62 protein-coding genes, 1 tRNA gene and 1 rRNA gene (1 of these 64 running past the window's edge) are annotated in these 57164 nt (G+C 40.3%); 50 read left to right on the top strand and 14 right to left on the bottom strand.

What is annotated here, in order from left to right:
- Positions 1–696: the 3' portion of a dihydroorotate dehydrogenase gene (locus BUA02_RS12060; RefSeq protein WP_072704488.1), read on the top strand. It extends 210 nt beyond the left edge of the window; only the last 696 of its 906 coding nucleotides appear in the window; its start codon lies off the left edge, out of view; it ends in the stop codon at positions 694–696.
- Between the two features lie 76 nt (positions 697–772).
- On the opposite strand, the gene BUA02_RS12055 is transcribed toward BUA02_RS12060, so the two are convergent.
- Positions 773–1396 carry a hypothetical protein gene (locus BUA02_RS12055; RefSeq protein WP_072704485.1) on the bottom strand — a complete coding sequence of 208 codons (624 nt, stop codon included), beginning with the start codon at positions 1394–1396 and terminating at the stop codon, positions 773–775.
- A gap of 173 nt (positions 1397–1569) precedes the next feature.
- On the opposite strand from BUA02_RS12055, the gene ispE reads away from it, so the two are divergent.
- Positions 1570–2439, top strand: a complete 870-nt coding sequence (gene ispE / locus BUA02_RS12050) for a 4-(cytidine 5'-diphospho)-2-C-methyl-D-erythritol kinase (RefSeq protein WP_072704482.1) — start codon at positions 1570–1572, stop codon at positions 2437–2439.
- A gap of 12 nt (positions 2440–2451) precedes the next feature.
- Complete coding sequence (locus BUA02_RS12045) at positions 2452–2904, top strand: YwiB family protein (protein ID WP_072704479.1); 453 nt, start codon at positions 2452–2454, stop codon at positions 2902–2904.
- 27 nt (positions 2905–2931) lie between these two features.
- On the opposite strand, the gene BUA02_RS12040 is transcribed toward BUA02_RS12045, so the two are convergent.
- Positions 2932–3405: a hypothetical protein gene (locus tag BUA02_RS12040; RefSeq protein ID WP_071177220.1), complete on the bottom strand. Its 474-nt coding sequence runs from the start codon at positions 3403–3405 to the stop codon at positions 2932–2934.
- Between the two features lie 173 nt (positions 3406–3578).
- Here BUA02_RS12040 and tig point away from each other — a divergent pair, with 173 nt between their 5' ends.
- The 14 genes from tig (at position 3579) to BUA02_RS11975 (ending at position 17945) form a co-directional block, all read left to right on the top strand.
- Complete coding sequence (gene tig / locus BUA02_RS12035) at positions 3579–4805, top strand: trigger factor (protein WP_072704475.1); 1227 nt, start codon at positions 3579–3581, stop codon at positions 4803–4805.
- A gap of 25 nt (positions 4806–4830) precedes the next feature.
- A complete protein-coding gene (gene asnS / locus BUA02_RS12030; RefSeq protein WP_072704472.1) occupies positions 4831–6222 on the top strand; it encodes an asparagine--tRNA ligase in 1392 nt (463 codons plus the stop codon).
- Between the two features lie 51 nt (positions 6223–6273).
- Positions 6274–7584, top strand: coding sequence for a C40 family peptidase (locus tag BUA02_RS12025; RefSeq protein ID WP_071177217.1), 1311 nt, complete (start codon positions 6274–6276; stop codon positions 7582–7584).
- Between the two features lie 149 nt (positions 7585–7733).
- A complete protein-coding gene (guaA, locus tag BUA02_RS12020; protein WP_072704470.1) occupies positions 7734–9284 on the top strand; it encodes a glutamine-hydrolyzing GMP synthase in 1551 nt (516 codons plus the stop codon).
- Positions 9285–9813: 529 nt separating this feature from the next.
- Positions 9814–10614, top strand: a complete 801-nt coding sequence (locus tag BUA02_RS12015; protein ID WP_072704467.1) for a hypothetical protein — start codon at positions 9814–9816, stop codon at positions 10612–10614.
- Positions 10615–10841: 227 nt separating this feature from the next.
- Positions 10842–11597: a class I SAM-dependent methyltransferase gene (locus BUA02_RS12010; RefSeq protein WP_072704464.1), complete on the top strand. Its 756-nt coding sequence runs from the start codon at positions 10842–10844 to the stop codon at positions 11595–11597.
- 4 nt (positions 11598–11601) lie between these two features.
- Positions 11602–12582, top strand: coding sequence for a GNAT family N-acetyltransferase (locus BUA02_RS12005; protein ID WP_072704461.1), 981 nt, complete (start codon positions 11602–11604; stop codon positions 12580–12582).
- 34 nt (positions 12583–12616) lie between these two features.
- A complete protein-coding gene (locus tag BUA02_RS12000; RefSeq protein WP_072704458.1) occupies positions 12617–13489 on the top strand; it encodes an aminoglycoside 6-adenylyltransferase in 873 nt (290 codons plus the stop codon).
- A gap of 15 nt (positions 13490–13504) precedes the next feature.
- Entirely contained in the window at positions 13505–13657 is a 153-nt protein-coding gene (locus tag BUA02_RS15720; protein ID WP_178297670.1) for a hypothetical protein, read from the top strand.
- 10 nt (positions 13658–13667) lie between these two features.
- Complete coding sequence (locus BUA02_RS11995; RefSeq protein ID WP_072704455.1) at positions 13668–14327, top strand: HD domain-containing protein; 660 nt, start codon at positions 13668–13670, stop codon at positions 14325–14327.
- A gap of 39 nt (positions 14328–14366) precedes the next feature.
- Positions 14367–14849: an NUDIX hydrolase gene (locus BUA02_RS11990; protein WP_072704453.1), complete on the top strand. Its 483-nt coding sequence runs from the start codon at positions 14367–14369 to the stop codon at positions 14847–14849.
- Between the two features lie 413 nt (positions 14850–15262).
- Entirely contained in the window at positions 15263–15907 is a 645-nt protein-coding gene (locus BUA02_RS11985; RefSeq protein ID WP_072704450.1) for an AAA family ATPase, read from the top strand.
- 186 nt (positions 15908–16093) lie between these two features.
- Positions 16094–17041 carry an amidohydrolase family protein gene (locus BUA02_RS11980; protein ID WP_072704446.1) on the top strand — a complete coding sequence of 316 codons (948 nt, stop codon included), beginning with the start codon at positions 16094–16096 and terminating at the stop codon, positions 17039–17041.
- A gap of 64 nt (positions 17042–17105) precedes the next feature.
- Entirely contained in the window at positions 17106–17945 is an 840-nt protein-coding gene (locus BUA02_RS11975; protein ID WP_072704443.1) for an AraC family transcriptional regulator, read from the top strand.
- On the opposite strand, the gene BUA02_RS11970 is transcribed toward BUA02_RS11975, so the two are convergent.
- A complete protein-coding gene (locus BUA02_RS11970; protein ID WP_072704440.1) occupies positions 17942–18901 on the bottom strand; it encodes an AEC family transporter in 960 nt (319 codons plus the stop codon). The genes BUA02_RS11975 and BUA02_RS11970 overlap by 4 nt on opposite strands.
- A gap of 131 nt (positions 18902–19032) precedes the next feature.
- Between BUA02_RS11970 and BUA02_RS11965 the strand changes: the two genes are divergently transcribed.
- On the top strand, positions 19033–19911 hold the full coding sequence (locus BUA02_RS11965; protein ID WP_072704437.1) for an SPL family radical SAM protein: 879 nt from the start codon (positions 19033–19035) through the stop codon (positions 19909–19911).
- A gap of 27 nt (positions 19912–19938) precedes the next feature.
- Entirely contained in the window at positions 19939–20418 is a 480-nt protein-coding gene (gene ybaK / locus BUA02_RS11960) for a Cys-tRNA(Pro) deacylase (protein WP_072704434.1), read from the top strand.
- Positions 20419–20452: 34 nt separating this feature from the next.
- On the opposite strand, the gene BUA02_RS11955 is transcribed toward ybaK, so the two are convergent.
- Positions 20453–21013: a chromate transporter gene (locus BUA02_RS11955; RefSeq protein ID WP_072704432.1), complete on the bottom strand. Its 561-nt coding sequence runs from the start codon at positions 21011–21013 to the stop codon at positions 20453–20455.
- Entirely contained in the window at positions 21013–21558 is a 546-nt protein-coding gene (locus BUA02_RS11950) for a chromate transporter (RefSeq protein ID WP_072704430.1), read from the bottom strand. The genes BUA02_RS11955 and BUA02_RS11950 overlap by 1 nt, the downstream gene beginning before the upstream one ends.
- Positions 21559–21655: 97 nt before the next feature.
- Here BUA02_RS11950 and BUA02_RS11945 point away from each other — a divergent pair, with 97 nt between their 5' ends.
- The 5 genes from BUA02_RS11945 (at position 21656) to BUA02_RS11925 (ending at position 25186) form a co-directional block, all read left to right on the top strand.
- Positions 21656–21973 carry a hypothetical protein gene (locus BUA02_RS11945; RefSeq protein WP_072704428.1) on the top strand — a complete coding sequence of 106 codons (318 nt, stop codon included), beginning with the start codon at positions 21656–21658 and terminating at the stop codon, positions 21971–21973.
- Between the two features lie 69 nt (positions 21974–22042).
- The gene (locus BUA02_RS11940) at positions 22043–23038 is read left to right on the top strand and encodes a metal ABC transporter substrate-binding protein (protein ID WP_072704426.1); all 996 of its coding nucleotides are present in this window, start codon (positions 22043–22045) and stop codon (positions 23036–23038) included.
- Positions 23039–23055: 17 nt separating this feature from the next.
- Positions 23056–23766 (top strand): metal ABC transporter ATP-binding protein, encoded by a 711-nt coding sequence (locus tag BUA02_RS11935; protein WP_072704423.1) that lies wholly within the window; start codon positions 23056–23058, stop codon positions 23764–23766.
- Positions 23763–24605 carry a metal ABC transporter permease gene (locus BUA02_RS11930; protein WP_072704420.1) on the top strand — a complete coding sequence of 281 codons (843 nt, stop codon included), beginning with the start codon at positions 23763–23765 and terminating at the stop codon, positions 24603–24605. The genes BUA02_RS11935 and BUA02_RS11930 overlap by 4 nt, the downstream gene beginning before the upstream one ends.
- Positions 24602–25186 (top strand): hypothetical protein, encoded by a 585-nt coding sequence (locus tag BUA02_RS11925; protein WP_072704417.1) that lies wholly within the window; start codon positions 24602–24604, stop codon positions 25184–25186. The genes BUA02_RS11930 and BUA02_RS11925 overlap by 4 nt, the downstream gene beginning before the upstream one ends.
- A 1-nt stretch (position 25187) precedes the next feature.
- Here BUA02_RS11925 and BUA02_RS11920 read toward each other — a convergent pair whose 3' ends face one another.
- The 5 genes from BUA02_RS11920 to BUA02_RS11900 form a co-directional block, all read right to left on the bottom strand.
- On the bottom strand, positions 25188–26879 hold the full coding sequence (locus BUA02_RS11920; RefSeq protein ID WP_072704414.1) for a GGDEF domain-containing protein: 1692 nt from the start codon (positions 26877–26879) through the stop codon (positions 25188–25190).
- Complete coding sequence (locus tag BUA02_RS11915; protein ID WP_072704412.1) at positions 26872–28644, bottom strand: diguanylate cyclase; 1773 nt, start codon at positions 28642–28644, stop codon at positions 26872–26874. The genes BUA02_RS11920 and BUA02_RS11915 overlap by 8 nt, the downstream gene beginning before the upstream one ends.
- Before the next feature lie 66 nt (positions 28645–28710).
- Positions 28711–29601, bottom strand: coding sequence for a TPM domain-containing protein (locus BUA02_RS11910; protein WP_083572755.1), 891 nt, complete (start codon positions 29599–29601; stop codon positions 28711–28713).
- A 21-nt stretch (positions 29602–29622) separates the two neighbouring features.
- Entirely contained in the window at positions 29623–30669 is a 1047-nt protein-coding gene (locus BUA02_RS11905; protein ID WP_072704409.1) for a TFIIB-type zinc ribbon-containing protein, read from the bottom strand.
- Between the two features lie 22 nt (positions 30670–30691).
- Positions 30692–31852, bottom strand: coding sequence for an SPFH domain-containing protein (locus BUA02_RS11900; RefSeq protein WP_072704406.1), 1161 nt, complete (start codon positions 31850–31852; stop codon positions 30692–30694).
- A gap of 134 nt (positions 31853–31986) precedes the next feature.
- On the opposite strand from BUA02_RS11900, the gene BUA02_RS11895 reads away from it, so the two are divergent.
- The 8 genes from BUA02_RS11895 to BUA02_RS11865 all read left to right on the top strand — a co-directional run bounded on the left by BUA02_RS11895 (position 31987) and on the right by BUA02_RS11865 (position 39389).
- Positions 31987–33525: an ASKHA domain-containing protein gene (locus tag BUA02_RS11895; RefSeq protein ID WP_143147427.1), complete on the top strand. Its 1539-nt coding sequence runs from the start codon at positions 31987–31989 to the stop codon at positions 33523–33525.
- 12 nt (positions 33526–33537) lie between these two features.
- Entirely contained in the window at positions 33538–33870 is a 333-nt protein-coding gene (locus BUA02_RS11890; RefSeq protein WP_071177194.1) for a cupin domain-containing protein, read from the top strand.
- Positions 33867–34037, top strand: a complete 171-nt coding sequence (locus BUA02_RS15965) for a DUF6472 family protein (RefSeq protein WP_178297669.1) — start codon at positions 33867–33869, stop codon at positions 34035–34037. Before BUA02_RS11890 ends, BUA02_RS15965 begins: the two co-directional genes overlap by 4 nt.
- Before the next feature lie 27 nt (positions 34038–34064).
- The gene (locus BUA02_RS11885) at positions 34065–35159 is read left to right on the top strand and encodes an ABC transporter ATP-binding protein (protein ID WP_072704400.1); all 1095 of its coding nucleotides are present in this window, start codon (positions 34065–34067) and stop codon (positions 35157–35159) included.
- The gene (locus BUA02_RS11880) at positions 35156–36046 is read left to right on the top strand and encodes a carbohydrate ABC transporter permease (RefSeq protein ID WP_071177192.1); all 891 of its coding nucleotides are present in this window, start codon (positions 35156–35158) and stop codon (positions 36044–36046) included. Before BUA02_RS11885 ends, BUA02_RS11880 begins: the two co-directional genes overlap by 4 nt.
- Entirely contained in the window at positions 36043–36873 is an 831-nt protein-coding gene (locus BUA02_RS11875) for a carbohydrate ABC transporter permease (RefSeq protein ID WP_071177191.1), read from the top strand. Before BUA02_RS11880 ends, BUA02_RS11875 begins: the two co-directional genes overlap by 4 nt.
- Positions 36874–36937: 64 nt before the next feature.
- Positions 36938–38530: an ABC transporter substrate-binding protein gene (locus BUA02_RS11870; protein WP_072704397.1), complete on the top strand. Its 1593-nt coding sequence runs from the start codon at positions 36938–36940 to the stop codon at positions 38528–38530.
- 76 nt (positions 38531–38606) lie between these two features.
- On the top strand, positions 38607–39389 hold the full coding sequence (locus BUA02_RS11865) for a hypothetical protein (protein ID WP_071177189.1): 783 nt from the start codon (positions 38607–38609) through the stop codon (positions 39387–39389).
- 226 nt (positions 39390–39615) lie between these two features.
- Here the strand turns inward: BUA02_RS11865 and BUA02_RS11860 are convergent, their stop codons facing one another.
- The gene (locus tag BUA02_RS11860) at positions 39616–40419 is read right to left on the bottom strand and encodes an FRG domain-containing protein (protein WP_072704394.1); all 804 of its coding nucleotides are present in this window, start codon (positions 40417–40419) and stop codon (positions 39616–39618) included.
- Between the two features lie 109 nt (positions 40420–40528).
- Here BUA02_RS11860 and BUA02_RS11855 point away from each other — a divergent pair, with 109 nt between their 5' ends.
- The 10 genes from BUA02_RS11855 (at position 40529) to BUA02_RS11810 (ending at position 47616) form a co-directional block, all read left to right on the top strand.
- Positions 40529–41185, top strand: a complete 657-nt coding sequence (locus tag BUA02_RS11855; RefSeq protein ID WP_071177187.1) for an NUDIX hydrolase — start codon at positions 40529–40531, stop codon at positions 41183–41185.
- A 62-nt stretch (positions 41186–41247) separates the two neighbouring features.
- Positions 41248–42171 (top strand): hypothetical protein, encoded by a 924-nt coding sequence (locus BUA02_RS11850; protein ID WP_072704391.1) that lies wholly within the window; start codon positions 41248–41250, stop codon positions 42169–42171.
- 54 nt (positions 42172–42225) lie between these two features.
- The gene (locus tag BUA02_RS11845) at positions 42226–42969 is read left to right on the top strand and encodes a DUF6033 family protein (RefSeq protein ID WP_072704388.1); all 744 of its coding nucleotides are present in this window, start codon (positions 42226–42228) and stop codon (positions 42967–42969) included.
- Between the two features lie 20 nt (positions 42970–42989).
- Entirely contained in the window at positions 42990–43691 is a 702-nt protein-coding gene (locus BUA02_RS11840) for a LytR/AlgR family response regulator transcription factor (RefSeq protein WP_072704385.1), read from the top strand.
- 175 nt (positions 43692–43866) lie between these two features.
- Positions 43867–44391 (top strand): RNA polymerase sigma factor, encoded by a 525-nt coding sequence (locus BUA02_RS11835; protein WP_242872313.1) that lies wholly within the window; start codon positions 43867–43869, stop codon positions 44389–44391.
- A complete protein-coding gene (locus tag BUA02_RS11830; protein ID WP_072704382.1) occupies positions 44388–44795 on the top strand; it encodes a hypothetical protein in 408 nt (135 codons plus the stop codon). The genes BUA02_RS11835 and BUA02_RS11830 overlap by 4 nt, the downstream gene beginning before the upstream one ends.
- Positions 44796–44809: 14 nt before the next feature.
- The gene (locus BUA02_RS11825; RefSeq protein ID WP_072704379.1) at positions 44810–45367 is read left to right on the top strand and encodes a hypothetical protein; all 558 of its coding nucleotides are present in this window, start codon (positions 44810–44812) and stop codon (positions 45365–45367) included.
- The gene (locus tag BUA02_RS11820; RefSeq protein ID WP_083572752.1) at positions 45345–45647 is read left to right on the top strand and encodes a LiaF transmembrane domain-containing protein; all 303 of its coding nucleotides are present in this window, start codon (positions 45345–45347) and stop codon (positions 45645–45647) included. Before BUA02_RS11825 ends, BUA02_RS11820 begins: the two co-directional genes overlap by 23 nt.
- 75 nt (positions 45648–45722) lie before the next feature.
- Positions 45723–46793, top strand: a complete 1071-nt coding sequence (locus tag BUA02_RS11815) for a hypothetical protein (RefSeq protein WP_072704376.1) — start codon at positions 45723–45725, stop codon at positions 46791–46793.
- Positions 46794–46866: 73 nt separating this feature from the next.
- Positions 46867–47616, top strand: coding sequence for an SIMPL domain-containing protein (locus BUA02_RS11810; RefSeq protein WP_072704373.1), 750 nt, complete (start codon positions 46867–46869; stop codon positions 47614–47616).
- A 62-nt stretch (positions 47617–47678) separates the two neighbouring features.
- Here BUA02_RS11810 and BUA02_RS11805 read toward each other — a convergent pair whose 3' ends face one another.
- The 3 genes from BUA02_RS11805 to BUA02_RS11795 form a co-directional block, all read right to left on the bottom strand.
- A complete protein-coding gene (locus tag BUA02_RS11805; protein ID WP_072704371.1) occupies positions 47679–48560 on the bottom strand; it encodes an aldose 1-epimerase family protein in 882 nt (293 codons plus the stop codon).
- Between the two features lie 21 nt (positions 48561–48581).
- Entirely contained in the window at positions 48582–49853 is a 1272-nt protein-coding gene (locus tag BUA02_RS11800) for a serpin family protein (RefSeq protein ID WP_072704369.1), read from the bottom strand.
- Between the two features lie 133 nt (positions 49854–49986).
- Positions 49987–50072: transfer RNA gene (locus BUA02_RS11795), tRNA-Ser, on the bottom strand.
- A gap of 153 nt (positions 50073–50225) precedes the next feature.
- Here BUA02_RS11795 and BUA02_RS11790 point away from each other — a divergent pair.
- The 8 genes from BUA02_RS11790 to BUA02_RS11755 all read left to right on the top strand — a co-directional run.
- Complete coding sequence (locus BUA02_RS11790) at positions 50226–51299, top strand: 6-phosphofructokinase (RefSeq protein WP_072704366.1); 1074 nt, start codon at positions 50226–50228, stop codon at positions 51297–51299.
- Positions 51300–51339: 40 nt separating this feature from the next.
- On the top strand, positions 51340–52938 hold the full coding sequence (gene dnaX / locus BUA02_RS11785) for a DNA polymerase III subunit gamma/tau (protein ID WP_072704363.1): 1599 nt from the start codon (positions 51340–51342) through the stop codon (positions 52936–52938).
- Positions 52939–52941: 3 nt separating this feature from the next.
- Complete coding sequence (locus tag BUA02_RS11780) at positions 52942–53289, top strand: YbaB/EbfC family nucleoid-associated protein (RefSeq protein ID WP_071177174.1); 348 nt, start codon at positions 52942–52944, stop codon at positions 53287–53289.
- Positions 53289–53888, top strand: coding sequence for a recombination mediator RecR (recR, locus tag BUA02_RS11775; RefSeq protein ID WP_072704362.1), 600 nt, complete (start codon positions 53289–53291; stop codon positions 53886–53888). Before BUA02_RS11780 ends, recR begins: the two co-directional genes overlap by 1 nt.
- Positions 53889–53913: 25 nt before the next feature.
- A complete protein-coding gene (locus BUA02_RS11770; RefSeq protein WP_071177172.1) occupies positions 53914–54963 on the top strand; it encodes an aldose epimerase family protein in 1050 nt (349 codons plus the stop codon).
- 18 nt (positions 54964–54981) lie between these two features.
- Positions 54982–56235: a DUF5711 family protein gene (locus BUA02_RS11765; protein WP_072704359.1), complete on the top strand. Its 1254-nt coding sequence runs from the start codon at positions 54982–54984 to the stop codon at positions 56233–56235.
- A gap of 9 nt (positions 56236–56244) precedes the next feature.
- Positions 56245–56706 carry a CvpA family protein gene (locus BUA02_RS11760; RefSeq protein WP_071177170.1) on the top strand — a complete coding sequence of 154 codons (462 nt, stop codon included), beginning with the start codon at positions 56245–56247 and terminating at the stop codon, positions 56704–56706.
- A gap of 317 nt (positions 56707–57023) precedes the next feature.
- Positions 57024–57164, top strand: a 16S ribosomal RNA gene (locus tag BUA02_RS11755); the annotation flags it as partial.

Here is a 57164-nt window from a genome sequence, read left to right as displayed (position 1 = left end):
GGACTTCAGAACCCGGGAATTGATGTCTTTGTAGAAAGGGATCTTAAGTTCCTTGAGAAGTATGACACAGAGGTTATTGTAAATGTCTGCGGCAAGTCAGTTGAAGATTACCTTGAAGTAGTTGAGAGACTTTCTGATGAAAAGAAGGTATCAATGCTTGAGATAAATGTATCATGTCCTAATGTAAAAGAGGGTGCTATTGCTTTTGGTCAGAACAAGGATGCACTTTTTGATATCACAAAGAGAATAAAAGAGAAGAGCAAAAAGCCTATCATTATGAAGCTCAGCCCAAATGTAACAAGCATTTCTGAGATGGCTAAGGCGGCAGAGGCAGCAGGCGCTGATGCAATCTCTCTTATCAACACTATTACAGGTATGAAGATTGATATTTACAAGAGAAAGTTTGCTCTTGCCAATAGAACTGGCGGACTTTCTGGTCCAGCCATCAAGCCGGTAGCAGTTAGAATGGTATATGAGGCAGCACATGCTGTTAATATTCCTATTATTGGAATGGGTGGAATAGCAAATGCTGAAGATGCCATCGAATTCATCATGGCAGGAGCTACAGCTATTGCCGTTGGAGCCATGAACTTCCATGATCCATATACTACAGAAAAGGTTGTAACTGGAATCGAAGAGTATATGAAGAAATATGGCGTTGAAGATATAAACGACATAAGAGGTATTGTAGAATAATACCTTTATACACCGGAAAGGACCGTCGCTTTTTATTCAAAAAGCGGCGGTCCTTCTGTTACTAGCAACCATTATGTTACTGTTCTGTGCTAACTCCTGTAAGCTCGTCAAAGCCTTTCATAACTGCTGCATAGGTCTGCTTAGAGATTTCTGGAAGCTCTCCGCCCCATGTTTTCTCAGCCTGTGCATAGCCTTTTTCAAAGGCTGCTCGCATCTTCTCGAGCTTAGCTGGGTCATCACCTGCAAGGGTCTTGGCAAAATCAAGGATTCTTTCGGAGGTCTTTTTGACGCCCCAATAGCCATCCTCAGCAATGTCAGCCTCTGCCTGAGCCTTTGTCGCTGCATCAACAGTGAAATCACCTTTTGCAAGGAATTTCCAGATAGAATCCTCGTCATTGTTACTGTTTGCAATGCCGTATGTCTTGGCCTGCTTGCCCATCATCTTTCGAACAATGTCCAAAAGTTGCTGCTGGCGAGTAGCCACATCAGCCTGCATCTGCTTGATGATCTGGGTTCTGTCGTTCTGCGAAGTCTTGGCAGTTTCCTGCTTTTCATCAGACTTTTCATAAACTGCAGCGGCTTCAGCTTTTACCTTTACTTCTTCGTCTTTCTTTTTCTCTTCTACAGAATTAGGATTAACGTTTGAAGCATAGGCAGTTGCGATGTTGTTAGTAACCTCGGTAACTCCGTTTACGCCCATATAGAACTCCTTTTCTGCGATGGTACTAAAATCGCGCTGAAACGAAACTATAGTTTACCTAATCCTCTTATCGGCTAAATTAAAAAAAACTTTAGCTTTTTTTTGCATTTTTTTTCTTGAGTTTGTATAGTAAGAATGAGAAGATTGAGAAAAGTAGAAGTGGAGCGGTTTTCATGAAACAAAGTAGAAAAGCATACGGAAAAATAAACCTTGGACTGGATGTAACTGGTAAAAGAGCTGATGGTTACCACATTGTGCGAATGATAATGCAGAATGTTGATATATATGACACATTAACTTTTGAAGAAAATGAAACGGGCGAAATTGTTTTAACAGCATCATCAGAGTCTATTCCAACAGATGATTCTAATCTCATCTGTAAGGTGGCAAAGCAGTTAAAAGAGAAATTTAATGTGGATAAAGGTATCAATATTCACCTTGAAAAGAGGATTCCAGTAGCAGCTGGAATGGCAGGCGGTAGTACAGATGGCGCTGCAGCTTATCTTGCACTTAATGATATCTGGGGGCTTGGACAGTCCAAAGAAGAGCTGTGTAAGCTCGCAGTAAGCCTTGGAGCAGATATCCCTTATTGCATCATGGGTGGCACAATGGTTGCAGAGGGTATTGGCGAAGAACTTACAGCTATAGCTGATATGCCAGAGTGCTTGATCGTAGTAGCCAAGCCTGCAATAGGCGTTTCAACAGGATGGGTATACACAGAACTTGATAGTAAGCCTATTGAGAAGCACCCAGACATCGATGGCATTAGAAGTGCTATAGAAAATGGAGACCTTAAGGGAATGTGCGCCCTTATTGATAACGTTTTGGAGCATGTAACAGCTTCTAAGTATGAAGAGATCAGCAAGATTGAGAAGGTACTTGAAGATAACGGCGCTATCAGGGCGTTTATGACAGGTAGTGGCCCAACAGTATTTGGTATCTTTGATGATGAGAATAAGGCGAGAGAAGCTTATAAAGCTGTAGAAGAAAGCGGATTGGCGCCAGAATTATTTTTGACAAAGCCTATTAACCCCAATAGGTGAGGTGGTGATATTATGAAGAAAAATGTAGATGTAAGTGTTACTGGTATCCATGTAAGGGCTGGGGAGCCCGCAGAAAAGATAATTACTAATTCCAAGGGATGCTACGAATTTTTGGATGATGGTACAAGGATCCTTGAATATGACGAGGAACAGCAGGCTGGATCTGAGAGTGTTCATATCCACAATACAGTCACTATAGCTCAGGATGAGAACAGTATGGAAATCGTAAGGGGCGGAGATATGAACTCCAAGCTTGCCTTCGGAAAAGAGCTAAAGTATGACACGGAATATGTGACTCCTTACGGAACAATGCAGATGAAGGTCAATACTACAAAGTTTGACTTTACTAAGATAAGACAGGAAGATGAGATGAAACTCATGGCTGAATATGAACTTGAGATGGATGGACAGGTCCTGTCAGCATCAATGATAATAATCGAAATAAAAAATTCGGAGCCGGCTTGAAGCTGACTCCGAATTATTTTTACTATGTTATTTAACCATCTTAGCTCCGGCTTTTTCCTGAGCCTTAGCAACGAGATTCTTGAAGAATCCTTTCTTCTGTTCAGGTGCCTGAACTTTTCCGTGAAGACCTTTAACTTCTGTTACGTAGATACCACTAACTGAAGCCTTAACTTCTTTTTTAACAGGTACCTGATCATAAATCTTTTCATCACAGATGAGACTCATAACTCTGTTACCAACTCTAACCTTAAGGATTGGAAGTTTGGATCTTCTGAGAAGCTTAGGTGTCTGTTCGATAACTGACTGAGGAAGACCTGATTCATTAAGCTTCATTCTCTTTTTATCAATGATAAGCATTGTAAGAGTCTGCTTCATTGCATCAAGCTGAACCTGCTGCTCTTCCTGCTTTTTCTGTGCTTTTTTACCAACTATGATAAGTGCAACGATAGCTGCTACTAAAATAACTGCAATAACGATTGCAACGATTGCTCCTGTACTCAAAACCTGTTCCTCCGAATTTCTTTTCTATTTGATTATGAACAGAGTTTATTTTAGCATTCTTTGGTCTACAAGGCAAATAAATACTTTAATCTAATGGTAGAGTGTGGTAGTATAAAAAATATTGTTTTTACTAATAATATGTAAATAAAAATAGATTATTGAGGAGAACTATTATGAGAAATAAAATAGCTTTTTTATTGGCAGGAGTACTCATGGCAACTGCTCTTACAGCATGTAATGGTCAGAGCACAGAAGCTACATCAGATGCATCTACAGGTACATCAGCAGATGATGCAGCTGCTACAAGTTCATCAGATGGCGCGCAGACACAGACTATTTCTGCACTTCAGAATCTTGAGAACCTTGAGACAATGGCTCTTGCAGAGATCAATCCAGAAGAGTTCGTTACTCTTGGCGAGTATAAGGGTGTCACAGTTGAACTTGCTGCTCCAAATGTAACAGACGAGCAGGTTGAGGAGCAGATCAATTCTATCTTTACAAATAATCCACCAATGACTGAGGTAACAGACAGAGCAGTTCAGGATGGAGATACAGTTAATATTGATTATGTTGGTAAGTATGCTGATTCAGGAGAGGCATTTGATGGCGGTACAGCTCAGGGTGCTGATCTTGTTATTGGTTCTAACACATACATCGAAGGCTTTGAGTCAGGTCTTGTAGGTGTTAACGTTGGTGATACAGTAGACCTTAACCTTACATTCCCTGAGAATTACGGGGCTGAGAACCTTGCAGGCAAAGATGTAGTTTTCACAGTTACAGTTAACAGCATCAAGGTGGCTTCAGATGAGATGACAGATGAGTGGGCAGCAGGCCTTGGAGCAGAGGGTGTTACAACACTTGAAGAGCTTAAAACATATGTCAAGAATGGTATGATAACTGACGCACAAAACAAGTATGATTCAGATCTTGAAGAGGCTGTTCTTGAAAAGGTAACAGAAGCTTGCGAGTTTAAAGAGGTTCCACAGAATCTTTATAACAGATATCTCATTCAGCAGAATGAGTCACTTGAGTACTATGCAAGCATGTATTCAATGTACATGGGACAGCAGCTTACAGCTAGTGACATTGTTACAATGATGATCCAGCAGGAAGGTTCAACAGATACTCCTGATGATTATCTTAAGGCAATGGTTACAGAAGCTACTCAGCAGTTCATTATGTTTGCAGCAATTGCCAAGAATGAAGGAATTGAAGTTACAGAAGAAGATATTGATGCATACCTTAAGGATGCATATGATAATGCTTCAACTACAGCATATAGCACATATGAGGAGTTCAAGGCTACAGTAGATCCTGAAGTTTATAGAGAAGGTCTTCTTGCCGAGAAGGTTATGGCTTACCTCGTTGAAAATGCAAACGTTGTAGAGCCAGCAGAATAAATAAAATTTGATCAGGGAGGTCGCCATGGATTTAGTAGATATCAGAGCACTATTCGAAGAACAGGAAAAATACGCAGGCCAGAAGGTAACTGTAGGCGGATGGATCAGAAGCATTCGTGATTCAAAAGCAATCGGATTCATCGTTTTAAATGATGGTACATATTTCAAGCCTTTACAGATTGTATATTCTGATGCCCTTTCAAATTTTGCAGAGATCAGTAAGTTAAATGTTGGTGCAGCTGTTATCGCAACAGGAACTATCGTTGCAACACCAGGAGCCAAGCAGCCATTTGAGATGCAGGCAGAGACTGTTGAGATTGAAGGCCAGTCAACAGCTGATTATCCTCTTCAGAAAAAGAGACATACACTTGAGTTCCTTAGAACAATCCCTCATCTTCGTGCTAGAACAAACACATTTGAGGCTGTATTCAGGGTTAGAAGTGTAGCAGCATATGCTATTCATTCTTTCTTCCAGGAGAGAAATTTCGTATATGTTCACACACCACTTATTACAGGTAGTGACTGTGAAGGTGCCGGCGAGATGTTCCAGGTTACAACAATGGACCTCAACAACGTTCCTAAGACTGAGGACGGAGCAGTTGATTACTCCAAGGATTTCTTTGGAAAGCCAGTTAACCTTACAGTAAGTGGACAGCTTAACGTAGAGACTTATGCATTCGCATTCAAGAATGTTTACACATTTGGACCTACATTCCGTGCTGAGAACTCAAACACAACAAGACATGCAGCTGAGTTCTGGATGATCGAGCCTGAGATGTGCTTTGCAGATCTTAAGGATGATTGTGACACAGCAGAAGCAATGCTCAAATATGTTATCAGCTATGTATTAGAGCACTGCCCAGAAGAGATGGCATTCTTTAACGAGTTCATCGATAAGGGACTTATCGACAGACTTAACAACGTTGTTAACAACGAGTTTGGTCGTATCTCATATACAGAGGCTATTGAGCTTTTAGAGAAGCACAATGACAAGTTTGATTACAAGGTATCATGGGGATGTGATCTTCAGACAGAGCATGAGAGATTCCTTACAGAGGAGATCTTCAAGAAGCCGGTATTTGTAACTGATTATCCAAAGGAGATCAAGGCATTCTACATGAAGCTTAATCCAGATGGAAAGACAGTTGCAGCAGCTGATTGCCTTGTGCCTGGTATCGGAGAGATCATCGGTGGTAGCCAGAGAGAAGATGACCTTGCAATCCTCGAGAAGCGTATGGATGAGCTTGGAATGAAGAAGGACGAGTATCAGTTCTATCTTGATCTTCGTAAATATGGAAGCGTACGTCACGCAGGATTTGGTCTTGGATTTGAGCGTTGCGTAATGTACCTTACAGGCATGGCTAACATCAGAGACGTTGAGTCATTCCCTAGAACAGTCGGAAATTGTGAGCTTTAATGCACGCATGTGATATACTTAGACTATAGAGATTAGACAAGGGGGATGCGTATGAAAAAAAGAAGTCTTTTTAATATGATAGCTATTTCCCTTGTTATGAGTTTACTGGTGGCAGACCCTGTATGGGCTACCACCAGTACTGATTTACAGGAAAAACAAGAGAAGCTTGAAAACGAGCAAAAAGAGCTGGAGAATAAAAAGAAAGCTCTTGAAAACCAGAAGAAAGACAGTCAGAACAAGCTTAACAATGCAAACAGCCAGATAAATGATTATTCAGAAGCTCAGGGTGAGACTAAGGAAGCAATTGATGAAACCAATGCTGAGATCGTAGGTCTCATGACTGATATTGAACTTATCAAAGAAGACATAGCAGCCAAGCAGGAGCAGATAGAGATAACTCAGGCAGAATATGATGAAGCCAAGAAACAGGAAGAGACATTGTACGAAGCAATGACTCAGAGAATCAAGTTCATGTATGAAAAGGGAAACCTATCGTATGTGCAGATTCTTTTAACTGCTACAAGTTATGCAGATGCCCTCAATAAAGTTCAGTATGTAGAAGAGCTTTATGAATATGACAGACAGAAGCTCTCTGAATATGTAGCTGCCAAGGAAGCGGCTGAAGCCTATGGCAAGCAGCTTGAAGAAGAAAAGGCAGAGCTTGAAACTTCGGAGATGGAGCTAGAAGAAGAACAGGCATACATGGAAGAAGTGCTTGCAGAGTACAAGGCAACTTACGCTGATTATGAAGTTAAGATTGCCAAGGCAAAGCAGGACGCAGCTGTGTATACAGCCCAAGTTAAGAGCCAGCAGTCCAGTATCGCAAGTCTTCAAAAGCAGATAGAGCAAAAGCAAAAAGAAGTTGCCGAGACCAAGAAAGCCAAGGAAGATGCATATCAGGCTGAACAGGCGGCAAATAATGATTCGGATTCAGATTCTGGATCAAGTTATTCCCAGTCGTCATCTGGTTCAGGTGGTGCATCTGGAGGTTCCGGATATGTTGCTCCTACGGGAAGCGCAACGGGATCTAATATAGCAAATTACGCATGCAAGTTTGTAGGTAATCCTTATGTTCCGGGTGGAACAAGCCTTACAGATGGAGCTGACTGCTCCGGCTTTGTAATGGCAGTCTACAAGGCTTACGGAATATCAGTTCCAAGAACTTCGTGGGCACAGGGCTCTTACGGCAGAGAGGTATCCTACGCGGATGCTCAGCCGGGAGATGTTATCTACTACGGCGGACATGTTGGAATATATATAGGCGGCGGACAGATAGTTCATGCTAGTACCCAGAAAACAGGTATCAAGTATAGTCCCGCTACATACAGATCCATCATTTCCGTAAGAAGGTATATTAACTAAAGCAAGAAATTCACTTTTTTATGGAATATTCATGTTGTTAATATCCAGCATGCTAGTGTATAATCATACCCGATTGATGGATTTTAACATCACTCGGGTATTTTCTTTGTTTGACGATACCCAACAATATAGATTTGGTAGGAGGAAGCATGGCTGCAGAAGAGAAAGTTATAGTCATTGACTTTGGCGGACAGTACAACCAGCTGGTTGCAAGGCGCGTCAGAGAGTGTAACGTTTACTGCGAGATCTATTCATATCGTACTCCGATTGAGCAGATCAAGGAAATGTCCCCTAAGGGAATCATTTTGACTGGTGGACCTAACTCATGTTACGAGGAAGGTGCTCCAACATATACCAAAGAGCTTTTTGAACTTGGAATTCCAGTTTTAGGTCTTTGCTACGGAGCGCAGCTTATGATGCACGTTCTGGGTGGTAAGGTCAAGAAGGCTCCAGTCAGAGAGTATGGTAAGACAGAGACATTTATTGATGGCTCTAAGGATGCTCTTTTTGCAGGCGTTGAAGATAAGACCATCGTTTGGATGAGTCATTTCGATTACATCAGCAAGGTGGCTCCTGGATTTGAGATCATTGCTCACACAGCAGATTGCCCAGTTGCTGCAGCGGCTTGTGAAGACAAGAAGCTCTATGCTATCCAGTTCCATCCAGAGGTTCTTCACACAGTTAAGGGTAAAGATATCCTTCATAACTTCGTTAGAAATATCTGCGCTACTTCTGGTTCATGGCGCATGGATTCCTTCGTTGAAAATACGATCAAGGAGATTCGCGAGAAAGTTGGAGATGGCAAGGTTTTGCTTGCTCTTTCTGGCGGTGTTGATTCATCAGTTCTTGCGGCACTTCTTGCTAAGGCAATTGGTAAGCAGCTTACCTGCGTATTCGTGGATCATGGTCTTCTTCGTAAGAACGAGGGCGATGAGGTCGAGAGCGTATTTGGACCAAATGGTAATTTCGATATCAATTTTGTTCGCGTTAATGCGGCCGAAAGATATTATGCTAAGCTTAAGGGAGTAGAAGAGCCTGAGAGAAAGCGTAAGATCATCGGCGAAGAGTTCATCCGTGTATTTGAGGAAGAGGCCAAGAAGATTGGTACAGTAGACTTCCTTGCACAGGGAACTATCTATCCTGACGTTGTTGAGTCAGGACTTGGCGGAGAGTCAGTTGTTATCAAGTCTCACCACAATGTTGGCGGACTTCCTGACTATGTTGATTTCAAAGAAATCATCGAGCCTCTTCGTTCACTTTTCAAGGATGAAGTTAGAAAGGCTGGACTTGAGCTTGGACTTCCTGAGTACCTGGTATTCCGTCAGCCATTCCCAGGACCTGGTCTTGGCATCCGTATCATCGGTGAAGTAAATGCAGAGAAGGTTCGCATTGTTCAGGATGCAGACTTTATCTATAGAGAAGAGCTTGCGGCAGCAGGACTTAAGAAATTACCTGATCAGTATTTTGCAGCTCTTTCAAACATGAGATCAGTTGGTGTTATGGGCGATGAGCGTACATACGACTATGCGATCGTACTCCGCGCTGTTGAAACTATAGACTTCATGACAGCTGAGGCTTCTGAGATTCCTTTCGAAGTCCTTCAGAAAGTTATGAGCCGTATCATCAACGAGGTAAAGGGCGTTAACCGCGTAATGTACGACCTCACAAGTAAGCCACCAGGAACTGTAGAGTTGGAATAAAATAATATACGTTAATGAATTAAGCTCCAGAAGCGCCTATGCGCTTCTGGGACTTTGTTGTTATACTGGCTGAATTCGTCAGAGTCTTATCCTTAAGGCATAACCGTATGGGAATCAATACGGTTAGAAATTTATTTACTTTTTTTCTGAGTTGTTATATATTGTCATTTGTATTTCAAGATAGTTTTTTCAAAGTTCGTTTTGAAATGGCTGTTCTTTCTGGGACAGCTTGGTAAATCCCAAAATAATAGATAAAGAAGGGGCAAAAGAAGACGGCTTACGTGAGTAGTGGCTTTTTTGAGCTACTATTCGCGTAGTGACATGCATGATATTTATGGCATCTACGTGAGGTGTTGTTCTTGATTCTTGTGGTCCACGTAGAAATAAGTAGATATCTGGAAAAATTACGTGAGAAAGGGCTGGTTAATAAGGGGTATCACGTAGAATGCCTGATGTATCATTGTGGCACTACGTGATAACAGTCAAAAGATAAAGCGGGGGCACGTAGAATTGAAAAAGGAGTTTGGTGATGCAGGATTACAAGGAAAAATTGGAAAAACAAATACAGGAGATAGATGCTCTAATAACCCAAATTGATAAGAATGCGTTAAGGGTAAAAAGCTTGAGCAATTGTGGTATTGCAATAAGTAAGAGTAACGGGAAAGACCAGTATTACTGGGTAGACAAGCTCGCACAAAAGCGGAAGTATGCGAGAATCGAAGAAATGGACAAACTGAAGAAGGTGGCACAGCGAGATTATGAAATGCTACTTAAAAAGAAACTTGTAAAAATCAGAAATGATATTTTGGGGTTTTTAAAGCTCTATGATATAAAGTCACTTGAAAATGTGTATATGGGCATGGCAGATGCAAGGAAAAAGCTTGTTACACCGATCATTGAACCTTTGGATATATATGTTGAGAATTGGAAAAAAGAAATCTACGAGCCTATGGGAATTAATGAAAGTGTTACAGAGTTTTTTTCAAACAATGGAATAAGGGTAAGATCAAAATCTGAGCTGATAATAGCCAATATGCTGGAACAAAGTGGCATTCCATACAGGTATGAATACCCACTTGCACTTAAGGGCATGGGAGCAGTAAGACCAGATTTTACATGCCTTAATATCAGAACTAGAAAGGAATATATCTGGGAACATTTTGGAATGATGGATAACATAGCTTATGCAAACAAGAATGTAGTTAAGATAGAGGCATATGAGCAAAGTGGATATTTTCTGGGGAAAAATATGATCATGACATTTGAGACTTCTCAACATGCCATCAGTTCTAATATAATAAAGGCTATGATTAAAGAATATCTAGTGTAGCTGTTTTATATTAACTCGACTATATGCTTGCTATAATTTGAATCTACTGCGTTGTCATCAGTTGTCGATGGAACCCCATCGACGCCTTCTTCCGCCTTTTAGATTACAAATCATATCTAATCAATATAGTCGAGAAATATAAAAACAGCTACACTAGTTTAGCAGGTTATGGCGCAATTCAACTTGAGAGATAAATATCCATATAAAAAGACGGGAGGATAATATTTTTGGAAGAATACAGTAAACAACATAAGAAAGCTTGGGAGTTTGATGCTTACGAGTTCTGGGTTAGGACTGCAGGAACGCCGGAGGAAAGAGCCGCGAAGGACAAAGAAAATCCCAGGAAGATGCTGAAGCAGTTCGCAAGCTACTTTGATTCTTTTGATGGTATCAAAGTTGCCAATATCTGCGGATCATGCGGCAAGAAAGCAATTCCACTGGCTCTCTTGGGCGCGGAGGTGACTGTATTTGATATTTCGGAAGCCAATAAGAAATATGCCATGGAAACCGCTGAAGTTGCAGGCGTGAAGATCGAATATGAAGTCTGCGACATCATGGAAATTGATATGGATCGGTACGCCGGTTTCTTTGATGTCGTATTCATGGAAGGTGGGATCCTTCATTATTTCCACGATATAAATGCTTTTATGAATGTTATGAACGGATTGCTTAAACCTGGTGGAAAGATGATCTGCAGCGACTTCCATCCTTTTACCAAGATTTCGGATATCCTGGGGCTGCAGCAGCCAACCATGAGTTATTTCTCAACAGATATCTTTGAAGGTGAGATGGCGCACGCAAGATTTTACGATGAGGAGATCCGTAAGCAGATCCCGAAATGCCATTACAGGAAGTACACCATCAGCGAGATCATCAATTCTATCATCGGGAGCGGATTTACTTTGGAGCGTTTTGATGAACATCCTTCATGGGAGAATGAAAAACTCCCGGGTGAGTTCACTGCGATTGCAAGAAAGGACTGAAAACATGGAACTGAGGAAAATAAACAAGAATGATGCTAAAGCTCAGTGGGAATACACTACAGCACTTCCAACAGATGAAAATGGTTTAACAAATCCGTATAACGGAGTTTCTTACGATGATTATATCGAGAAGGTTTTACCGACGTTGATTTCTTATGAACACCCGGTTAATATGCCTGACTGGTTTGTGCCGGAAACATACTATTATCTATGGGATGAAGGTCGTTTGGTTGGAGAATTCCGTATCAGGCATCATCTCACAGAAGCACTTAAGAGCGGCGCAGGCCATATAGGTTATAGCATCAGAAGAGATGAACGGGGAAAAGGTTATGCCACAGCGGGCCTTAAACTAACTCTTCAGGAGGCAAGGAAAATAATACCGGAGGACGAGATATATCTCCGGGTAAATAAAGATAATATCGCCTCACAGAAGGTCATGCAAAAGAATGGTGGAAAAGTTGTCGGGGAGGATGATGGGCACTTTTTTGTGAGAATTCCGAAGTATTTTGATTGTGGCATGGAAAAGGACAATTATTGGTTTAGGTATAGGACCGGAGCTATTATTGTTCGCGATAATAAGATGCTGTTTGTGAAGTCAAAATTTGGCGGATACTATTATATGATCGGTGGTGGCGTTCATATGGGAGAGGATTCCAAGTCTTGCGTTGAAAGAGAAACATACGAGGAAACAGGTGTGAAATGTACAGCAAGACGTATTGCTATAATATGCGAGAACTTCTTTCGTGGCGTGGGAGGAGCAATTGATGGCAAAGATTGTCATGAGTTAGAGTATTACTATTTAATGGATATGCCCAAGGAGGCTATATTTGAAACTTCAACTGATGATGACGAGAAACTGGAATGGGTTGCTCTCGATGAGCTTTCAAACAACGACATTCGTCCGGCATTTTTGAAGACCGAGCTAAAGGGAGTAATTGAGGGCGAATCACTGATTCATGTTATTAATGATGAAAGAAATGCCTAAGACTTATCAATCAATAATGCGGGGTATAATATAAATGCGTACAGAGAAAGAAATGATGGAACTGATCCTGCGTACAGCGAAGGAAGATGCCAGGATCCGTGCCGTTTATATGAACGGATCAAGAACCAATCCCAATGCTCCAAAGGATATTTTTCAGGATTATGACATTGTTTATGTCGTAGAAGAAACCGGATCCTTTATTCGGGACAAGGAGTGGATCAGGCGATTCGGGGATATACTGTTTATGCAGTACCCGGACGAACATCCGGATTATCCAAGTGACAAAGAAAACTCCTATGGCTGGCTGATGATATTTACGGACGGAAACAGGCTGGATCTTACAGTTAAATCGATTTCACATGCAAAGGAAAACGTTAAGGAAGACAGCTTATGCAAGATCCTGCTGGATAAAGACGGAATTCTTCCTGAGATTCCCGAGGCATCGGAAGAAACTTATTTAGTCCATCGGCCGTCAAAGGAACAGTATGCGGCCGTCTGCAACGAATTCTGGTGGTGCCTTAACAATATCGCAAAGGGCCTTTGGAGAAAAGAAGTGACATATGCACAGGATATGCTGAACTTCGTGGTTAGAAAGGAGCTTGAAAAGATGCTTTCCTGGAAAATAGGAGAGCTGACAGGTTATTCCGTCAGCATCGGAAAATCGGGGAAGTATATGTATAAATGGCTCTCCGCGGAAGAATGGAAGAAGTATTTGGACACATATTGCGACGCTGATATAAACAATATGTGGAAATCTGTGGAAACGATGAGTAGGCTGTTTTATGATACATCCAGGTGGGTGGCGGAACAAAACGGTTTTCTTTTTGACCGGCAGGAAGCGGATAATAGTTTCAAATATTTCAGTATTGTGAAAGAAATGGATGAAAACGCGGTAAGCATTTTCTGAAAACATGGGTGACGAATGAGCGAGACAGATGCTGATAAAACCAGTGTGGTATTGCAGGAAGGTGAAACATCGGCATATAAATGGGTTACGGCAGAAGAACTACGCTCAATGCCTCGCAATAAACAGGCAACACAGAGGATGCTTAATTTTATTGAAGAACTGATATGAGGGACGGTATATGTTAAAACATAAGCTAATAGAGCAAACTGAAGTTTTTTTGAAAAAGACTTTTGAGGATTCTTTATATCTGAACGCTGAGGAGCATTTAGCGGGCAAAAATTATCGGTTAGATCATACCTACAGGGTGGCCAATATAGGTCTTGAGATTGCGAGAAAAGAAGGATTTGATGAAACGGAGATGTTAATAGCCTGCTTGCTTCACGACATTTCGTATTGTGAGGATTTCGGAGAGAACGGCTGGATCGAACATGGAAGACGGGCAGCGCAACTGGCTCGCCCATTTCTCACGGGGCTGGGCCTGTCAGAAGATCGAATAAATGATATCTGCTATGGAATAGCTATTCATGTAGATGACAAAGCAGATTTTGAAGGAGAAAGAACGCCTTTTGCGCTTTCTGTGGGTGATGCTGACAATATCGATCGCTTTGATGTTTACCGCATTCACGAGATTCTCAGTCATGACGGCTTTCTTGGAATGGAATACGAACAAAAACGAGATTACGCCCAAAAGCGTCTTGAAAAGCTTCATGAGATCATAGATATGCCTTTGGGAACGAAAGCAGCAGAGGAACTTTGGAGATCCCGCCTGTCTTTCTACATACAGTTCTTCGAAAAACTTGTCAGCCAGATAGAAAACAGTAAAAGAATTATATTTTGAAAATCATTATATAGATAAAGGACAAGCGATAGGCACATTATGGATAGAGATATGACAGTTCCTTGCGAAGAGGGTTTGATCAATCTTCGCGTTGGAGCAATTATTATGAAGAACGGAAAAATATTGATGGTAGGTAACAATCGGACTGAGTATCTGTATTCCGTCGGTGGACGCATCAAGTTTGGAGAAACTTCCGAAGAAGCGGTAGTACGAGAAGTTTTTGAGGAAACCGGTGTTAAGCTGGAGGTTGCTCGGTTAGGCTTTATTCATGAGAATTATTTTTATGGTGATGCCGAATCAAATCTTGGTAAACTAGTTTATGAGGTTTCATATTTTTACTATATGAAGGTGCCAGATGATTTTGAGCCTGTTTGCATGAGCATGACTGAAGATGATCATGAGGAATTTTTGCGATGGATAGATGTGAATGATCCGATTAAGTATTATCCGGAGTTCTTCAGAGAAGAACTGTTACACACAGTAGACGGAATAAAGCATTTTGTAAAGGATGAGAGAAAATAATTGGTTTTCTTGAAACACTGAAGTATGAAATGCTTGACGGAATGGGACTGATAGAGGATATTACTTACGCCGACAGCATGGGCACTGAACCATGCTCATGAAAGATATCATAGTCTGATACAAGATGCCTTGATAGAATATGCAGAGGATAGAAATATATCTTATGATACGAATCTTGCAGGGGATTATGCCAAATATATGGTGAATCAGATTGCGAGCTTAAGAGAAACGTGATATCTATATTTAGATAGTGATTATCTACAATAGACATATTATTTAATGATAATGAAGGGAGAATACTACTATGGTGGCATTTTTGAGATTAAGAAATATCTGATAGCATGAGACTTTATTATTAGTTTCATGCTTATAAAGTACATAAAAAGCATACTAATAAATAAAGGAGAAGCATTATGATATTTCAAGATAATGTAATTAAAGAGTATTTAAAAAACGTATATTTTATCACCGGAACACCATGCGGAGGAAAAACTACCGTATCAAGAGCATTAGGAAAAAAATATGGTATTCAAGTTTATGACATTGATGAGATGTTCCCAAGTCATCAGTTGCTGTCAAATGCTGAGCATCAGCCTGCTATGAATATGGCTTTTACAGATGCTGACGAATTTTTTGGAAGGTCTGTTGAAGAGTATCGGAATTGGCTGGTCTCTAATACTCGCGAACAACTTGATTTTGTGGTGTTAGATTTGATCAGACTTTCTAAAAATACAAAGGTCATTTGCGATTGCCATTTGACAGTAGAACAGGCTGATTTATTGTCAGATCCATCAAGAGTAGTTTTTATGATCAAAGAACCTACCGATTTGGTTGACGATTACTGCAATAGACCGGATCATCAGGGGTTCAGTGATTATATACACAGTGCGACTGATTTTGAAAGTGCGAAAAGAACTTGTAATGAAACTCTATATTCGCTTAATGCAGAAAAATATGCGCAAATAAAGGCAGGAAACTATTTCTGGATTGAGCGAGACACCAAAAGAAGCGTAGAAGAAACAGTTTCTTTGGTTGAGAAGCATCTAGGATTAGTTTAGATTGGTGTTGATAACATTAGCTGATACAGTCCACGTGATATGGACAGCTGAAACCAAATGAAGTCAAATCGTAACAGAAAACCCTAACAAAAATGTTTAAGACACAGGTTTAGTTAGCAAGCTGGAGTAAAATATAACGGTAGTGAATAATTTAATTCACTACCGTTTTTTAGAATAGGAGACAGAATGGATTTTGTAGAGGCATTAAAACAAGGAAATCTCGAGGCTATCAGGGAATGCCCTAAAGCCGATCTTCACAATCACTTTGTACTAGGTGGAAGTAGAAGGTTCTTGTTAGAAAAGACTGGAAGAGATATACAGCCAATAACTAATCCACTTAATTCAATGGATGAGATGCATGCCTGGAATGCGGAGAATATAGGGGATTATTTTAATTCAACTGAAGGACGTAAGATGCTCATAAGAGCAACGTTTGAGCAGGCAAAAGAGGATGGAGTAAGCATCCTTGAAATTGGCGAAGATGTATGGGGACTTGGAGAGTTTTTCCATGGAGACATAGATGAGCTTGTGGAAGCGTTTGAAACTGCGCGTAAAGAAATTGCTCCAGATATTGAACTGAGACTTCAGATAGGAATTTCTAGGCACTGTGATATAGCATATTTAGAGGATTGCTTATCTCATTTCTGGGGATGTAAAGCTTTTTATTCAATTGATCTATATGGAGATGAATTGGCGCAGCCAATAGAAAACTTCAAATCAATTTATCGCAGAGCCAAGGCGGAAGGTTTAAGACTTAAAGCACATGTTGGTGAGTGGGGAACAGCAGAAGATGTTAGACGAGCTGTGGAGGAACTTGAGCTTGAAGAGGTGCAGCATGGAATTGCAGCTGTGAGTGATCCTTCAGTTATACGTTTTCTTGTAGATAATCATATCAGGCTGAATATCACGCCATCTAGTAATTACCTTTTGGGAAGAGTGGCTGATTTAAAGACACATCCTATTGTTGAGCTATATCATGAAGGCGTAGATGTGACTATCAATTCAGACGATGTGTTGATCTTTGATTCAGATGTATCCAAGGAATATTTAAGACTATATCAGAGTGGCTGTATGAAGGCAGAGGAACTAGATAATATCAGAAAGAATGGTTTGAAAACTATCCGACAGAATTAAGCAATAAAAGACAGGATTGTATTTAGATATAACCTTAGAATCAATAGTGAAAGGAGGGATACCGATGGATTGGGTAAGGACGATCAATGATGCAATAGAATATATGGAGCAGAACCTGACTAATGAAGTTACACTTGCGGATATAGCAAAGAGTGTTAATCTGTCTGCATTTCATTTCCAGAGAGCGTTCACTATACTGACAGGAATGACTCCAGCGGAGTATCTGAGAAAAAGAAGATTATCTCAGGCGGGATCTGAACTGGCAAAAGGAAGTGAGAAGGTTATTGATATTGCACTTAAATATGGTTACGATTCACCAGAAAGCTTTACTAAGGCTTTCACAAGGTTTCATGGTGTTTCACCTGCGCAGGCCAAAAAGGGAGAGCCTATTCAGTTCATGAGCAGGTATACCGTCCGGATAACAATTGAAGGAGGTAGTATCATGGAATACAAAATTGAAAAATGGGAGTCAATGGATCTGCTTGTGCACGCAAAGGATTTTAATGCTGAGACAAGTGAGAAGGAGATTCCAGCTTTTTGGAATGAGTACTTTGCAAACAAAGAATATAGCAAGGTGCCAAGTTATCTTGGAGTTTGCACTCAGAACAAGACTAATGGAAATGTTTTTAAATATGGAATTGGCTGTAAGGCATCAGATGTAAAGGGTGTGCCAGAAGGATTTGAAATAATCCACGTTCCTGAGTATGACTGGGCAATCTTTAAATGCGTTGGACCATCTCCAGATGCAATTCAGACAATGTGGGAGAGAATCTATAAAGAGTGGCTTCCTGTTGCAGAGTATGAGCTTATTCCTGACGTGGATCTGGAAAATTATCTTCCAGGTGATCCAACATCACAGGATTATGTCAGTGAGATCTGCATTCCCGTAAAAAAGAAGAATTAAATTATCCCAAATGTTTTTAACATAAAGAGCCAAAAGGCCAGAGAGAAGGAACACCCAAAGGTTGTCATCATGATGATGCTACTACTAAGTGTTCCTTCATGGCCCATGCTCTTAGCCATTATAAAACAGCTTACAGTTGTGGCAGAGCCAAGCATTACAAGAAGTGCTACAATCTGTTCACCTCTAAATCCGAAGCTTACAGCAACCGGAATAAAGATAGCAACTAGTAAGAACAACTTGATAAATGTAGCAGCAAGAGCTGGTTTTACATCCTTTGCTGCCTTTTTAAAATCAAAAGTTGCTCCCATAGACATAAGTCCTAGAGGAGTAGCGAGCTTTGCTAGATTATTTATAATTGATTCACCTATCTTAGGCATAGGAATTTGAATAAGTGACCACAAAAGACCTACAACAATACCTAGAATTATAGGATTTGTGAGAATTCCTTTAGCAGTTTTCTTAAATATTTTCTTTGAGTCTTTTTCATTTCCGTTATCTTCAGCAGTAAACATAAGAATTGTTATAGCAAAAATATTATAAAGAGGAACACTACCAAGTATCATGAGTGGAGCCATGCCGGAGCTAGCTTCGCCATAAATGTTGTGTATAAAGGCAATTCCAAGAAGGGCGGCGCTACTTCTATATGCTCCCTGCACGAATTCACCTCTTTTACCAGTATCCTTGATGAGTACGCGAGATAAAAGATATATTCCTGCAATGCTAATTATAGTAACAACAAAGCAGAAAAGGACAAATTTACCGTCCCAAGTTCCTGCAAAATCTTGAGTAGCAAGATCTTCAAATAACAAGACAGGAAGAGCTACTTTAAAAACAAATTTGTTCATCCAAGATGCTGCTTTGTCATCTATAAGTCCAATTTTATTAAATATATATCCCAAGATCATAAGGGAAAATATAGGCAGTGTGGCGTTTAAGCTAAAGACTAAGTTTTCCATATTGGTATCACCTTCATTTGTTCATCACATTTGTATATTACAATACCACTTAAAAAGAGCCTAGAACAGATGAAGAAATTATTGTTATAATTATGGGCAAGAAAGACGGATTATACTTATGAGGGTGCAGAATGCATTTTGTTGACGCAAAAGGTATTTTAACTGGAAACAATGGGCAAGTAGGCATGAACATCTACAGAGGATGTACTCATGGCTGTATTTATTGTGACAGCAGAAGTAAATGCTACCAGTTTACTCATGAGTTCGAAGATATTGAGGTTAAGCAGAATGCACCAGAGCTCCTTGAAAGGGCTCTTAAGTCCAAGAGAAAAAAGTGTATGATAGGAACTGGCGCTATGTCTGATCCGTATATGCACTGTGAGGAGCAGCTAGGGCTTACTAGAAGATGTCTTGAGATAATTTATCAATACGGCTTTGGCCTTGCGATTCAGACCAAGTCAGACAGAATTCTTCGTGATATAGATCTTTTGGATGATATCAATAAAGCCACTAAATGCGTAGTGCAGATGACTCTTACGACCTATGATGATGAGCTTTGTAAGATAATAGAACCCAATGTCTGCAATACCAAGAGGCGTATAGAAGTTCTTGCCAAGATGCAGGAGAGAGGCATTCCAACTATTGTGTGGCTGTGTCCAATCTTGCCATTCATAAATGACACAGAAGAGAGTATTAGGTCTATACTTGAAGAGTGCGCCAGAGTTGGAGTTAAGGGAATCATAGATTTTGGCATGGGATTAACCCTTAGGGAAGGTGACAGAGAGTATTACTATGAAGCTCTTGATAAGCATTTCCCAGGCCTTAAGCACAAATATATAAATGAGTATGGCAATTCCTATGAGCTTCCAAGTCCTAGAGCAAAAGAACTGATGGCACTATTTCATGGTTTCTGTAATGAACACGGCATGATGTCAAAGCCCGATGATTGCTTTAAGTATATGAGCGAATTTCCAGAAAAGTACCAGCAGATGAGTCTGTTTGATATATAATTTTTTAGAAGTAGAAAGGCAGTAACAATGGCAAAAGATGATAAGACAAATGTAATGAGAGTTCTTGACGGCAAGAAGATAAACTACAAGAGCCACATGTATGAACCAGATGCTACAATGTCTGGTGAAGAGATAGCGGCAGTTCTTGGAGAGGATGCAGACAAGGTCTTTAAGACCTTAGTGACACAAGGCAAGTCCAATCAGTATTATGTGTTTGTGATCCCTGTTAAGAGAGAGCTTGATCTTAAAAAAGCAGCAAAAGCTGTATCTGAGAAGTCAATTTCGATGATCCCACAAAAAGAACTTTTGCCGCTTACAGGATATGTGCATGGAGGATGTTCTCCAATTGGAATGAAGAAGTCATTCCCAACTACTATTCATGAAACTGCAAAGAATTTTGAAGAGATCTTTTTCTCTGCAGGTAAGGTTGGCTATCAGGTAGAAGTTGCAGTAAAAGACCTTGAGAAGGTAGTAAGAGTATCTTACGCAGATGTGTGCACAGATTAAAAAAGATGCCAGCGTAAAGCTGACATCCCTATGATCACAATAAGTATCCACAAGCTATACCCAGTACAGCTGATAAGCATATTATCAGGATTGGGTGTAGCTTTTTTAATGCAAGGATAAGGCATATGATGAAGATCACTGCTGATACATAAAAGCCTATATCAGAAAAGATAGCAAGACTAAATCCATCAGGGATAAAAACTGTCTTGGAAACAGAGATAACTGCAGTTCCAATAAGTCCCACTACAGCAGGCTTAAGGCCGCTCATACATCCCTTTACGATCTTACTTGATTTAAATTTTTCAAAGCACTTCGCTACTATCAAAATGATGATAAATGATGGAAGAGTAACGCCCAAGGTTGCGCAGATAGAACCAGGAATTCCAGCAACTTCCCTTCCAACGTAGGTTGAGATGTTTACTGCAAAAGGACCAGGAGTACTCTCACTTACAGCAATGAAATCAATAAGCGCCTTGGCATCAAGCCAGTTATTCTTAATGACTTCTTCCTGAATAAGAGGAAGCATGGCGTATCCACCTCCAAAGGTAAAAGCACCAATCTTAAAGAAGGTCCAAAACAGGATTAAAAGATCCATTATTTAGCCCTCCTTTCATCTGCAAGATAAGTAATAAGTCCAAAGAGAGCACAGGCTATGATCACGATCAAAACGCTTACATGGAGGAAAGCTGCCAAAATGAAGGCTGTTCCCATAATGATGTAAGCATAGAGATTTTTAGGGCACTGCTTGTACATGTTAAAAAGAGCTTTGATAATAAGAGCAAGGACGCCAGCACGTATTCCGTAAAATGCATACTGAACACCTTTGAAGCTCTCAAACTCTTTTAACACATAAGAGATGATAAGAATTATCAAAAAAGAAGGAAATACAACTCCAATTGTTGCTGCAATAGCGCCAGCAAAACCTGCAACTTTGTAGCCTACAAAGGTAGCGGCATTTATGGCAATAGGGCCAGGCGTTGATTCTGCGATAGCCACGATTTCTAGGATGTCTCCTTCTTTTATCCATTTTTTATTTTGTACGACTTCCCTTTGAATAAGAGGAATCATGGCGTAACCACCGCCAAATGTGAATCCGCCTATTTTCATGAAAGTCAAAAATAGCTCAAGTATCTTTTTCATAGGTTTACCTCGCGTATGTATTATATCACGAAGAAGGCTTGACACATCTGTTATAGTAAAATAAGAATCAGACAAAGATAGAAGAAGGGAGATAAACATGCATAGCGCAGATAAGAAGCAAAACTATATGCGCAGCGGTATTGCAGCTTTTGTTGGTGCAATGCTTTTAATTGGCATGCTCTTTTCTCACATTTATATTGCAAACGAGTATCATCATAACTGTACTGGTGAGGAGTGCCCTATCTGTCAGTGTATTGCTGAGTGCGAAGCATTTGTTAATCAGATCAGTACAGGCGTAATTCTTTTTACCGCTATCGCTGCAGTTATCTTTGCTGTTTCCAAAACTGTTCAGTCATTTAAAGGTGACTTTTTATCTAACACTTTAGTATCTTTCAAGGTACGTCTAAATAATTAAGTTCCTCATTATTCCAGATCTTTTTTCCAAAAATCAAACAGACAATTTAATATTTTTCGGAGGAATATTATGAGAAAGTATATTTCTATTTTTTGCGCTGCCATCATGATGGTAAGCCTTCTTTGTGCATGCGGAAATACAGCAACGGTAAACTCAGAGGCCGCTAACGATAAGCTTCAGATCGTAACAACTATCTTCCCAGAATACGACTGGGTTATGTCTATTCTTGGTGAGAATAGCGACGCAGCAGAAGTTACTATGCTTCTTGATAACGGCGTAGATCTTCACAGCTATCAGCCAACAGCTGAAGATATCATGAAGATCTCAACCTGTGACATATTTATTTACGTTGGCGGCGAGTCAGATGAGTGGGTTGATGATGCACTCAAGGAAGCTACTAATAAGGATATGGTCGTAATAGATCTTCTCGATGTTCTCTCAGACGAGATCAAGGAAGAAGAGGTTGTAGAGGGAATGGAGGCTGAAGATGAAGAAGGTGAAGACGGCGATTCTGAAGAGGAAGAGATTGAGTATGACGAACATGTTTGGCTCTCACTTAGCAATGCTGAAAAGATCTGCAACAAGATCACAGAGGCCTTGGTAAGCGTTGATCCAGCCAATAAGGACGTTTACGATAAGAACTTTGTTGAGTACAGCAAAAAGTTAAGTGATCTTAATGAGCAGTATAAAGAAGCTGTTGATGGAGCTTCTACAAAGACTCTTTTATTCGGGGACAGATTTCCATTCAGATATATGGTTGATGATTACGGCCTTAGCTATTATGCAGCCTTTGTTGGATGCTCAGCTGAGACAGAAGCCAGCTTTGAGACTATCACGTTCCTTGCCGGAAAGGTTGATGAGCTTTCACTTTCAAGCATCATGACAATTGAAGGTAAGGATCATAAGATTGCAGAGACTATCAGAGACAACACAAAGACTAAGGATCAGAACATCTTAACACTTGATTCTATGCAGGCTACAACATCTGAGGATGTGGCAAACGGAACAACTTACCTTTCAGTTATGGAGGGTAATCTTGAGGTATTAAAGGAAGCTCTTAAATAAAGGGCTAGGAGGGAAAAATGTCATTACTAACAATTAAGGATCTATCCCTTGGATATGAAAATATGACAGTTGTGGATGGACTGAATTTCACAGTAGAAGCAGGGGACTATCTCTGCATAGTAGGAGAAAACGGTTCCGGTAAAAGTACCCTTATGAAGACCATCTTGCAACTTCAAAAGCCGTTAAAAGGAGAGGTCCTTGTTGGTGATGGCCTTTTATCAAAAGAGATAGGATATCTTCCTCAGCAGACAGTCATCCAGAAGGATTTTCCTGCCTCGGTAAAAGAGATAGTGATATCCGGATGTCAGGGACAAATGGGCCTTAGACCTTTTTATAGCAAAAAAGAAAAAGAAATTGCCAGAAAAAATATGGACCGCATGGGAATTACAGAATTTAAAGACCGCTGCTATAGAGAGTTGTCTGGTGGACAGCAGCAAAGAGTCCTTCTTGCAAGAGCTCTTTGCGCTACCAGAAAGGTTCTTTTACTTGATGAGCCCGTGGCAGGACTTGATCCTAAGGTGACACTTGAAATGTATGAGGTGATAAAAAAACTTAATGACAGCGGTATCACTATAATCATGATCTCCCATGATATAGGGGCAGCAGTTAAGTATGCCACTAAGATCCTCCACATAGGAAAAGAGATATTTTTTGGAAGTAAGGAAGAGTACTTGGAAAGTGATGAAGGAAGATTCTTTTTAAGTCAGAAGGATGGTGAAAACAAATGATAGAAAAACTTATATTTTATTTTCAATATCCATTTGTTAGATACGCCGTAATAGTTGGCGTTCTCATCGCACTGTCTTCGTCTCTCCTAGGAGTTACGCTAGTGCTTAAAAGGTTTTCTTATATCGGAGATGGACTTTCACATGTTGCCTTTGGAGCAATGGCAATAGCGAGCGTTCTTAAGATGGCTGATCAGATGGCTTTGATACTGCCTATTACTATAATAAGCGCAGTACTTCTTTTGAGAACCGGCGAAAATGCTAGGATAAAGGGTGATGCTGCGATAGCCATGATTTCTGTAGGGGCACTAGCATTTGGTTATCTCCTTATGAACATCTTTTCAACATCTTCGAATCTAACAGGTGATGTGTGTAGTACGCTTTTTGGTTCCACATCGATCCTGACTCTTACATTGGAAGAGGTTGTTATCTGCGTGGTGCTTTCTATCATTGTGGTTGTTGTTTTTGTTTTTCTCTATAACAAGATATTTGCTGTTACCTTTGATGAGAATTTTGCATCAGCAACTGGAACTAATACCAAAAGATACAACCTTTTGATCGCGGTAATGATCGCAGTGATAATAGTGCTTGCAATGAATCTTGTGGGATCACTGCTTATCTCAGCCCTTGTGATCTTTCCCGCTTTGTCAGCTATGAGCATATTTAAGAGCTTTTTGAAAGTTACTGTATGCGCTGCAATTCTTTCTGTAGTGTGCGCTTTTACGGGAATCATAATATCGATCCTTGCCGGAACACCAGTTGGATCTACGATTGTGGCAGCAAATGTGGTAGCATTTGCAATCTGCTATCTTGCTGGAAAGCTTGTGGGAGGAAGAGCATGAAGAAAAAAGTGATCAAGAAATTTGCAATTTTGTTGGCGTTAGCGTCTATGACAATGTCAATTAACGCCTGCGGAAGCGAGGAAAAAGAGACTTCAAATGAGCCCAAAAAGGTTGTCTCAAGTCCGTCTTCAGTAAGCGATGTATTAGAAGAAAAGACAAGTGCGTCAGCATCTACTTCATCTATTCCATTACCAGAAGAGGTAGACAGTAGCGTGATGCTCAGCAGCATTGACGGAGTGGATGTAGACCTCACATCTCTTTCAAAGACTATGGTCTACAGTCAGGTCTACAACATGATGTTTTATCCGGAGAACTTTATTGGCAAGACCATTAGAATGGAAGGCATATATACAGAATACTTCGACCAGGCAACAGGTAAAAGATATCTGGCTTGCTTTATCATGGATGCAACCCAGTGCTGTTCTCAGGGAGTTGAGTTTGAGCTTACAAGCGATTATTCATATCCGGATGATTACCCAACAGAAGGTGATACTGTAGTTGTACAGGGAGTTTTTGATGTATATGAAGAGGAGGGCGCAGAATACTGCACCCTCAGGAATTCAGAGCTTATTAAAGGTTAATTTAGAGTCTTACATTGATGCCGAGTTTTTCGTGCATCTGTCTCTTTTGTTCATACATTCGCTGATCTGCAAGAAGGTATACTTCGTGAGAGTCATTAACTGGTATTTCATGAAGGAACGCAAATCCCGCAGCAGCGCTTCGGTGATATTCAGGATAAATGGCGTTCATGACATTTAGAGCGCTGTTCATCCTTTCTATCATTGAGATAATGTCTTTGGAAGAGGAGTCTTTAATGATGACTACAAATTCGTCTCCTCCAATTCTTCCTATGAAATCTTCTTCACCAAAGGTGCTTGTAAGAACCTTGGCAAAGTCTTTGATGTAGCGGTCTCCGGAAGGATGACCGAATTTATCGTTTACAGTTTTTAATCCATTTAGATCAATACTAATTATGCAATAGTCTGTTTCTACATTAGAAAGCTCTTTTAACATCTTGTCAGCCATGGCTCTGTTTGGAAGATCTGTAAGACCATCAGCATAAGCAAGATGGGACAGTGATGCAGACTCTCTCCGCTCGGCATAAGACTTGGTGATATAAAGGAAATAGTTAGCTAGCATGCTTGTGGCAAGTAACAGGCAACCGGCGCAGATGGTAGTATTTCTGAGCAAAGAGCCAGTTCTGATGTGAGCCTTATCAAGTATGTAGAAGAACAGGTGGGTCAAAAGAGCTATAGAAAAGGCAGTTAGCCCAATCATCTGTACTACAGTCGATGCTGGAGTATTCTTGTTCATAATATTCTTGCGGGCAAAATAAATAATAAAGCCAAAACCGATCAGGGCGTTTGCATGGTATATAGCAAGAGTTTCTCTCAGGTGTATGTTGATAGTAACTTGTAGGATCAGCTGTATTAAAACCTGTGCCGAACTAAGGGCTGCTACAGTAAGGAATATAGTCTTTTTCTCCACATTCTGAATACAGAAAAGTATAAGGTAGCAGTAAGGCACAATGAGATAAAGCGTAAAGTATTCAATCTGTGTCTCAAGTGGTGTGTAATAGAACAGGTTGAAAAGGTTATAGTAACTTAGGAGCCATGCTCCAAGATTCATGCATAAAAGAGACTCCACTATCTGAGCTGTTATAGATGGAATAACATAAGCAAAGATCAGTGAAACAAACAGGAAGATGACGCCAAATACAAACATGAATATTCCTGTTGATATTACAAACATGTTTGTATGGATAAGCTGACCTTCAATATCTGCCTGATTTCCAAGAACAGGAGCTTCGAGGTCGGTGACAGGATCGTTTTCAGTAACAGTCATATGGAATGTCAGAGTCTTGCCGGCATACTCTCTTGGTAGAGGAATGATATGGTAAAGCCTTCCAATAAAATCACCGTTTTCATAGTTTTCATTTCCAAATGAATAGATCAGTTCATTATCAAGATAACAATTTAGAGTAGTGTACTTGCTCTTATAAAGTATTGCTGGAAATTCAAGATATCCTATATTAGGCAAGATAGTAGATACAGTTATCACATCACCTCTATATAGCTTACCGGAATGAAGCTGGTATAACTGTTCAATGTTTTTTCCGGTAAAGTAGTCCTCATCAATTGTCACACACCAGCCGTTCTCAAGGTGAGCATATTCCTTTTTGGGATGAACGTTTAACAGTGAGAGGCAGGCCACAACTAACAAGACTATGAGCGCAGCTGAGAAAATAGCTGGCATACGATATTTTTTAAGCATTGTTTGTATCACCAGCCTTTCCAGAAAGATTTTTTAACAGATCATCATACAGTCTGGATAGGGACTGATCATGATGACTCTTTTTCATTTCATACATACGTGAATCTGCAAGGAGGTATACTTTCTGAGGTGTAGCAACCTTAAGAAGGTCTCGTTCCTTGCTGTTTGCATATCCCCAAGAAGCAGAGTACTTGATGTGCACTTCACGGGATGATTCATAAGCCATGAGATCAGACATACAGCTAAGATCTCTTTCTGTTCTCTCAGTGTCAATGTAAGGCAGTATGACAATAAACTCGTCACCGCCCATTCTGCCTACTAGGCAGGCATCGGTAAAACTGTTTTTAAGAATATTACCAAAGCCACTTATCAGCTTGTCGCCTTCAAGATGGCCATAGTTGTCGTTTGTATATTTAAGGTAATCAAGATCAAGGCTGATGACCGTGTAGTCGCCTTTTAGTTCAGCAAAGACAAGTTCGCACTTTGTTCTGTTTGAAAGCCCTGTAAGAGAATCTGAATAGGCAAGACCTTCCAGATGTTTTTTGGTGGAAAGCTCACTGATATATTCAATACAGTGGAAGAAGTAGTTAAGGAACAGGCAGATCATAAAGAGAAGAGCGCCTACAGTTGTGAAATTGATTGTAGCGCTGGACTCACCTGTTGAACCGTACTTCAACAAATTAAAAAGAATGATATCAGTAATGGCACAGGTTAAAAAACAGATGAGACCTACAATGAGCATGGTGGCTGACATTGAGGCTGCATTGTTATCAGAAGCCTTTTTGCGCTTTGTGATTATGGCGTGAACAAGTGAAATTACAAAGAACAATGCTTCACACACAACTAAAAGGTGGAAGAATGTTACAAAATGACAGATATGGAGCAGATTTGTAGCATGTAATACAAATGTAATCAAGACGAAAGCAAGATTTATTGAAAGAAGTGCTTTTCCTATTCCAAGTGCACGCACCTGCCTGGTGGATATTATGAATCCTATGATACATGGCGGAATAAGGAAAAGAGATACATATTCCAAAAATGTATAAACAGCAGGACTATTAGATACGTACCATAAGATGTCGTTGTAGCACAGAATGTAAAAGCCCATGAAAATAGAGATCAGAGCACTAAACATAATGCTATAGTCATGATTATCACTGAAGATAAGAAATGGTGATAAAACAAGAAGAACAAATCCAAACATACAAAGGAAATTACCTATAACGATAGGAAGCCTGTTTGGCTGAAGGAGTTTGTTTGAGATGTCTTTGTAGCTTCCAAGGTAAAATGGTGAGAAGCTAGAAAAGGCGTTGTCTTCTGTTGCAGTAAAAACAATTTTTATTGTTTTGCCATCTGAGTGTTTGGGTAATGGAATGAAATGATGGAACTTAGGAAGCATCAGGTTCTTGATCGTATAATCATAACCATAAGAATAGATAAGTTCGTCGTCAATATATACATCTACAGTTGATAAGATGCTTCTGAACTCAAGTGTGGTCTGAGGGATGTTTCCGATATATGGTATTGTGGTACTAACGGAAATTTCATCCCCTTTATTGGCCAGACCAATACTTGCAGTTGATAAACTTTCTATAGGATGTGACTTGCCGTCACGAGAAATAGTCCAGCCTGAATCCAGCTGAACTAAAGGATAATCATAAGGTGTATTAAACTTAGCAGTTCCTAAAACAATAACGGTTATAGTAATTATGATGATTGCCAGAATTGATAAAGAAGCTGCTTTTATCTTCGTCTTTATCTCCACGAGCATATCTCCTAGTATCTCACAATTAGTATATCGTCATTTTGTACTTTTTAAAACAGGTATCTATCAAAAATGTCCGTGACTTCCGCCATGAGAGTGTCCGGAGCTTGAATGATGTACGGAACTGCCGCCATGATAACCACCTCTAGAGCCACTATAGCCTGAGCTACTGCTCTGAGGCCTTGGAGTATGTGAAACATGGCTTCTGATGAACCTGTCCTCATGTATCCTCATATTGAGCCCTTGATGTGACTGGTATCCAGCTGCATTTGGTTTCATGTGCACTGTATCCAGCTGGGATTTCATAGCCAGCACAGGAATAAGTGCAAGAATAAGTCCAATGATAAGACTAAGGGGTATATAACCCAAAATTTCCTTTGCTGTCTTTGGATCGTTATTTACATCAATTGCGTTGCCGTTTGCATAAGCGGAGTAATATCTGTCTGTAGCGCTTATGAAATGGTCGAAAGCGTCATAGTATCTGCCGTCGGAAAGGTAAGGAAGCATTGTATCTATAAGTTCATCCTGACCGTAATCGGTAAATACGTCGATTGCTGTTCCTGAAGTGCTGAAAGCCCAAGATCTGTCTTCCATGCTGAGCATGAAAAGAAGTCCGCTTTCATTGTAATCAGAACCAAATCCATTGTAGTCAAAATAGTCATCAGCAAATCCTTGAGGATCACTTCCGTAAGAACCATAGTCTCGATAATCGTCTACAGTTACAATCACAATATTTGAATTGTATTTTTGGCTGGCTGCATCCAGCTTTGCAAGAATGTCCGCTTCTTCCTCATTTGTTAAAAGATCTGCGTTATCGAGAAGCCTGTCCTTTTGTCTACTGGTTGGAACAGTATTACTATCCCAGAGTGGACCAGAAATTGCGTAGGCTGTTGTGCTGGGCAATATTATCGCAACAAGTGCAATTATCAAAAGAAATACTTTTTTGAGTTTATTCATAATAGTAAATTCACCTGTACATTACAAAAATAAAAATTGAACAATAAAGGCAATGATAGAGAAAACAGCTGCGAAAGCCAGATAATATTTTGCTGCTCTGGCTGGACTCCATGGAAGATTTCCAATAAATTTGCCGCTCTGACCATTCATGGCAAAGAGATAGTTCTTGCCATTCCAGGTGGTATTCAGTATATAAACTGGATAAAGGGCATATTTACAGGATGAGTCTCTCGTGCCGCATTGTTCATTTACTGGTCTGACTGAGCTGTAGCCGGAAATAGTGTTTCTGAAATCACTGGCTGTAGAGTCAGCCATTCTGTCGAAGGCTCTCTTTTTGCAGTCATCAGAAGAAACATTGTATTTGTTTGCAAGGAAACCTGCCAAATATCCCATGTTAAAAGGAACTATTGCGCTGTGATCAAATGGCTCAAGAGATTCCATAAGGTCATCGGGCATTTCCTTGGATCCGTCAACAGGAACGAATTCAAATTTCTCAGTACCAGATCTGATTACTTCGTAGTACTTGGTTTCTCTATAGTTGTATCTGCTATCACTCCAAGACCTTGTCTTGGTACACTCATAGGTTCCATTGAAATCCTGAACACCATCATAGAGCCAGAAAGGAACATAGATACCCTTTAGCTCATCAATATGGTTCTTTTCAAAAAAGACCTTTGGAACAAGCTTTTTGGACTTAACATATTTTTCATAAGTCGCCATAGCATCGTCTCTTGTGGTCTTAAATGGAATAATGTAATCAGGTTTGAACTCGCCAGTAAACTTCTCTTTTACAACAACGTTATTACTGCAGAAAGGGCATTTAAGAGATCCTAAGGATTCTGTAGCAAGGATCTCACCGCCACAGGAACCGCAGGAATAAATGTACATCTCTTCGCTACCAGGAGTGCTAGACTCTGTAGCTTGTCCAGTACTGGATGAGTTGTGATTAGCAACATAGTCCTTTACATCGAATTCTGAATCGCAAAAAGGACATTTTAATTTTTGGGTTTTAGGATTAAATTCCATTGCCCCGCCACAGGCGGGGCATTCATATTCTTGTAAAGCCATATTTTCCTCTTAGGATCAAAGATTAAGCTCTTGCTTTGCCGCAGTTAGAGCAGAAATTACCAGTGTTTGTTGTTCCGCAAGAACATGTCCAACTAGCAGAAGGTCTTGGTGATCCGCAGTTAGAGCAGAAGTTTCCGTTGTTAGCTGTTCCGCATGAGCATGTCCATGATGCGCCTGCAGCAGGAGCACTTTGAGCACCAGCGTTAAAAAGCTGAGTAGCATTCATACCACCAGCCTGCTGAGCCATGTTCATTCCAGCGAAAGCCATCATAGGACCAGTTGCTGTGTTCTTTGCAGCGTCCTGCATTGCCTGAGCCTGAGCGCTGGCAATAGTTGCAGCTGCCATATTAGGATTTCTAAGAGCGCCTGCTCTCTGAAGCTCTTTGATTGTCTTTTCATCTTCTTCAGAAGCAACAACTGAGCTTACACCGAATGTAGAGATCTTGATACCGTAAACCTTTTCCCACTTATCTGAGAGAACTTCGTTAAGTGCATCAGCGATCTCTGTTGTGTGTCCTGGAAGAGCGCTGTAACGGATACCCATCTCTGAGATCTTAGCGAAAGCTGGCTGAAGAGCTGTTAAAAGTTCACTCTTTAGCTGTGAATCAATCTTGTCTTTTCTGAATTCACCTTCAACGTTTCCACAGATATTTTTGTAGAAGAGGATAGGATCCACGATCCTGTAGCTGTATTCACCATGACATTTGATGCTTGCATCAAGATCAAGACCGATATTTGTATCAACAACACGGAATGGAACTGGATTAACAGTGCCGTATTTGTTTCCGATGATCTCCTTAGTATTGAAGTAGTAAACTCTCTGATCCTTAGGAGCTGAACCGCCAAAGCTTAAGCGTTTTGCAAATTCCTTGAAGGAAGCAACGATGCTCTCGCTGAGATCTCCATAGAATACTGAAGGCTCTGAAGATGTGTCATATACGAACTCACCAGCCTCAGCACAGATTTCTGTGATCTGTCCCTGATCAACAAGGATCATACACTGACCTTCATTAACGGCAATTATTGAACCGTTTGAAATGATATTGTCAGAACCCTTTCCTGCTTTCTTAACACCTTTTGTAAGAAGAACATCATTTGAAAGTGAAGGACAAACGAAATAATCTCTCCACTGATCTTTTAATACACTACCACCTGCAACAAGTGCTGCCTGTAAAAGCCCCATAACTAATCTCCTTTCATACTTAAAAAGAATAAAAAATTAGCAGATTTCTTAAAGCCTGCATCATATATTTTCGCATATTTACGCTGAAAATACCAATATTATTTGACGGATAATTGTGCTATGCTTACATTGTTATGAAAGCAAAAAAACTCGCCGTCTATATAAAAAACAGCTCTAAGAGTTTCTATGTTGCAGCTCCTTATGGCAAGCTACTAAAGGGGCTATTTTCTGATGCAGGCATTACTATGTCCATGCCCTGCGCAGGAACTGGTAGATGCGGGAAGTGTAAAGTGGCTTTTTTTAAAGGGGCACCAGAACCTAATAGTCTGGATAAGGCTTTTTTGACAGAAGATGAGATAGTAGCCGGTGTCAGACTTGCCTGCAGATGCGTGCTGGACAAGGACTGCATCATTTCAGCAGAGGGCCTTACCTTTGATGAGAAGTCGATGGAGGTTCAGAGCGTAGAGACTGCTGATGCGGTTGACAGGCCCTTTGACAAATACGGGATAGCGATAGATCTTGGAACTACGACTATTGCAGCAGCCCTGGTTGGATTTGATGAGGCTGATAATGAACCCCAGATCATAAAGACAGCTTCTACAGTCAATCACCAGAGAGCCTATGGAAGTGATGTTATCAGCAGGATTGCAGCCGCAGAGGATGAGACTACTGCTGATAAGTTAAAAGAAATTGTGACTGCAGATATAGAAGCTCTCATAGATGAGGTATCAGGTCCTATATGTAAAAGACCTGAACTTATATGCCTTGCTGGTAACACAACAATGCTTTATCTGTTATGCGGCGATGATACAAAAGAACTTGGGCAGTATCCTTATAAAGCAAGCCACCTTTCATTTAGGACTAAAGCTCTTAGAGATATCAAGACCATTATACTTCCAGGAATCTCTGCATTTGTTGGAGCTGACATTGTTTCTGGAATCTATAGTCTTGATCTGATAAATAAAAAAGATGAAACAGCTCTTTTGATAGACTTTGGAACAAATGGCGAGATTGCCTATTACGATGGGGAGAAGCTTCTTACTACTTCCACTGCGGCAGGACCGGTGTTTGAGGGAGGTGGCATATCATCGGGAGTTCCTTCCGTTAAAGGGGCAATAGCTCATGTTACTATTCAAGATGGCAGGGCAGAGCTTACGACTATCGGCGCAGAAGCACCAATCGGTCTGTGCGGAACCGGGGTCATAGAGACTGTATCTGAGCTTATAAGGAATGGCTTTGTGGATGAGACGGGACTTTTGGTTGGAAAATTCTTTGAAAAGGGATATCCTGTTTCTTTGGATGAAAAGATATTTTTTACGCAGCAGGATATCAGAAATGTGCAGCTTGCAAAGGGAGCTATATATACAGGAATCAAGGCACTTACAAAAGAAAACATACCTTCTAAGGTGTATATTTCTGGTGGCTTTGGCTCACATATTGATACTGACAAGATTTCTAATATTAATATGTTTCCAAAGGAATTTAATGGTAATATGTTGCCTATAGGAAATTCCTCTTTGAAGGGATGCATAAGATTTTTAGCAGAAGCCTTTATGGGAAAAGAAAAAGAGGCTACCAGTGCTGTAAAAGAGATAGCAGAAAAGGCTGAAACGGTAGTCCTTGCAGATGATAATAGTTTTAATGCTGAATATCTGGAAGCAATGAATTTTTAAAAGGAGAATATTATGTTAGACGAGAGATGGGTTTTTCACGATGATGCAAAGGCAGAGGATCTTGGAAATGGTGTTGTGAGAAGAGTTCTTGCATACAGTAAAGATCTTATGTGTGTTGAGAATACTTTTGCTGAGGGTGCTATCGGAGCACTTCATCATCACCCACATACACAGATCACATATGTTGTTAGCGGCAAGTTTGAATTTGAGATCGATGGGGTAAAAAAGATCGTTCAGGCAGGAGATACAATGCTTAAGACTAACAGCGTTGAGCATGGATGTAAGTGCCTTGAAGCAGGAATTTTACTGGATATTTTCAATCCAATGAGAGAGGATTTTGTATGATCTGTGATACATGTGCCAACTATGTGTACGATGAAGACTGGGAATGCTACACATGCATGGTGAATATGGACGAGGACGATTACGCAAGACTCATGAGTAATCGCAAAAGTGAGTGCCCTTATTATCAGGACAATGATGAGTATAAAGTCGTAAGACATCAGATGTGAGCGAAATTTGTAAACTTGGAGGAGATTATGAAAATAGTTTTGGAACATCTTACCAAGAGGTTTCCTAACAGAAACAAGAAGATAAAGGAAGATGTTATTGCGGTAAACGATTTTAATTTTACTATTCCTGACGGAAAGCTTATTGGCTTACTTGGACCATCCGGATGTGGGAAAAGTACAGCCCTTAATCTTATCTGTGGATTAGAAAAGCCTAGTGAAGGCAAGATCTTTTTTGGTGAAAAAGATATAACAGAACTTCCACCTGAGAAGCGTGGAGTGGGCCTTGTTTTCCAGAACTATGCTCTTTATCCGCATCTTTCAGTCTATGATAATATCAAATTCCCTCTTGAGAATCTTCGAGGAGAAAATAAGCTCACCAAAGAGCAGATGGATAAGAAGATAAGAGAAGCTGCAAAGCTTGTTCAGATCGAGGAGCTTTTAGACAGAAGACCAAATGAGATGTCTGGTGGTCAGCAGCAGAGAGTTGCCATCGCAAGAGCACTTGTTAAGACTCCGGAAGTGCTTCTTTTGGATGAGCCTTTATCTAACCTTGATGCAAGACTCAGACTTCAGACAAGGGAAGAACTTAAGAGGATTCAGCAGGAAACCGGCATTACAACTGTATTTGTAACTCATGACCAGGAAGAAGCCATGAGTATTTCTGATATGATCGTTGTTATGAAGGATGGCGTTCTCCAGCAGATGGGTGACCCACAGTCAATCTATGATGAGCCTGCAAATCTTTTTGTTGCAAGCTTCCTTGGAACACCTCAGATCAACGTGTTTACAGGATACATCAAGAATGAGAAAGTTTGTGTTGGTGATTCGGCTCTTTTGGATGCTCCTGGCAAAGCAGATTCAAAAGTTTATGTGGCTATAAGACCGGAAGGATTTGTGGTTGATGAAAATGGCCCATTTGAGTGCACCTTTGTAAACCGTGAAGTTATGGGAAGAGATACAAGTCTTATTGTTACTCATCCTGAATTTATTGGAGAAAAGATCCGTGCCATCATTCCTTCAGATGAAGCAGTACATGAAAAAGACGGCAAGGTAAAATTTTCACTTAAGCCAAAGAAGGTATGTGTATTTGATGGCGAAACTACGGAGAGGATAATGCTATGAAAAAGAATCTGACTGCATGGCTGTGTCTTCTTCCGGCCATTCTTTTTCTTGGGGTATTTATGGTATACCCTCTTATAGATGTTTTTGTTTATTCCTTTGAGGAAGGCTATAACTTTGCCTCTCAGAGTTTTTGGAGCGTAGGTTTTTATAACTATTCCTATGTTCTTCATGATCCATTCTTTATACAGGCTCTCAAGAACACTTTTATAATCGTTATAATCACAGTTCCTTTATCTACAGGAATTGCTCTTTTGATATCTCTTGAGCTTAGCTCCATCAAGGCCCTGAGAGATCTTTTCCAGACTATATATTTCCTGCCTTACGTTACTAATACATTGGCAGTTGGTCTGGTGTTCATGATCCTCTTTAAAAAGACAGCCTATTCTGATGGACTTATCTCAATCCTGATCCAGCTCTTTGGCGGACCATCAGTGGATTTCATTGACGGACCATATTGGGCCAAGATGTTTGTAATGTGCTTTTACACAATCTGGATCGTAATGCCATTTAAGATCTTAATACTGACAAGTGCCCTTGCCTCTGTTAACCCTATGTATTACAAGGCTGCGCAGGTTGATAACACGCCTAAGTGGAGAATCTTTTACAAGATCACTCTTCCTATGATATCTCCTATGGTGTTCTACCTTGTGATCACTGGTTTCATCGGCGCTTTCAAAGCATATAGCGATGAGGTAGCTCTTTTTGGCACAGACCTTAATGCTGCGGGAATGAACACAATTGTTGGATATGTATACGACATGCTATACGGAAATAGCGGCGGATATCCATCCTACGCATCTGCGGCAGCGCTCATTCTTTTTGCTATTGTATTTACTATTACTACTATCAATCTGATGGTTAGTAGAAAGACGGTGTACTATCAATGAAGACTAGGACCAGAAACATTTTGATATATATGCTCCTTATCCTTTGGGGCATCATAGTGCTGTTTCCTTTTTACTGGATGATTCTGACTTCGGTAAAGAGCTATGGATCATATAATGGCGAATATGTGCCAAAGTTCTTTACGCTTAGTCCTACCTTTGAAAATTACGTAACAGCCTTTACTGCTGTGCCACTTGCCAAGTACTTTTTTAACACCTTTATATTCACCGTGGTGACAACAGCCATAATGATGGTGGTTGTGGTATTATCTGCATTTGCCTTTGCAAGGCTTGATTTTAAGGGGAAAGACATCCTGTTTTCACTGTTCCTTTCTCTTATGATGATACCTAATGAATTGGTCATCATCACAAACTTTGTTACTATCACAAACTTAAACCTTAGAAATACGTTTTTGGGACTGATACTTCCATCTGTGACTTCGGTGTTCTACATCTATCTCCTCAAGGAAAACTTTGAGCAGATACCAGAGAACCTGTATAAGGCTGCAAAAGTAGATGGAACCTCAGATTTTAGATATCTGACAAAGGTTATGCTTCCTATTTCAAGGCCTACACTTATAACAATTACTATCTTGAAGGTTATTGAGTGCTGGAATTCCTATGTATGGCCAAGACTTATAACTGATGATCAGAACTATTTTCTTGTTTCGAATGGAATTCAGGAGATCAGAGAAAATGGATTCGGACGTGAGAATGTTCCGGCCATGATGGCAGCAGTAGTAGTTATTTCAGTTCCACTGGTGGTACTGTTCCTTGTTTTCAGACATAAGATAATGGAGGGCGTTGCCAGAGGTGGCACAAAGGGCTGAATTAACTGCGAACGTGTTATGGCGAGCGGAGCGAGAGCATAACTTCCTTGTATGGAGAAATGAAATGAAAAAGTTTTTAACAGTAATTTTAAGCATGATAATGGTGACAGGGCTTTTGACGGGATGCCATGGTTCAAAGGGCGGCAATTCCTTTGAGATTCCTGAGAGCTTTGATGAGTCCAAAAATATAGAGATCACATTTTGGGCCAAGAATGATACCAACAAGACCCAGACAGCTATTTATAACAAGGCTATAGAAGATTTCCAAAAGCTCTATCCAAACATTACTGTAAATATGCGTCTGTATACAGACTATGGCAAGATCTACAACGATGTTATTACGAATATTTCAACTAATACGACACCTAACGTATGCATTACTTATCCTGATCACATTGCTACATATCTTACTGGCAGCAATACAGTAGTTCCTTTAGATGATCTGTTTACTGATGAAAGATATGGTCTTGGAGGCTCAGAGCTTAAGTTTGATTCACCAAGTGTAGACGAGATCGTTCCTGAGTTTCTTAATGAGTGTATGATAGGCGACAAGCACTATGCCATTCCATATATGAGATCGACAGAGGCCTGCTATGTTAATAAGACATATGTTGAGGCTCTTGGATATGAACTTCCAGAAACTCTTACCTGGGATTTTGTCTGGGAAGTTTCTGAGAAGGCTATGGAGAAAAATGCTGATGGCACTTTCAAGATAAACGGGCAGCAGGTCATGATCCCATTTATCTATAAGTCTACGGATAACATGATGATCCAGAGTCTTTGGCAGAAAGGCGCTGAATACTCTGACGACGATGGCAACATATTACTTTTTAATGATGATACAAAAGAGATATTAAATACCGTGGCAGAGCATACCAAGACTGGAGCTTTTTCTACCTTCAAGATCTCAGGATATCCAGCAAACTTTTTAAATGCTGGTCAGTGTATATTTGCTGTCGATTCAACAGCAGGTGCAACCTGGATGGGAAGCAAGGCACCACTTGTTGATATTGCCAAGGATAAGATCGTTGACTTTGAAACAGAGGTAATGACAATTCCTCAGTACGATGTGGCTAATCCTAAGATGATCTCACAGGGTCCTTCAATCTGCGTATTTAACAAAGCAAACTCTCAGGAAGTACTTGCTTCCTGGCTCTTTGCTCAGTATCTTTTAACAAATGATGTACAGATCGCATATTCAGAGACAGAAGGTTATGTTCCTATAACCAAGAAGGCTCAGGAAACTCCTGAATATCAGGATTACCTGGCAAAAGAGGGCTCTGATAGCGTGGAGCACTATGATGTAAAGATAAAGGCAGCAAAGCTTCTTATGGCAAATACAGAGAATACCTTTGTAACTCCTGTATTCAATGGCTCAACTTCAGTCAGAGACGCTGCGGGACAGATGATCGAGAATGTGACCAAGTCAGTTCGCAGAAAAAAGACTGTGGATGATAAGTTTATTGATGATCTTTATGAAGAGATGAAATCTTTGTATCACCTTGATCAGGGCGGTGTCAGTGGAAACATGACTGGCGGTAAAAAAGACCTTGGAAAGCTTCCAGCTGCTTCGGTGGCACTGATCGTGGTTATAATTTTTGCCTGGGTTATGATCGGAGTGGTTGCACTTAAGGATAAAATGAAGGCTAGACAATAATTCAGATTGATATTTGAGTTATTTTTAGTATAATTTTTTATGGTATTGTTACTTGTCAAAAAATAGGAGGGACATTATGAAAAAGACATTAGCAGTAGTTCTTACAATGGGCCTTGCTCTTGCTTTCGTAGGATGCGGTAAGGAAACACCTGCACAGACTACAGAGACAGCAGCAGAGGCAGTATCTGATGCAGCTACAGAAGCTGAGTCAGTAGCAGAGGAAGTTGCAGAAGAAGTTGCAGAGGATGTTAAGGCTGAAGGCGTTATGACTTATGCAGAGTACGCTGCAGCTGAGCTTGATTCAGAGGTTGTTGTTGAGACTTATGTTCAGAACAAGCAGTCATGGTGGGAAGACAAGGCTACATTCTACACACAGGATCAGGATGGAGCATACTTCATCTATGAGATGGCTTGCTCAGAGGAAGATTACAACAAGCTTACACCTGGAACAAAGATCAAAGTAACTGGTACAAAGTCAGAGTGGTCTGGCGAAGTTGAGATCGTTGATGCTACATTCGAGATCGAAGAAGGAAACTTCATTGCAGAGGCTGTAGATGTTACAGATCTTCTTGGCAAGGATGAGCTTATCGACAAGCAGAACCAGCTCGTATCTTTCACAGATATGACAGTTGAGTCAGTTGCATTCAAGAACGAGACTCCTGGTGATGATATCTACCTTACTCTTTCAAAGGATGGAAACAACTATGATTTCTGCCTTGAGTACTACTTAAATGGTAGCGACGAAGAGTTCTACAATCTTGTAAGCGGCCTTGAGGCTGGTCAGACTGTAGACGTAGAGGGATTCCTTTACTGGTATGAGGGTGCTAACCCACACATCACAAAAGTTACTGTAAAGTAATTTAGGTAGTGGTACCGGACGTATGAAGATATAGTATTGTATCTTTCGCTCCGATATTTTTTGTAGGATACATTAAACATTCAAATAACCCCAGATGATTTATATCACGTTCGTTCAGAACATAAATCATTTGGGGTTATTTTCATGAAATGTATCTTCTACAAAAAATAAATCGCTTAAGATACAATACTATATTCTTCATACTGCCTGCTATCAAATTCTTTGATTACTTAACATAATAGTGTCTGGCGATCCACTTTGAAAGTCCTTCAAGGCCGGGATATACGATTCGTTCGCTCATATTTAACTGATCGAGCATGTCTCTAACTCTCCAACGGAGTTTTCTATCAATTATATATTTTACGGTGTCTTCGGTGTTGTCGGAGAGGAATTGTTCAATATCTTTAATTCCGGATGGTACAACGGCAAAGAAGGAGTGCTGGTTGATGATACGCTGGTTAAGTGATGGGGGCTCGATGATTACCATTGAGGATGAGCCCATGTCGGTATCATATTGCTTTAAGCTGTTGCCAGTAAGCTCTTTTAACATATCTACTGTGAAGATAGTGGAGTGTTTCCTGTTGACTGCGTATTTGTAAGGTTCAGGAAGATGATCGACCATTTCAGACATATTGATCCTCCAGACCATGCAATCGTGCTTATCCATTTCTTCAAGGTTCTCTTCAGTCATGGCAAAGTTAAGACCAACGAGTGCTGACTGTGTCCAGTCAAGGAGTCTTGTAGGAAGACCGTAGTGCTGACCAAGAATCATCTGCCTCCATACTGAATGCCCAATTGATGGCTCGTCGTTGATGGCATATTTTGCAAAATTTTCAAGAATTGCCGGCTCAAGATGTTCCTGAAGTCCTTTGCAATTTCTACTGAGACTTGTGTACATCTTAAAGGATGAGTCTGACATTCCTCTATATACATATGGACTTCTGTTCCTGTCTAGATCAGGACGATATTCCTGCTCTGTCAGAAGAGGTAAGAGCTCTTCAAGGGTATCAATATGTATTTCTTTTATCATTATCATTCCCTCTTTCTATATCTCTAACACACATTTTAACATTTATAAGGCAATTTTGGTATAATGCAAGTAGCGTGGTAACGACAAGAATTATCAAACGGAGGCGTTTATGAAAGGAATAAATATAACAAAAGATAAGATAGAAACAGTGCTTGATAAGAAGTTCATCAGAGTTTTTGACCTTCAGTATGAAGAGGGCAGGCATTATTTCGATGCTTCAAGAAGACCACTTGATGATCTTGTTGCAGCAAAGAGTGAAGAAGAATTCAAAAGTATGCTCCCAGATGCGGTCAGCTGTGTGGTAGTAATTGAGGAGGATGGCAAGGAGCCACAACTTCTTTTGTCCTATGAATACAGATATCCAGCTGGAAGATTCCTCTTAAGTGTTCCTGCGGGACTTATTGATCCTGAGGACAAAGAGGTCCAGGATCCGCTTTTTGTAACTGCAAAGAGAGAGATCTTTGAGGAAACAGGTATTACTGTTAAAGATACAGACAAGGTAGAGATGATAAACCCTTTTGTGTTTAGCACACCTGGTATGACGGATGAGAGCAATGGCCTTGTACTGGTAGTCCTAAAGAATCCAGATCTGTCAACGCTTAATCAGGACGGTGCTGTTGGTCAGGAGTTTTTTGATGGATTTGAGTTCGTGACCAAGGATAAGGCAAAAGAGCTGTTAAAGAACGGAAGAGATGACAAGGGACATTTTTATTCAGTATTTACATGGGCTGCGCTTATGTACTTTGTGTCAGACATGTGGAAATAAAAAGTGTGATAAACTATTAGTACCGACAGCAAATGTAATCATTGCAGAAGAGGGGTGATAATATGAAAAAGAAGATTTGTTCCGTAATGATCAGTTTTGTATTTGCAGCTTCACTACTAGCAGGATGCGGAAAAGAAAAAGCAAATGAAGAAGCTGTTGTAGAAGCATCTGTAATAGCATCTACCGAAGAAGCAACAGCTGCCAGCACAGAAGATGCTGCTGATGCGGCAAGTACCGGTATCTCTCTTGATCCTAATCCCACAGAGCTTGATGATGCTATAGCCCTGGCAGTATTTGATCATAACAATGAGCTTTTTGAAAGCGGAGAATGTTCGGGCGAAGGTCATATCCTCATGGGAAAAGATGGTGAGGATGACGCAGATGAGCAGGTTTGCTATTTGCTTACAATGTATGGAAAATATGAATTTGAAAATGGCAACTTTGTAAAGTTCGCCGGAACAGGAGCAATTCCTGCTGTTGTGACTTTTGAAAGAGATGAAGAGGGCATCTACAGAGTTAAGAACTATCAGGAAGCCGAAGATGGTAGTGCTTTTGTTGGCTCTATCAAGAAGCTCTTCCCTGAAGACCTTTGGAGCCGTTGCATTACAATAGAAGATGAGGATAACAGCGAACTTGTTAAGATGGAACAGGGATACGCTGAGGAGTATCTTGCATTTATCGGAAGGGAAGATGCAGAGATCGGTGACTATGGGGACTTTGAATACAAGATTGATTCTGACTACGGAATCAGCGATGAAGTTTCTAATAAGCTGATGGAACTCCATAATTCTAATAATTTTATAAATAATTGCCCATTTTGGTATGGATACCGTGAAGTAATTGAAGGTGGTAGTCGATATATATATTCGAAAGAGATAGATGAAAAGGCTAATAAGGTGCTTTTTAGCAAAAGAGAATATGGAAATGATGATGTCATTATAGAATCAGCAGAGTACAGCACAAAAACAGGTGAGCCTATAAAATGATCTGTTGATAGCAAGGATGCTTAGCGGACGGGAAGTCCGGGATTGGAGGGAACCATGGCAATATCTGATGTTTTTAACAATAGTTCTAGTATTTATGATGCAGCCAAAAGTACAGGCGTAAAGGATGCTACAACTACCAAAACAGGCAACTATGGAAAGACAATCGGTAAAGCCCAGCTTTCTGAGGAGGGCGCCAAGTACTACGAAGAGCTCAAGAAAAAATATTCCAACATGGATTTTGTTCTTGTAAGTAAGGACATGAAGGAATATGCCAAGCAGCATGCAAGTTCTTTTGGCAATGCTAATAGAATGGTAGTACTTATCGATGAAGAAAAGATTGAGAGAATGGCTACTGATGATGCATATAGAGCTAAGTATGAAGGTCTTATCGCTAAAGCACAGTCTCAGATGCCTGAACTTAAGTCTATTATGCAGACCAAAGGTAATGTAAAGACCATTGGAATGCAGGTTAATGATAATGGTACTGCTTCTTTCTTTGCAGTTATGCAGAAATCATCTCAGGCTATGACGGAGAAGCTTGCAGCAAAGAGAGCTGCCAATAAAAAAGCTGAAAAAGAAGCCGAGAAAAAGGCAGAAAAGAAAGAAGCAAGAGAAGCGCAGCTAGAAAAGATACGAGACAAAGGATCTGATGAAGAGGAAGACTACGAGATTCTTATGGCAGATTCTGTAGAGGAGCTCCTAAAAAAGATAGATGCGTTTAACTATAATTTAAGAGCAGATACTATAATGACTCCGATGGAGAAAAATGTGGGGCAGACAATAGACTTCAAGGGATAAATACTTGAACTGGGGGCAATATGTACAGAATCGCTGTATGTGATGATGAAAAAAGCTCTGCTGCTGCTGCGGCAGAGCTTTTAGCTAAATATAGGAGAGTGCATCCTTCTATCGTGATGGATGTGGATATCTTTAATTCTTCAATTGAACTTTTGGGGGCAATTGAAAAGAATATCTATGATATTTACCTTCTTGATATCTACATAGACAAAATGAATGGCATAGAGATTGCTGATCTTATCAGAAAAAGAGATAATAACGGTCAGATCATCTTTATGACTTCTTCTAATGCCTTTTATAAAGAGGCATTCAGGATTCATGCTGTTCACTATCTTGAAAAGCCTATTCTCGAAGAAGAGTTTTTTGCTGCAATGGACAGAGTGTGCATTGCTGAAGAGATACATTACCTCACCATAAGAGAGAGCGGCGAGCTTAGTAAAGTTGCCATGAACGACATAATGTACATTCAGTCAGAAGACCATTACAAGAGGATCATTACCAGTGACAAAAGTTACCTGGTTCGCAGTACTATCCAGGAACTTTTAAGTGATCTTAACAAGGAACCATATTTTTATCTTTTGGGTAAAAATGTGATAATAAATTTGAAAAAGGTTCTTAGGATCACCAAAGAGACCATCGCCATGGAAGATGGCACAGAATTTGCGGTTCCAAGAGGAACTTACAGAACCTTAAGCGAGTTGGTTCTGCAGTATACCTTTTAAAACACCAAGCTAATCTTTATCTATAATACAGAGCTGTAACCGTGATGGTTATGGCTCTTTTTATGTGGTTTAAGAAGGAAAATGGCACTATACTAAAAAAGATGAAAATTTTTGAAGATAATCTTATCATTGTCTCGTTTATATAAATGAGAGGCAAAAATAAAGGAAAAAGAAGGTGGGGAAAATAGATTCTGAGAAAAAGTTAATAGAGCTGATGAATCAGTATAAGAATCTGGTTTTCTCTGTATGTCTTAAGATGACTGGTGATTATTTTGCCGCGGAGGATATAACCCAGGAAACCTTTATTTCTGCTTATCAGCACTTGGACAAATTTGATGGAACAGCCGAAAAGGCTTGGCTTTGTAGAATAGCCACTAATAAATGTATTGACTATATGAGAGCGGCAGAGAGGCGCGCTATAGCGACAGAAGAAGATGAGATGCCGCAGGAGATCACTCAGGAAAGGGATGGGCCACTGCAATCCTTTGTAAACAAGGATGTGCTGGTGAAATTCAGAGACGATTGCAATGCGCTTCCAGAACCATACAGAGAAGTGGCTGAAGACTATTTTATAAATGAACTAACGGCAAAAGAGATTGCTGAAAAGAGAGGAAAGCCTTTAAAAACGGTTCAAACACATATCTACAGAGCGAGAGATATGCTTAAAAAAACTATGAGAAAGGAGGATCTACTGGCATGAGTAATAATTATCTTTCTGATGAAGAACTATTAAGGCTAATGGCTGAAGTCGAAGATGAAGGATTGGTCAAAGCTCCTGATAGGATCGAAAAAGATGTACTTCGAGAGATACATATCAAGAAAAAGAAAGTTACTGACTTTCGTTTATATTGTATGCGAGTGGGTCTTTCGGTGGCAGCAGCCATAGCTATATTGTTTGTTGGACCGTTTAATCCTTTAGTGCAGACAGAGGTTCCTTCAAGAGAGGTTGTTGAGCAGTCTAGAGTAGTTGCATCCAAAGAAGAAGCAATGGCAGAAAGGGACATCATGACAAAAGAAGAAGCTATAAAAGATAAAGGAGCTTTGGAAAAGATCAGTGATGTTCAGTTACTAATAGAAAACAAGATTGAAGAATATTTAAGATAAATCGGAGGTTAAAAATGAAACCAAAAAAGAAAAATGCTTTTATGACATTTATATTTTCATTCATGCCAGGAGCTGCAGAGCTCTATATGGGATTTAACAAGAGTGGATTTAGTCTTCTTGCGATATTTATGATATTTGCCTGCGTGATGGCTGGTGGAATCAGTGACATTTTTATGGGATTCGTGGCTATTATCTATATTGTAAGCTTTTTTCACGCAAGGTCAATTGCGTCAATGGATGATGAAGAGTTCGCAACTTTCGAAGACAGATATATCTGGGAAGAGTACCTTGGTGAAGGATCAGTTAAATTTACTGATAAAAAGGTACGCACTTGGGGCGCAGTCCTTCTTATAATCTTTGGTACTTCGATCTTATGGGGCTATATAAAAGATATATTCTGTAGAATCATTCCTGATAGCATGTGGGGAGACCTTTATCCTATCGTAGATGGGCTTCCACAGATCGTGATAGCAGTGATCCTTATTGTGATCGGAGTTCTTTTGATAAAAGGAAAGAAGAAAGAGATTGATTCTATAGAGGAGGTAGATGATGGAAACAACCAGAATGCATAAAACAGGCACTATCACTGCAGGTGTTACACTTATTGCTTTCGGAGTCATGTTTATTTTTTCTACGATCTTTAATGTCCTTAGCTATGAATTTGTTTTTAGCATGTGGCCATTTATCCTGGTGGGATTAGGCGTTGAGATCCTGATAACAAATATGCTCACTGATAAGTTTGTATATGATAAGTCAGCAGTTTTTGTGATCATTTTGATGTCATTTTTTGCTATGGGCATGGCGTGCATGGATATCTGTATTAAACATGCAGACTGGATCTGCTCTTTATAAGGGTTAAGATTTAATTAAGAATTGTCGATATAATAAATGAAAAATGGATTTGGATTTTGCGTCACGGAGGATGCGATGATTCTTAATGCTATTAGTAAAAATGCTTTTGCTAATATGTTCGTCAAGAATGGATCACAGGGCAATTCTGCGCAAAAATCAGCAAATTCCACAGATAGAACATCCCTTAGAAAAATGGAATATCAGCAGAGGGATAGTAGTAAACAAAGTAGTGTTGTAGATCAGTCCTTAAGCTATGCAAAGCAACTCAGTGCTTCAAGGACCAAGTCCAAGGATAATTCTCTTCAGAAGAAAAAGCTACAATACAGTTTCAAGAAGATATCTTCACAAATTATCAGAAGTAAAAATTCAGTAAGTGCTAGAAAAGCCGTTCAAGCCGCAAAGAGAGAGATAATGCGCCTTAAACGGCTTAAGGCAGGTGGAGAATACGATGAAGAGGAACTCCAGCTTGCTATAGATCATGCCAAGGCAATGGAGAAGGTTGCCAAGAAAAAAGTAAGTCACCTCGAGCAGGAAGAGATGATAGAGCGTGGTGGCAAAGGTGTAGCGTCACTTGAAGAAGAATTAAAGACAGATGAGCAGGAAACAGAGGAAACACCTGAAGAAGAGCTGGAAGAAATTCCTGAAGATGAGGAATTATTAGAGGAAGAGCTTGCTGGCGCGTCTTATGGTGATGAGTATTACCTTGATCCGGATGTAATTGCTTATGAATATTCAGATGAAGACCTTGTTGATATGATGACTGAGTCTATGTCAGATCTTATGGATGAGTTTTCTGATGAAATGATGGACATGATGGAGGAGCTTGACCTTACTGATCTAGCAGAATCTATGTATGCTCCTGACCCTAACATGTCAGAGGATGACCTTAAGATGCTCAAGATAAAGCATAGATATAAAGAGCTTAAGGAGATAGCACAAGCTGATAAAGAGTACTTAAAGGGTATGATGGAACATGAAAAGAGTAAGGCAGAGGCAGGAATGCCTGTGAATAATGGGGTATCTGCTCAGAGTCTTGGAATAGACCCACCACCTAAGGTTCATCCTGTAATATCGATGCCGGGAGAGGTCGGCGGCGCCAAAGTGACAGCACCTGTTATAAGTGGAGGCTTCGACGTTTCTGTCTAAAACTTGTTGATATCTTACTAGTAGGGTACAATAGAGGCGTTAGTAGAGTTTTGTTGTTAGGGAGGAAAGTGTTATGGAACAAAAGAAAACCAGTCCGGTTAACGCGCTTATTATTGGCCTTTGTATCGTGGTAAGCTGCGTTTCGCTCGCAATTGGACTTGCTCATTTCAGATCAGAGTCAAGTCATGTTATTACAGCTACAGGAAGTGCCAGCGTAGATTTTGAAGCAGATATAATTATCTGGAGAGGTTCTTTTTCGGCTGTAGCTTATACTTCACAGGATGCATACTCCAAGATCAAGCAGGATGCTGAGCTTGTTAAGAATTATCTTACAAGTAACGGCGTAACTGATGAGGAGATCGTATTTAATTCAGTAGATATCAGTAGAACCTATAGAGATGTCTATGATGTAAATGGTAATTATGTCGGATCTGAAGCAGATGGCTATCAGCTCACTCAGGATGTAACTGTTTCATCTTCAAATCTCGATAATATTGAAAAGGTATCTCGCGACATTTCAAGCCTTCTTGATCAGGGCGTAGAGCTTTCATCAGGTGCACCTGAGTATTACTACTCAGACCTTGATGCTCTTAAGCTTGATCTTATTGATAAGGCTTCAATAAATGCCAAGGATAGAATTGATATTGTTGCCAAGAATTCAGGCGCTAAGCTTGGCAAACTCAAGAATTCAAGCCTTGGAGTATTCCAGATAACAGCCAAAAATTCTGGAACAAGCAGCTATTCTTACGATGGGGCGTTTGATACAACTTCAAGATACAAGACAGCAACTATTACAGTTAAGCTTGAATATGATCTTAGGTAAGAAAATTTAAATAAGTAATTTGAAAAAGCGTGCAGATCGTTTAATCTGCACGCTTTGTTTTATCAGGAGATAGTTATCTGATACTGCTCTGTTTTAGTCTTGCCTGCTTCTAGACACTGCTCACCATATTTTTCTGGAAGTTCTCCGTCAAATCCTTTGTTGTCACATCTTCCAAGCCATGGCTCAAGGCATACGTAATGAGCATCTGGTGAAGGATGAGACCAAAGTCCAAAGCTTGGGAAACCTTCACAGCTAAGGGTGATATATGGCTTGCCATCTGGAGTGCAGAGGCTTGCCTTTTGGACCTGATAGTCATCGAAGATAAGCGCATCTTTATCAAATAAAGTATCTGTGATATCAAGAACGCCATCTTTTAAAGTGAGGGTGCTTGGATTCTGATAATCAACTTCTCTGGTATCTGGAATGATAAGAGAGTAGGTAAGGCTATCTTTTTCAAACTTTACCTTGTAATCAGATCTCTTTTCACCATCATTTATTGGACAGGCAAAAGCGGGATGACCGCCAATTGAATAGTATAAAGGCTCGCTGTTAGAAGTATTCACTATATCCCATACCACATTGATCGTGTTTCCTTTTAGGATATGAGTGATGATAAGTTCAAAATCAAATGGGTACTTTTCCTTTGTTTCAGCAGTTGATCTTAAGGAAAAGCTTACGCTGTTGTCGTCTTTTTTTACCAGCTCAAAATCTGTATCTCTGGCAAAGCCATGGGCGGACATAGGATAAGACTTGCCTTTATACTTGAACACGCCGCCGTTAACATTTCCTACAATAGGGAAAAGAATGGGGGCATGCCTTTTCCAATAGGTTGAATCAGCCTGCCACAGGAGCTCCTTGTTTCTCTTTTTGTCAAAAATGCTGCTAAGCTCAGCTCCGTGAGTGGCTACCCCAATCTTAAGATATTCGTTTTCTATGTATTCCATGTTAATCTCCTTGTCCATAGTTTATTTAACGAGCTGACCGCAGAAGAGAGGCTCTGGCGTTTCGCTGTCAGTAAGGATCATGAATTTAAAAGGCTGGTCTGCGTGGAACTCTTTTATTTCATTTATCTCCATAGCAGACTCTTTCATCATGATCGCTGTGGCTGCAGCGGCTTCTATTCCGTCTTCATCCACCTTAACTTTGGTCTTTTGGATGATGTCAGAGATCACAAGGGACATATCTTTGCTCATTACGGAGAAGTCCGCATCTTCAGTAAATGGAAGTGTTGCACCCTGGCTGACCATGTAATCTATTAACTCGTTGTTGCTAAAAGAACTCTCTATCTCGAACTTTGGAAGCTTAACATCAACTTCTTCGTATGTAGCATCTTCTAGCTTATCCATTATATCATCCACTTCACCAAGGATAAATACAGCGTTGATTCCGCCGTTCATTGGGAGAACAACGAACTTTCCTTTTTCATCCTCGTAGTACTTAAAGCTGTTTGTCTGTTGCATGAAGTCTTTTCTTACAGTTGATCCATCGATTGTAGTGAAGTCGTCCTGAGTTGTGGAATAGTTGCTAAAGCTTTCTAACCAGGATGTTCGAAGGTAGACGGTATTAACTAGGGCTACTGCTACATCTGACATGTTGCCGCTTATTTCTGGAATGAGGCCCTTGGTTTTATTATTGATCCAGGAATTTACCTTGTTTGTAATGTGGCTACTGTCAACGTTTTCTGCTTCTGCGTCATAGTTTTTTTGAACGTATTTGATGTAGTCCTTTGAAAGCTTGCCGCTGGCATCAGTGTTGCTCCAAATGGAATTAGCCATCTGGAAGGTACCATCAGGTTCTTTGGCATCATCACCGTACCACTCTTTGTTTTCCTTAAAATCCTTTTTAGCCTCTTTTAGCAGAGAATCAAAGTTATCAATTGAAGAGTTAACAGAGTTGTACCATGCATTTACTTCCTCCATGCTGCTAAATCCCATGGCGGCAAGAATCTGATCTTTAGTTTCATTGTCGGCGCCTGATGCAGCAAGAGCAAGGGCTGCTCTAAAGGAGGTAGGAGATACCATGTAGTTTTCCTGGCTAAAGCCATTTTGCTCCACAAATTCTATAAGGGACTTGTTGAAGTCCGGGTTTGGTGTAATAGTGATCTCCTGTGACGGGTTATTGTCAGCAACTGAAGAGTCAGAACCTGGCTGCTCCTGAGGGACTTGTGTCCCGCATCCCATAATGGTTCCTGCAACGAGTGTGGCGCTTAAAATGACTGATATAAGCATCTTTTTCATAATTAGTTCCTCCTTTTAAGGTCTTCACAATATATAACGATAAATTACATTGGCAGGTTACATGTTTTTTGAAAAAATTATGAATAATCAAAAGAAGCAGAAAATACAGAACTGTGTGATGTAAATGAAATAGCGGAGACGGCGGGATTCGAACCCGCGTGCCCAGAAGGACAAACGCATTTCGAGTGCGCCTCATTACGACCACTTTGATACGTCTCCGAGTGCTCTAGAAGTAGTTCCAAAGCGCTTTTTATTATACTTTTATAATGAGGTAGAGTCAACCGGACAAACTTGGCAGTTTATCTATTATTATGTATAATTATCAGTAGTATGCGTTCCTAAAAAAGCTTTTTTCAAAGGAGGCCTTTTCACATGATGAGAATTGGTATGTTGACAAGTGGTGGTGACTGTCAGGCTTTGAATGCAGCAATGCGCGGCGTTGTAAAATGCATCGCCCACAGCGGCCAGGAAGTTGAATTTTATGGTTTCAAGAATGGCTATAAAGGACTTATTTATGGCGATTTTAGAATGCTTACATCTCATGATTTTTCAGGTATTCTTACCAAGGGTGGAACAATTCTTGGTAGTTCCAGAACACCTTTTAAGACTATCCGAGAACCAGACGAAAATGGTCTTGATAAAGTAGAAGCTATGAAACAGAACTATTACAAGCTTCAGCTTGATTGTCTTGTTGTTTTGGGAGGTAATGGCTCTCAGAAGACAGCCAATCTTTTAAGGGAAGAAGGACTCAATATCGTATCTCTTCCAAAGACTATCGACAATGACCTTTGGGGAACAGATATGACCTTTGGTTTCCAGAGCGCTGTGGATGTAGCAACTAATGTTATCGATAACATCCATACAACAGCAGATTCTCATGGAAGAGTGTTTATTATAGAAGTAATGGGTCACAAGGTTGGATGGCTTACGCTTAATGCAGGCCTTGCAGGTGGAGCGGACGTTATCCTTATTCCAGAGATACCTTATGATATTGATAAGATCTGTGATGCCATAAAGGCTAGAGATGAGAGAGGCAGCAGGTTTACGATTATCGCGGTGGCTGAAGGTGCCATTTCTAAAAAGGACGCCAAGCTTTCCAAGAAAGAATATAAAGAGAAGATGGCACATTATAAGTATCCATCAGTATCTTATGAAATTGCAGAAGCAATCCAGAAAAAGAGCGGACATGAAGTTCGTGTTACAGTTCCTGGACACATGCAAAGAGGTGGAGTACCAGATCCATACGACAGAGTTTTTGCATCAAGACTCGGTGCAGAAGCTGGTCAGCTGATCCTCGATAAAGAGTTTGGATACATGGTTGCATACAAGAACAGAGAGATTGTTAAGGTTCCTCTTTCAGAGATTGCCGGCAAACTCAAATATGTATCACCGGATGCCAGCATTATCAAAGAAGCAAAGATGCTTGGGGTTTGCTTCGGAGATTAAATAATACAAAAGTTTTGTTAATGGTGGAGTAGTTTTTTTAATGGGTTATGTAGCACTTTACAGAAAATTCAGACCCCCGGTCTTTGAAGATGTCAAAGGCCAGGATCATATAGTTACAACACTTAAGAATCAGATCAAATCTGACAGAGTTGGACATGCTTACCTGTTCTGCGGAACTCGCGGAACAGGTAAGACTTCTGTTGCAAAGATTCTTGCAAAGGCAGTTAACTGTGAGCACCCTATAGATGGAAGTCCTTGTGGTGAATGCGAAATGTGCAAAGAGATCGCAGCAGGAAACAGCATGAATGTCATAGAGATCGATGCTGCATCCAACAATGGTGTTGATAACGTCCGTGAGATCATTGATGAGGTCTCATATTCACCTACCAAAGGTAAAAAAAAGGTATACATCATCGACGAGGTACATATGTTATCCGCCGGTGCTTTTAATGCGCTCCTTAAGACTTTGGAAGAGCCACCTTCATATGTAATGTTCATTCTGGCAACGACGGAAGTTCAGAAGATTCCTATCACAATCCTTTCTAGATGCCAGAGATATGATTTCCACAGAATCACAATCGACAACATCGAGGGCAGACTTCGAGAGGTTGTTGATTCAGAAGGAATCAAGGTTGAAGATAGAGCTCTTAGATACATTGCCAAGACTGCAGATGGTTCTATGAGAGATTCACTTAGTCTTTTGGATCAGTGCGTAGCCTTTAACTATGGTCAGGAGCTTACTTATGACAAGGTGCTAAACGTACTTGGTGCGGTGGATACAGAAGTATTCAACAGACTTTTTTCTGCTCTTTATACGCAGGATGCCAATGCGGCACTTACCCTTTTGGCAGACATAGTAATTCAGGGTAGGGAGCTTACTCAGTTTGTAAATGATTTTATATGGTATCTCAGAAATCTCATGCTAGTTAAGGCTTCGGATGAGATGGAGGATGTAGTAGATATCTCATCTGACAATCTCAAGTCGTTAAAAGAGCAGGCAGAAGGTGCAGATACAGATACTATTATCAGATATATCCGTATTTTTTCTGAGCTTTCATCTCAGATCAGGTATGCGACTCAGAAACGAATATTAATAGAAATAACACTTATCAAAATGTGTAAACCACAGATGGATAAGGCAGAAGATTCTTATGAAGACAGGCTTAGAATATTAGAGCAGCACGATGAAGAAAACAGCAAGCTTTTGAAAGGAATAAAAAGTGGTCAGGTAGCGGTGGCAACCAGTAGCTCTTTTGCTGGAGCAGGGCAGGTTGCGCCAAAGGAAAAGAAGGTACTGGATAGAGCAGTACCAGAGGATATCCAGAGAATAGTAAATGGATGGGCTAAGCTTCTTGCCAGAATGGACAATCCCATGAAGACATATATGCAGAGAGCGAGACTCAGTCTTGGTAATGGCGATATTCTTCAGATTGTTTTCGATAATAAGCAGCTGTCAGAAAAGTATTCTGGCGGACAGTATGCTGAGGAACTTCAACAGGTTCTTGATGGAGCCATAGGTAAACATGTAGAATATGAGACAAGGTTCCTTCCTGCAGAGCAGGATTTTGAAGAAAACTATGTTAATTTACAATCGATAAATTTTGATATAGTTACAGAAGATGAAGAAAAGGAGAATTAAGAAATGGCTAAACGTGGAGGATTCCCAGGTGGTGGTATGCCTGGCAACATGAATAATTTAATGAAGCAGGCGCAGAGAATGCAGCGTCAGATGGAGGAGAGCCAGAAAGAGCTCGAGACTAAGGAGTTTACAGCTAAAGCTGGCGGCGGAGCAGTAGAAGTTACTGTATTAGGAAGCAAGACTCTTAAGAGTGTTACTATTTCACCAGAAGCAGTTGATCCAGATGATGTAGAGATGCTTCAGGATATGATCGTTGCAGCAGTTAACGAAGCAATGAAACAGGCAGATGAAGCTTCAGGCGCTATGATCGGCAAGATGACAGGCGGCCTTGGTGGAGGATTTCCTTTCTAATGGACCTATACAGCGGACATATTAACAAGCTGATAGATGAACTTGCAGCATTGCCGGGAATCGGTAACAAATCTGCGCAGAGACTGGCTTTTTATATCATTAATCTTCCAAAGGACAGGGTAAAAAAGCTTGCGGATTCGATCACCAGTGCAAGGGAGAATGTACATTATTGTAGTGTGTGCTGCACGCTTACAGATGATGATGTATGTCCTATCTGCAGTAATCCCAACAGAGATCACAAGACTATAATGGTCGTGGAAAATGCCAGAGATCTCGCGGCATATGAAAAGACCGGTAAGTTTGAAGGCGTGTATCATGTTTTGCATGGGGCTATTTCACCTATGCTTGGCATTGGACCTGCGGACATCAGGCTTACTGAACTTATGCAGAGGCTTCAGACTGAGGATGTTGATGAGGTCATAATTGCTACAAACTCCAGCTTGGAAGGTGAGACTACTGCTATGTATATCAGCAAACTTATTAAACCAACAGGAATCAAAGTGACCAGGATCGCAAGTGGCGTTCCGGTGGGCGGAGATCTTGAATACATCGATGAAGTGACTCTTTTGAGAGCTTTAGAGGGAAGAACAGAACTATAAAAAAGAATTGTTGGAGGGAAAAGAAATGGCAGTAAAAAAAGAAGCATTTGGACAGAATTCTAATGGAGTACCAGTATATGCGTACCACATTAGCAATAATGCAGGAATGGAAGTTGTTGTATTAAATTTTGGATGTATCATCAAGAATATTTTTGTTCCAGACAAGAACGGAAACAAAGTAGATGTAAACCTTGGCTTTGATGATATTAAGGGATACGAGGTTAACAGCTGCTTCCTTGGAGCAACAGTTGGACCTACAGCAAACAGAATCGCAAATGCTAAGTACAAGATCGACGACAGAGAGTTTATCCTTCCTGTAAATGATGGACCAAACAATCTTCATACAGATATGGCTAATGGATTCCACAAGAGAATCTGGGATGCAGAGGAAGGTGACAACTGCGTTAAGTTTACACTTAAGTCTGCAGACGGAGATTTAGGTTTTTCAGGAAACAGAGTATTCGAGGTAACATTTACTGTTACAGAAGCTAATGAGCTCAAGCTTCACTATCATGCAACAAGTGATGCTAAGACTCTTATCAATATGACTAACCATGCATACTTCAATCTTAGTGGTCATAATTCAGGAAGTATTCTTGATCACAAGCTTGTTCTTAACTCAACTAAGTTCACTCCTGTTATTGATTCGGCAGCTATTCCTACTGGCGAGATCGCTAGTGTTGTTGGAACACCGTTTGATTTCACCAGTGAAAAGACAATTGGACAGGATATAAATGCTGATGACCAGCAGCTTAAGTATGTTGGGGGATATGACCACAACTATTGTATCGATGGCGCTGATGGAACAATGAAGGTGTTTGCTACAGCAACTTCACCAGTAACAGGTATTTCAATGAAGTGTTCAACAGATCTACCTGGATTCCAGCTTTATGTTGGTAACTTCCTTGCTGCTGAAAATGCTAAGGGTGGTGCAACATACAAAGCAAGAGAAGGATTCTGCCTTGAGACACAGGTATATCCTAACTCTATCAATCAGGCTGGTTTCCCAGACTGCGTATATGGACCAGAAAGAGACTACGATAATACCACTATCTATCAGTTCTCAAATAAATGATAATGGAGAAACAAAGCTTTGGCGGAAGTAAAAGATTTTAAAGCTTATGCCGACAAATTAAATAAGATTATCGAGTCAGATGAAGAACTACCTGAGGAATCCTTTGATGAGAGCCCTGTAAGAGAAACTTCCTATAAGGAAAAGATACGAAGCCATAAGCTCAGAGTGTTTTTTAGAACAGTGATCATTGCGGCTGTCACAATATTCTTTGTGGCAGCAGTTTATATCAGCTGGAGGGATAAGGAATATTCTGAAGCTGTTATCTCTACCGGTTCTAGTATTACAAATGGAGCGGATGCCAAGGTTATCAGTCTAAGCGGCCACATTGTACAGTATAGTAAAGATGGCATCAGTTGTTTGGATGAAAGCGGACAGGTGCTTTGGAATCAGACATATGAGATGCAGAGTCCTATAGCTCATACTTGCCAGAGCATAGTTGCGGTTGGTGACTATAACGGGCATAACATATACGTCAATAGTGTCAGCGGCTCTTTGGGACAGGTGGATACTAATCTTCCGATTAGAGATTTCTGTGTATCATCCCAGGGGGTGGTTGCAGCTGTCCTTGATGGTAAGGATGTTACCTGGATCTATCTCTATGATTCACAAGGAAACACTTTAGCTAACTTTAAGACCACAATGAAGGACAGTGGATATCCTATAGATATCAGTATTTCTCCTAATGCGGAGCTGGTATGTGTATCATATCTTTATCCGGAAGATGGTCAAGTTAAGACTAGTGTTGCATTTTTTAACTTTGGATCAGTGGGACAGAACGCGATAGATAACTATGCTAGTGGATTTGACTACCCAGGAGAAGTTGTTCCCTACGTGCAGTTTATGAATTCAAGCGCAAGCTTTGCTATATCTGACGCCAGAATAATGTTCTATTCTGGAGATGAAAAACCTATCATCAAGAGTGAGAGCTTTACTGGAAATGAAGAGATCAGATCTGTGTATTTCAGTGATAGCTATGTTGGACTTGTCTTTGCCAACAGTACAGATGAAGGTGCTTATAGACTTCAAGTCTATAATGAGAGTGGAACTATTATACTTACAACATATTTTGATATGGATTACACAGAAATCATCTTTGACAAGAATCAGTTTGTTATCTATAACGAAGATGAATGTGTTATCAAGGATATGAAGGGGCATGATAAGTTCAAGGGGACCTTTGACAAGCCTGTTCGTACAATGGTTGCCACAGGTGCCAGAAATAAATTCATTCTTGTAACAGCTAGTAGTGTTGATACTTACGTTTTGAAATAAGGATATGATATGGACTTTGATATTTCACAAGTAGTAATGACTATTGTAGTCTTGTGCTTGATCTTATGGAGAATGTCATATGGTGCTAATAATGGCCTGTTTGCGGAAGCAGCAGGCCTTGTTGCTGTCATAGCGTCATTTGCTGCGGTATATTATCTTATGAATATCGCAGGAAGCGTGCTTTATAAGAACTTGGGAACTATCATCCCGAAGATAGGCTACCTTGTAGTAGCATTTGCGGTATATAAGATAATGACTTCTATAGGAGAAGCATTCAAAAAGGTAAAGAATATACCGGTGGTTGGAAAGTTTGACAGATTCATGGGTGCAGTTATTGGTATATTTGAAGCTGCTTGCATCATATATCTTGTTGAATTCATTACTGATATTGATATCGTGATACCTGTCTTGAAGGTTGGAACCCAGTTATTCTGCGGTATTCAGAGATATTTAAGAAGTTTTTATAAATAATTGAAAAAAGGTGTTGCATAGTAAAAAAAGTAGTGCTATACTATGTCTTACCCGCTGTGAGGTGAGCAACCTCAGTAAATAAGCGGTTTTCCGACAAATCAAAAGTCGAAAAAATAATTTAAAAAAGTTGTTGACAGACACTTGAAGCTGTGATATCCTAAATGAGTTGCGGCTGAGAGCTAAGCAACAAAGCACATTGACAAATAAACAGTAATGCAACCCTGAAAAATTCCAAGAGAATTATTCAGAACAAAGATTTAGTAAATGACGGACAGAACGAAAAGCCAAGCTTTAGTTCTTTGTCAGATCAAACTTTTAAACGTGAGAGTTCGATCCTGGCTCAGGATGAACGCTGGCGGCGTGCCTAACACATGCAAGTCGAACGGAGATTTAACGCTGATGAGGCTTCGGCGGATTCTTGTTAAATCTTAGTGGCGGACGGGTGAGTAACGCGTGGG

Origin of the sequence: Butyrivibrio hungatei DSM 14810, assembly GCF_900143205.1 — a bacterium.
Taxonomy (GTDB): Bacteria; Bacillota; Clostridia; order Lachnospirales; family Lachnospiraceae; genus Butyrivibrio; species Butyrivibrio hungatei.
Note: the sequence above shows the minus strand (reverse complement) of the source record. Positions and strands in the feature narration are given on the sequence as shown.

Coding starts and splice junctions, on each gene's coding strand:
- BUA02_RS12055 (WP_072704485.1), bottom strand. CDS start 1,396: ATGGGCGTAAACGGAGTTACCGAGGTTACTAACAACATCGCAACTGCC.
- ispE (WP_072704482.1), top strand. CDS start 1,570: ATGAAACAAAGTAGAAAAGCATACGGAAAAATAAACCTTGGACTGGAT.
- BUA02_RS12045 (WP_072704479.1), top strand. CDS start 2,452: ATGAAGAAAAATGTAGATGTAAGTGTTACTGGTATCCATGTAAGGGCT.
- tig (WP_072704475.1), top strand. CDS start 3,579: ATGAGAAATAAAATAGCTTTTTTATTGGCAGGAGTACTCATGGCAACT.
- asnS (WP_072704472.1), top strand. CDS start 4,831: ATGGATTTAGTAGATATCAGAGCACTATTCGAAGAACAGGAAAAATAC.
- BUA02_RS12025 (WP_071177217.1), top strand. CDS start 6,274: ATGAAAAAAAGAAGTCTTTTTAATATGATAGCTATTTCCCTTGTTATG.
- guaA (WP_072704470.1), top strand. CDS start 7,734: ATGGCTGCAGAAGAGAAAGTTATAGTCATTGACTTTGGCGGACAGTAC.
- BUA02_RS12015 (WP_072704467.1), top strand. CDS start 9,814: ATGCAGGATTACAAGGAAAAATTGGAAAAACAAATACAGGAGATAGAT.
- BUA02_RS12005 (WP_072704461.1), top strand. CDS start 11,602: ATGGAACTGAGGAAAATAAACAAGAATGATGCTAAAGCTCAGTGGGAA.
- BUA02_RS12000 (WP_072704458.1), top strand. CDS start 12,617: ATGCGTACAGAGAAAGAAATGATGGAACTGATCCTGCGTACAGCGAAG.
- BUA02_RS15720 (WP_178297670.1), top strand. CDS start 13,505: ATGAGCGAGACAGATGCTGATAAAACCAGTGTGGTATTGCAGGAAGGT.
- BUA02_RS11995 (WP_072704455.1), top strand. CDS start 13,668: ATGTTAAAACATAAGCTAATAGAGCAAACTGAAGTTTTTTTGAAAAAG.
- BUA02_RS11990 (WP_072704453.1), top strand. CDS start 14,367: ATGGATAGAGATATGACAGTTCCTTGCGAAGAGGGTTTGATCAATCTT.
- BUA02_RS11985 (WP_072704450.1), top strand. CDS start 15,263: ATGATATTTCAAGATAATGTAATTAAAGAGTATTTAAAAAACGTATAT.
- BUA02_RS11980 (WP_072704446.1), top strand. CDS start 16,094: ATGGATTTTGTAGAGGCATTAAAACAAGGAAATCTCGAGGCTATCAGG.
- BUA02_RS11975 (WP_072704443.1), top strand. CDS start 17,106: ATGGATTGGGTAAGGACGATCAATGATGCAATAGAATATATGGAGCAG.
- BUA02_RS11970 (WP_072704440.1), bottom strand. CDS start 18,901: ATGGAAAACTTAGTCTTTAGCTTAAACGCCACACTGCCTATATTTTCC.
- BUA02_RS11965 (WP_072704437.1), top strand. CDS start 19,033: ATGCATTTTGTTGACGCAAAAGGTATTTTAACTGGAAACAATGGGCAA.
- ybaK (WP_072704434.1), top strand. CDS start 19,939: ATGGCAAAAGATGATAAGACAAATGTAATGAGAGTTCTTGACGGCAAG.
- BUA02_RS11955 (WP_072704432.1), bottom strand. CDS start 21,013: ATGGATCTTTTAATCCTGTTTTGGACCTTCTTTAAGATTGGTGCTTTT.
- BUA02_RS11950 (WP_072704430.1), bottom strand. CDS start 21,558: ATGAAAAAGATACTTGAGCTATTTTTGACTTTCATGAAAATAGGCGGA.
- BUA02_RS11945 (WP_072704428.1), top strand. CDS start 21,656: ATGCATAGCGCAGATAAGAAGCAAAACTATATGCGCAGCGGTATTGCA.
- BUA02_RS11940 (WP_072704426.1), top strand. CDS start 22,043: ATGAGAAAGTATATTTCTATTTTTTGCGCTGCCATCATGATGGTAAGC.
- BUA02_RS11935 (WP_072704423.1), top strand. CDS start 23,056: ATGTCATTACTAACAATTAAGGATCTATCCCTTGGATATGAAAATATG.
- BUA02_RS11930 (WP_072704420.1), top strand. CDS start 23,763: ATGATAGAAAAACTTATATTTTATTTTCAATATCCATTTGTTAGATAC.
- BUA02_RS11925 (WP_072704417.1), top strand. CDS start 24,602: ATGAAGAAAAAAGTGATCAAGAAATTTGCAATTTTGTTGGCGTTAGCG.
- BUA02_RS11920 (WP_072704414.1), bottom strand. CDS start 26,879: ATGCTTAAAAAATATCGTATGCCAGCTATTTTCTCAGCTGCGCTCATA.
- BUA02_RS11910 (WP_083572755.1), bottom strand. CDS start 29,601: ATGAATAAACTCAAAAAAGTATTTCTTTTGATAATTGCACTTGTTGCG.
- BUA02_RS11905 (WP_072704409.1), bottom strand. CDS start 30,669: ATGGCTTTACAAGAATATGAATGCCCCGCCTGTGGCGGGGCAATGGAA.
- BUA02_RS11900 (WP_072704406.1), bottom strand. CDS start 31,852: ATGGGGCTTTTACAGGCAGCACTTGTTGCAGGTGGTAGTGTATTAAAA.
- BUA02_RS11895 (WP_143147427.1), top strand. CDS start 31,987: ATGAAAGCAAAAAAACTCGCCGTCTATATAAAAAACAGCTCTAAGAGT.
- BUA02_RS11890 (WP_071177194.1), top strand. CDS start 33,538: ATGTTAGACGAGAGATGGGTTTTTCACGATGATGCAAAGGCAGAGGAT.
- BUA02_RS15965 (WP_178297669.1), top strand. CDS start 33,867: ATGATCTGTGATACATGTGCCAACTATGTGTACGATGAAGACTGGGAA.
- BUA02_RS11885 (WP_072704400.1), top strand. CDS start 34,065: ATGAAAATAGTTTTGGAACATCTTACCAAGAGGTTTCCTAACAGAAAC.
- BUA02_RS11880 (WP_071177192.1), top strand. CDS start 35,156: ATGAAAAAGAATCTGACTGCATGGCTGTGTCTTCTTCCGGCCATTCTT.
- BUA02_RS11875 (WP_071177191.1), top strand. CDS start 36,043: ATGAAGACTAGGACCAGAAACATTTTGATATATATGCTCCTTATCCTT.
- BUA02_RS11870 (WP_072704397.1), top strand. CDS start 36,938: ATGAAAAAGTTTTTAACAGTAATTTTAAGCATGATAATGGTGACAGGG.
- BUA02_RS11865 (WP_071177189.1), top strand. CDS start 38,607: ATGAAAAAGACATTAGCAGTAGTTCTTACAATGGGCCTTGCTCTTGCT.
- BUA02_RS11860 (WP_072704394.1), bottom strand. CDS start 40,419: ATGATAAAAGAAATACATATTGATACCCTTGAAGAGCTCTTACCTCTT.
- BUA02_RS11855 (WP_071177187.1), top strand. CDS start 40,529: ATGAAAGGAATAAATATAACAAAAGATAAGATAGAAACAGTGCTTGAT.
- BUA02_RS11850 (WP_072704391.1), top strand. CDS start 41,248: ATGAAAAAGAAGATTTGTTCCGTAATGATCAGTTTTGTATTTGCAGCT.
- BUA02_RS11845 (WP_072704388.1), top strand. CDS start 42,226: ATGGCAATATCTGATGTTTTTAACAATAGTTCTAGTATTTATGATGCA.
- BUA02_RS11840 (WP_072704385.1), top strand. CDS start 42,990: ATGTACAGAATCGCTGTATGTGATGATGAAAAAAGCTCTGCTGCTGCT.
- BUA02_RS11830 (WP_072704382.1), top strand. CDS start 44,388: ATGAGTAATAATTATCTTTCTGATGAAGAACTATTAAGGCTAATGGCT.
- BUA02_RS11825 (WP_072704379.1), top strand. CDS start 44,810: ATGAAACCAAAAAAGAAAAATGCTTTTATGACATTTATATTTTCATTC.
- BUA02_RS11820 (WP_083572752.1), top strand. CDS start 45,345: ATGGAAACAACCAGAATGCATAAAACAGGCACTATCACTGCAGGTGTT.
- BUA02_RS11815 (WP_072704376.1), top strand. CDS start 45,723: ATGATTCTTAATGCTATTAGTAAAAATGCTTTTGCTAATATGTTCGTC.
- BUA02_RS11810 (WP_072704373.1), top strand. CDS start 46,867: ATGGAACAAAAGAAAACCAGTCCGGTTAACGCGCTTATTATTGGCCTT.
- BUA02_RS11805 (WP_072704371.1), bottom strand. CDS start 48,560: ATGGAATACATAGAAAACGAATATCTTAAGATTGGGGTAGCCACTCAC.
- BUA02_RS11800 (WP_072704369.1), bottom strand. CDS start 49,853: ATGAAAAAGATGCTTATATCAGTCATTTTAAGCGCCACACTCGTTGCA.
- BUA02_RS11790 (WP_072704366.1), top strand. CDS start 50,226: ATGATGAGAATTGGTATGTTGACAAGTGGTGGTGACTGTCAGGCTTTG.
- dnaX (WP_072704363.1), top strand. CDS start 51,340: ATGGGTTATGTAGCACTTTACAGAAAATTCAGACCCCCGGTCTTTGAA.
- BUA02_RS11780 (WP_071177174.1), top strand. CDS start 52,942: ATGGCTAAACGTGGAGGATTCCCAGGTGGTGGTATGCCTGGCAACATG.
- recR (WP_072704362.1), top strand. CDS start 53,289: ATGGACCTATACAGCGGACATATTAACAAGCTGATAGATGAACTTGCA.
- BUA02_RS11770 (WP_071177172.1), top strand. CDS start 53,914: ATGGCAGTAAAAAAAGAAGCATTTGGACAGAATTCTAATGGAGTACCA.
- BUA02_RS11760 (WP_071177170.1), top strand. CDS start 56,245: ATGGACTTTGATATTTCACAAGTAGTAATGACTATTGTAGTCTTGTGC.